General features: G+C 71.0%; 59 protein-coding genes (1 of these 59 running past the window's edge). 44 read left to right on the top strand and 15 right to left on the bottom strand.

Annotated elements, in window-relative coordinates; all coding sequences use genetic code 11:
* Window positions 1-298, top strand: a 298-nt coding sequence (locus EZM51_RS20850) for a hypothetical protein (RefSeq protein ID WP_211195913.1), incomplete at its 5' end; no start/stop codon positions are given.
* 314 nt (window positions 299-612) lie between these two features.
* On the opposite strand, the gene EZM51_RS13810 is transcribed toward EZM51_RS20850, so the two are convergent.
* Window positions 613-1,170: a TetR/AcrR family transcriptional regulator gene (locus EZM51_RS13810; protein WP_136708872.1), complete on the bottom strand. Its 558-nt coding sequence runs from the start codon at window positions 1,168-1,170 to the stop codon at window positions 613-615.
* Window positions 1,171-1,378: 208 nt separating this feature from the next.
* On the opposite strand from EZM51_RS13810, the gene nemA reads away from it, so the two are divergent.
* The 9 genes from nemA to EZM51_RS13860 all read left to right on the top strand — a co-directional run bounded on the left by nemA (window position 1,379) and on the right by EZM51_RS13860 (window position 9,444).
* Window positions 1,379-2,476: an N-ethylmaleimide reductase gene (gene nemA / locus EZM51_RS13815; RefSeq protein WP_136708874.1), complete on the top strand. Its 1,098-nt coding sequence runs from the start codon at window positions 1,379-1,381 to the stop codon at window positions 2,474-2,476.
* Between the two features lie 347 nt (window positions 2,477-2,823).
* Window positions 2,824-4,287: an FAD-dependent monooxygenase gene (locus tag EZM51_RS13825; protein ID WP_136708875.1), complete on the top strand. Its 1,464-nt coding sequence runs from the start codon at window positions 2,824-2,826 to the stop codon at window positions 4,285-4,287.
* A 125-nt stretch (window positions 4,288-4,412) separates the two neighbouring features.
* Window positions 4,413-5,369, top strand: coding sequence for a D-isomer specific 2-hydroxyacid dehydrogenase family protein (locus EZM51_RS13830; RefSeq protein ID WP_136709038.1), 957 nt, complete (start codon window positions 4,413-4,415; stop codon window positions 5,367-5,369).
* Window positions 5,362-6,402 (top strand): D-alanine--(R)-lactate ligase, encoded by a 1,041-nt coding sequence (vanA, locus tag EZM51_RS13835; protein ID WP_136708877.1) that lies wholly within the window; start codon window positions 5,362-5,364, stop codon window positions 6,400-6,402. Before EZM51_RS13830 ends, vanA begins: the two co-directional genes overlap by 8 nt.
* On the top strand, window positions 6,399-7,007 hold the full coding sequence (vanX, locus tag EZM51_RS13840) for a D-Ala-D-Ala dipeptidase VanX (protein WP_136708878.1): 609 nt from the start codon (window positions 6,399-6,401) through the stop codon (window positions 7,005-7,007). The genes vanA and vanX overlap by 4 nt, the downstream gene beginning before the upstream one ends.
* A 139-nt stretch (window positions 7,008-7,146) precedes the next feature.
* The gene (locus EZM51_RS13845; protein ID WP_136708881.1) at window positions 7,147-7,476 is read left to right on the top strand and encodes a PadR family transcriptional regulator; all 330 of its coding nucleotides are present in this window, start codon (window positions 7,147-7,149) and stop codon (window positions 7,474-7,476) included.
* A 2-nt stretch (window positions 7,477-7,478) separates the two neighbouring features.
* Window positions 7,479-7,847 carry a DUF1048 domain-containing protein gene (locus tag EZM51_RS13850; protein ID WP_136708882.1) on the top strand — a complete coding sequence of 123 codons (369 nt, stop codon included), beginning with the start codon at window positions 7,479-7,481 and terminating at the stop codon, window positions 7,845-7,847.
* A complete protein-coding gene (locus tag EZM51_RS13855; RefSeq protein WP_136708883.1) occupies window positions 7,844-8,683 on the top strand; it encodes an ATP-binding cassette domain-containing protein in 840 nt (279 codons plus the stop codon). The genes EZM51_RS13850 and EZM51_RS13855 overlap by 4 nt, the downstream gene beginning before the upstream one ends.
* The gene (locus tag EZM51_RS13860; RefSeq protein ID WP_136708885.1) at window positions 8,680-9,444 is read left to right on the top strand and encodes an ABC transporter permease; all 765 of its coding nucleotides are present in this window, start codon (window positions 8,680-8,682) and stop codon (window positions 9,442-9,444) included. The genes EZM51_RS13855 and EZM51_RS13860 overlap by 4 nt, the downstream gene beginning before the upstream one ends.
* Before the next feature lie 88 nt (window positions 9,445-9,532).
* Here the strand turns inward: EZM51_RS13860 and EZM51_RS13865 are convergent, their stop codons facing one another.
* From EZM51_RS13865 to EZM51_RS13885, 5 genes are all read right to left on the bottom strand, one after another.
* On the bottom strand, window positions 9,533-10,321 hold the full coding sequence (locus EZM51_RS13865) for a sulfite exporter TauE/SafE family protein (protein ID WP_136708887.1): 789 nt from the start codon (window positions 10,319-10,321) through the stop codon (window positions 9,533-9,535).
* An 80-nt stretch (window positions 10,322-10,401) separates the two neighbouring features.
* Window positions 10,402-10,704 (bottom strand): rhodanese-like domain-containing protein, encoded by a 303-nt coding sequence (locus EZM51_RS13870; protein ID WP_136708889.1) that lies wholly within the window; start codon window positions 10,702-10,704, stop codon window positions 10,402-10,404.
* A 9-nt stretch (window positions 10,705-10,713) separates the two neighbouring features.
* Window positions 10,714-12,150: an MBL fold metallo-hydrolase gene (locus EZM51_RS13875; RefSeq protein ID WP_136708890.1), complete on the bottom strand. Its 1,437-nt coding sequence runs from the start codon at window positions 12,148-12,150 to the stop codon at window positions 10,714-10,716.
* Window positions 12,151-12,186: 36 nt separating this feature from the next.
* Window positions 12,187-12,372: a hypothetical protein gene (locus EZM51_RS13880; RefSeq protein WP_136708891.1), complete on the bottom strand. Its 186-nt coding sequence runs from the start codon at window positions 12,370-12,372 to the stop codon at window positions 12,187-12,189.
* Window positions 12,373-12,605: 233 nt separating this feature from the next.
* A complete protein-coding gene (locus EZM51_RS13885; protein WP_136708892.1) occupies window positions 12,606-13,079 on the bottom strand; it encodes a GNAT family N-acetyltransferase in 474 nt (157 codons plus the stop codon).
* Window positions 13,080-13,199: 120 nt separating this feature from the next.
* Between EZM51_RS13885 and EZM51_RS13890 the strand changes: the two genes are divergently transcribed.
* From EZM51_RS13890 to pntB, 5 genes are all read left to right on the top strand, one after another.
* The gene (locus EZM51_RS13890; RefSeq protein ID WP_136708894.1) at window positions 13,200-13,655 is read left to right on the top strand and encodes a MarR family transcriptional regulator; all 456 of its coding nucleotides are present in this window, start codon (window positions 13,200-13,202) and stop codon (window positions 13,653-13,655) included.
* Window positions 13,652-14,026 (top strand): hypothetical protein, encoded by a 375-nt coding sequence (locus EZM51_RS13895; protein WP_136708896.1) that lies wholly within the window; start codon window positions 13,652-13,654, stop codon window positions 14,024-14,026. The genes EZM51_RS13890 and EZM51_RS13895 overlap by 4 nt, the downstream gene beginning before the upstream one ends.
* Window positions 14,027-14,241: 215 nt before the next feature.
* Complete coding sequence (locus EZM51_RS13900) at window positions 14,242-15,615, top strand: aminomethyltransferase family protein (protein ID WP_136708898.1); 1,374 nt, start codon at window positions 14,242-14,244, stop codon at window positions 15,613-15,615.
* 379 nt (window positions 15,616-15,994) lie between these two features.
* A complete protein-coding gene (locus EZM51_RS13905) occupies window positions 15,995-17,554 on the top strand; it encodes a Re/Si-specific NAD(P)(+) transhydrogenase subunit alpha (protein WP_136708900.1) in 1,560 nt (519 codons plus the stop codon).
* 34 nt (window positions 17,555-17,588) lie between these two features.
* Window positions 17,589-19,004 carry a Re/Si-specific NAD(P)(+) transhydrogenase subunit beta gene (gene pntB / locus EZM51_RS13910; RefSeq protein WP_282568145.1) on the top strand — a complete coding sequence of 472 codons (1,416 nt, stop codon included), beginning with the start codon at window positions 17,589-17,591 and terminating at the stop codon, window positions 19,002-19,004.
* A gap of 57 nt (window positions 19,005-19,061) precedes the next feature.
* Here the strand turns inward: pntB and EZM51_RS13915 are convergent, their stop codons facing one another.
* A complete protein-coding gene (locus EZM51_RS13915) occupies window positions 19,062-20,000 on the bottom strand; it encodes a CPBP family intramembrane glutamic endopeptidase (protein ID WP_136708902.1) in 939 nt (312 codons plus the stop codon).
* A gap of 154 nt (window positions 20,001-20,154) precedes the next feature.
* Here EZM51_RS13915 and EZM51_RS13920 point away from each other — a divergent pair, with 154 nt between their 5' ends.
* From EZM51_RS13920 to EZM51_RS13935, 4 genes are all read left to right on the top strand, one after another.
* On the top strand, window positions 20,155-22,173 hold the full coding sequence (locus tag EZM51_RS13920) for a sensor histidine kinase (protein ID WP_136708903.1): 2,019 nt from the start codon (window positions 20,155-20,157) through the stop codon (window positions 22,171-22,173).
* Window positions 22,170-22,859, top strand: coding sequence for a response regulator transcription factor (locus EZM51_RS13925; protein ID WP_248305662.1), 690 nt, complete (start codon window positions 22,170-22,172; stop codon window positions 22,857-22,859). Before EZM51_RS13920 ends, EZM51_RS13925 begins: the two co-directional genes overlap by 4 nt.
* Before the next feature lie 130 nt (window positions 22,860-22,989).
* Window positions 22,990-23,577, top strand: coding sequence for a DUF308 domain-containing protein (locus tag EZM51_RS13930; protein WP_136708905.1), 588 nt, complete (start codon window positions 22,990-22,992; stop codon window positions 23,575-23,577).
* Entirely contained in the window at window positions 23,574-23,846 is a 273-nt protein-coding gene (locus EZM51_RS13935) for a hypothetical protein (RefSeq protein ID WP_211195916.1), read from the top strand. Before EZM51_RS13930 ends, EZM51_RS13935 begins: the two co-directional genes overlap by 4 nt.
* A gap of 106 nt (window positions 23,847-23,952) precedes the next feature.
* On the opposite strand, the gene EZM51_RS13940 is transcribed toward EZM51_RS13935, so the two are convergent.
* Window positions 23,953-26,862, bottom strand: coding sequence for a LuxR family transcriptional regulator (locus EZM51_RS13940; RefSeq protein ID WP_136708907.1), 2,910 nt, complete (start codon window positions 26,860-26,862; stop codon window positions 23,953-23,955).
* A gap of 142 nt (window positions 26,863-27,004) precedes the next feature.
* Here EZM51_RS13940 and EZM51_RS13945 point away from each other — a divergent pair, with 142 nt between their 5' ends.
* Window positions 27,005-27,304, top strand: coding sequence for a hypothetical protein (locus EZM51_RS13945; RefSeq protein ID WP_136708909.1), 300 nt, complete (start codon window positions 27,005-27,007; stop codon window positions 27,302-27,304).
* 129 nt (window positions 27,305-27,433) lie between these two features.
* Here the strand turns inward: EZM51_RS13945 and purB are convergent, their stop codons facing one another.
* Both purB and EZM51_RS13955 read right to left on the bottom strand, forming a co-directional pair.
* The gene (gene purB, locus EZM51_RS13950; protein WP_136708910.1) at window positions 27,434-28,813 is read right to left on the bottom strand and encodes an adenylosuccinate lyase; all 1,380 of its coding nucleotides are present in this window, start codon (window positions 28,811-28,813) and stop codon (window positions 27,434-27,436) included.
* Window positions 28,810-29,337, bottom strand: a complete 528-nt coding sequence (locus EZM51_RS13955; protein WP_136708912.1) for a low molecular weight protein-tyrosine-phosphatase — start codon at window positions 29,335-29,337, stop codon at window positions 28,810-28,812. The genes purB and EZM51_RS13955 overlap by 4 nt, the downstream gene beginning before the upstream one ends.
* An 87-nt stretch (window positions 29,338-29,424) precedes the next feature.
* Between EZM51_RS13955 and EZM51_RS13960 the strand changes: the two genes are divergently transcribed.
* The 3 genes from EZM51_RS13960 (at window position 29,425) to EZM51_RS13970 (ending at window position 32,394) form a co-directional block, all read left to right on the top strand.
* Window positions 29,425-30,345 (top strand): aminoglycoside phosphotransferase family protein, encoded by a 921-nt coding sequence (locus tag EZM51_RS13960; protein WP_136708914.1) that lies wholly within the window; start codon window positions 29,425-29,427, stop codon window positions 30,343-30,345.
* Between the two features lie 154 nt (window positions 30,346-30,499).
* Entirely contained in the window at window positions 30,500-30,910 is a 411-nt protein-coding gene (locus tag EZM51_RS13965; protein WP_136708916.1) for a hypothetical protein, read from the top strand.
* A complete protein-coding gene (locus EZM51_RS13970) occupies window positions 30,907-32,394 on the top strand; it encodes a hypothetical protein (RefSeq protein ID WP_136708917.1) in 1,488 nt (495 codons plus the stop codon). Before EZM51_RS13965 ends, EZM51_RS13970 begins: the two co-directional genes overlap by 4 nt.
* On the opposite strand, the gene EZM51_RS13975 is transcribed toward EZM51_RS13970, so the two are convergent.
* Window positions 32,369-32,752, bottom strand: coding sequence for a phage holin family protein (locus EZM51_RS13975; RefSeq protein WP_136708919.1), 384 nt, complete (start codon window positions 32,750-32,752; stop codon window positions 32,369-32,371). The two genes, EZM51_RS13970 and EZM51_RS13975, sit on opposite strands and share 26 nt — an antisense overlap.
* A gap of 52 nt (window positions 32,753-32,804) precedes the next feature.
* Here EZM51_RS13975 and EZM51_RS13980 point away from each other — a divergent pair, with 52 nt between their 5' ends.
* From EZM51_RS13980 to EZM51_RS13995, 4 genes are all read left to right on the top strand, one after another.
* Entirely contained in the window at window positions 32,805-33,914 is a 1,110-nt protein-coding gene (locus EZM51_RS13980) for a histidinol-phosphate transaminase (protein ID WP_248305663.1), read from the top strand.
* A 16-nt stretch (window positions 33,915-33,930) separates the two neighbouring features.
* Entirely contained in the window at window positions 33,931-35,064 is a 1,134-nt protein-coding gene (locus EZM51_RS13985) for a thiamine pyrophosphate-dependent enzyme (RefSeq protein ID WP_136708921.1), read from the top strand.
* 146 nt (window positions 35,065-35,210) lie between these two features.
* Entirely contained in the window at window positions 35,211-36,194 is a 984-nt protein-coding gene (locus tag EZM51_RS13990; protein WP_136709043.1) for an alpha-ketoacid dehydrogenase subunit beta, read from the top strand.
* Window positions 36,195-36,266: 72 nt separating this feature from the next.
* Window positions 36,267-37,754, top strand: a complete 1,488-nt coding sequence (locus EZM51_RS13995; RefSeq protein ID WP_136708923.1) for a dihydrolipoamide acetyltransferase family protein — start codon at window positions 36,267-36,269, stop codon at window positions 37,752-37,754.
* A gap of 36 nt (window positions 37,755-37,790) precedes the next feature.
* Here EZM51_RS13995 and EZM51_RS14000 read toward each other — a convergent pair whose 3' ends face one another.
* Complete coding sequence (locus tag EZM51_RS14000) at window positions 37,791-38,276, bottom strand: GNAT family N-acetyltransferase (RefSeq protein ID WP_169053913.1); 486 nt, start codon at window positions 38,274-38,276, stop codon at window positions 37,791-37,793.
* 151 nt (window positions 38,277-38,427) lie between these two features.
* Between EZM51_RS14000 and EZM51_RS14005 the strand changes: the two genes are divergently transcribed.
* From EZM51_RS14005 to EZM51_RS14025, 5 genes are read left to right on the top strand one after another with little or no spacing between them, the layout of a single operon-like run.
* A complete protein-coding gene (locus EZM51_RS14005) occupies window positions 38,428-39,468 on the top strand; it encodes a metal ABC transporter substrate-binding protein (RefSeq protein WP_211195917.1) in 1,041 nt (346 codons plus the stop codon).
* Window positions 39,469-39,472: 4 nt separating this feature from the next.
* On the top strand, window positions 39,473-40,291 hold the full coding sequence (locus EZM51_RS14010) for a metal ABC transporter ATP-binding protein (RefSeq protein WP_136708928.1): 819 nt from the start codon (window positions 39,473-39,475) through the stop codon (window positions 40,289-40,291).
* Between the two features lie 13 nt (window positions 40,292-40,304).
* Window positions 40,305-41,210: a metal ABC transporter permease gene (locus EZM51_RS14015; RefSeq protein WP_136708930.1), complete on the top strand. Its 906-nt coding sequence runs from the start codon at window positions 40,305-40,307 to the stop codon at window positions 41,208-41,210.
* Entirely contained in the window at window positions 41,210-42,052 is an 843-nt protein-coding gene (locus EZM51_RS14020) for a metal ABC transporter permease (protein ID WP_169053914.1), read from the top strand. Before EZM51_RS14015 ends, EZM51_RS14020 begins: the two co-directional genes overlap by 1 nt.
* Entirely contained in the window at window positions 42,049-42,504 is a 456-nt protein-coding gene (locus EZM51_RS14025; RefSeq protein ID WP_136708933.1) for a transcriptional repressor, read from the top strand. The genes EZM51_RS14020 and EZM51_RS14025 overlap by 4 nt, the downstream gene beginning before the upstream one ends.
* Window positions 42,505-42,531: 27 nt before the next feature.
* Here the strand turns inward: EZM51_RS14025 and EZM51_RS14030 are convergent, their stop codons facing one another.
* The gene (locus EZM51_RS14030) at window positions 42,532-42,924 is read right to left on the bottom strand and encodes an MmcQ/YjbR family DNA-binding protein (RefSeq protein ID WP_136708934.1); all 393 of its coding nucleotides are present in this window, start codon (window positions 42,922-42,924) and stop codon (window positions 42,532-42,534) included.
* Window positions 42,925-43,343: 419 nt separating this feature from the next.
* On the opposite strand from EZM51_RS14030, the gene rpmB reads away from it, so the two are divergent.
* The 5 genes from rpmB to EZM51_RS14055 all read left to right on the top strand — a co-directional run bounded on the left by rpmB (window position 43,344) and on the right by EZM51_RS14055 (window position 46,786).
* On the top strand, window positions 43,344-43,580 hold the full coding sequence (rpmB, locus tag EZM51_RS14035) for a 50S ribosomal protein L28 (RefSeq protein ID WP_136708936.1): 237 nt from the start codon (window positions 43,344-43,346) through the stop codon (window positions 43,578-43,580).
* Window positions 43,577-43,747 (top strand): 50S ribosomal protein L33, encoded by a 171-nt coding sequence (gene rpmG / locus EZM51_RS14040; RefSeq protein WP_211195928.1) that lies wholly within the window; start codon window positions 43,577-43,579, stop codon window positions 43,745-43,747. The genes rpmB and rpmG overlap by 4 nt, the downstream gene beginning before the upstream one ends.
* 3 nt (window positions 43,748-43,750) lie before the next feature.
* A complete protein-coding gene (rpsN, locus tag EZM51_RS14045; protein WP_136708937.1) occupies window positions 43,751-44,056 on the top strand; it encodes a 30S ribosomal protein S14 in 306 nt (101 codons plus the stop codon).
* Between the two features lie 256 nt (window positions 44,057-44,312).
* Window positions 44,313-44,600 (top strand): HU family DNA-binding protein, encoded by a 288-nt coding sequence (locus tag EZM51_RS14050; protein ID WP_136708938.1) that lies wholly within the window; start codon window positions 44,313-44,315, stop codon window positions 44,598-44,600.
* 170 nt (window positions 44,601-44,770) lie between these two features.
* On the top strand, window positions 44,771-46,786 hold the full coding sequence (locus tag EZM51_RS14055) for a bifunctional copper resistance protein CopD/cytochrome c oxidase assembly protein (protein WP_211195918.1): 2,016 nt from the start codon (window positions 44,771-44,773) through the stop codon (window positions 46,784-46,786).
* A gap of 6 nt (window positions 46,787-46,792) precedes the next feature.
* On the opposite strand, the gene EZM51_RS14060 is transcribed toward EZM51_RS14055, so the two are convergent.
* Window positions 46,793-47,839, bottom strand: coding sequence for a hypothetical protein (locus EZM51_RS14060; RefSeq protein WP_136708939.1), 1,047 nt, complete (start codon window positions 47,837-47,839; stop codon window positions 46,793-46,795).
* A gap of 188 nt (window positions 47,840-48,027) precedes the next feature.
* Here EZM51_RS14060 and EZM51_RS14065 point away from each other — a divergent pair, with 188 nt between their 5' ends.
* From EZM51_RS14065 to EZM51_RS14085, 5 genes are all read left to right on the top strand, one after another.
* On the top strand, window positions 48,028-49,353 hold the full coding sequence (locus EZM51_RS14065; protein WP_136708940.1) for an AAA family ATPase: 1,326 nt from the start codon (window positions 48,028-48,030) through the stop codon (window positions 49,351-49,353).
* Between the two features lie 138 nt (window positions 49,354-49,491).
* A complete protein-coding gene (locus EZM51_RS14070; protein ID WP_136708941.1) occupies window positions 49,492-50,805 on the top strand; it encodes a serine hydrolase domain-containing protein in 1,314 nt (437 codons plus the stop codon).
* Between the two features lie 34 nt (window positions 50,806-50,839).
* On the top strand, window positions 50,840-51,397 hold the full coding sequence (locus EZM51_RS14075; RefSeq protein WP_136708942.1) for a dihydrofolate reductase family protein: 558 nt from the start codon (window positions 50,840-50,842) through the stop codon (window positions 51,395-51,397).
* A 21-nt stretch (window positions 51,398-51,418) separates the two neighbouring features.
* Window positions 51,419-52,255: a class II glutamine amidotransferase gene (locus EZM51_RS14080; protein ID WP_136708943.1), complete on the top strand. Its 837-nt coding sequence runs from the start codon at window positions 51,419-51,421 to the stop codon at window positions 52,253-52,255.
* Window positions 52,256-52,285: 30 nt separating this feature from the next.
* The gene (locus tag EZM51_RS14085; protein ID WP_136708944.1) at window positions 52,286-53,716 is read left to right on the top strand and encodes a DUF2252 domain-containing protein; all 1,431 of its coding nucleotides are present in this window, start codon (window positions 52,286-52,288) and stop codon (window positions 53,714-53,716) included.
* Between the two features lie 3 nt (window positions 53,717-53,719).
* Here EZM51_RS14085 and EZM51_RS14090 read toward each other — a convergent pair whose 3' ends face one another.
* Window positions 53,720-54,301 carry a YdeI/OmpD-associated family protein gene (locus EZM51_RS14090; protein ID WP_136708945.1) on the bottom strand — a complete coding sequence of 194 codons (582 nt, stop codon included), beginning with the start codon at window positions 54,299-54,301 and terminating at the stop codon, window positions 53,720-53,722.
* A gap of 202 nt (window positions 54,302-54,503) precedes the next feature.
* On the opposite strand from EZM51_RS14090, the gene EZM51_RS14095 reads away from it, so the two are divergent.
* Window positions 54,504-55,301, top strand: coding sequence for a phosphatase PAP2 family protein (locus tag EZM51_RS14095; protein ID WP_248305664.1), 798 nt, complete (start codon window positions 54,504-54,506; stop codon window positions 55,299-55,301).
* Window positions 55,298-55,724 carry the 5' portion of a phosphatase PAP2 family protein gene (locus EZM51_RS14100; RefSeq protein ID WP_136708946.1) on the top strand. 311 nt of this gene lie beyond the right edge of the window, so the window shows 427 of its 738 coding nt (coding positions 1-427); its start codon is at window positions 55,298-55,300; the stop codon falls past the right edge of the window. The genes EZM51_RS14095 and EZM51_RS14100 overlap by 4 nt, the downstream gene beginning before the upstream one ends.

Raw genomic sequence — 55,724 nt, forward strand, 5'->3', positions numbered from 1 at the left:
GCGAACCCTCACCCCTTACACAGACCATCTGACAGGCTCCAAGGCAGTGGTGGTGTACTCCTGGCAGGTGCCGCCTTCATGGGACGCCGAACACCACCTGCAGATCTCCGTGGCAGCACTCAAGGACGGCGACCAGCTGCAGGTGACGACCGAACTGCTCCCGATCTGGCCCTTCCACCACGAGGACCTCCTAGCCGATGTCGCGTCCGCAGGTCTCAGCCTCGCAAGGTCCACGTACGACGCGACCCAACCGAATTATCTCGTCACCGCTCAGCGACGCGCAGGGTTACCGACCTGACACACATGCTCCTCATCCCGGCGTCGCATGATCACACCGTCCGGCAAGACCGGACCTCCCACACGCCGGCCAAGACAGCCCGCGATCGAGGGAAAGGTCCACTCGTGGCCTATCGGCTAAGCAGCGCCTCGGGCAGCCAGTCGAATCAATCTCTGGCGCTCCAACGCCACGATCGTCTCGTATGACTTCGAGCGATCGACACGCGGCTGATCATGCGCTTCGACGCTCCGCTTGCGTGACGCGGTGGTCCACTCGACGATGAGGGCCATATGTGGGAATGGTGCCATCTCCGCGCGGAAGCTACACCGGTCTCGCTACTCCACGCCGACAGCGTCGAGCAGGGCTTCCACGGCGCGGAACACGCTGGGCGGGTACGTTCCGGTCAGTAGCGCGTAGTCGGCGGCGCCGGCGTGCAGCACGGTGAGCTGTTCGGCCAGGAGATCGCCGTCGTCGATTCCGGCGACGGCCGCCTGGCGTCGCACGTACTTCGTGAGCTCGCTCTTCTGGAGGTGGGCCACCTCCACCGCTGCATGCGTCGGATCCCGCAGCTCATTGGCGACGTTCACGAAGAAGCACCCGGAGAACTCCGGGCGGGCGGCGTAGATGCGCTGTGCTTCGAAGATCCCGAGGAGCCGTTCACGCACCGATCGGTCGTCGTGCTCGTCGGGAAGGTCGGCGACCGCCATCTCGTGACTGTCCTCGAGCACCGCCACGAGCACATCGGTCTTCGACGGGAACAGCTGATAGAGGGTCTTCTTCGAGATGCCGGCGGCTGCCGCCAAGCGATCGACGCCGACGGCATGGAAGCCCTCACGATGGAACATCTCCGACGCGTGCTGGAGCACCCGCTCCCGAGCCTCTGCCGCCGCCATGTCCCCAGATTAGCATTTGGAAACAGGTCTGTTTCCATTCTGGAGCAAACTGGAAACAGTTCTGTTTCGCCCGTGGCGTAATTGGAAACCGATCGGTTTCCGATCGGAATATTGTGGAAACCGATCGGTTTCCACCACCCGTCAGCATTGCGCGTCTCGTCGGTTGGGCGAGGCCTGCAGCCCACCCACGCGAAAGGAACGTAGGGACATGCCGAATCTGCAGGACCGACTGAGCTTGCCCGCCTTCGAGGCGGCGAACCGCGTCTTCATGGCTCCGATGACGCGGATGCGCGCGCCCGAACCGGCGGACGCACCGACCGAATTGCACCAGGAGTACTATCGCCAGCGCGCCGGCGCGGGACTCATCGTCACCGAGGGCACGCAGATCAGCCTGGAAGGAAAGGGCTACTCCGGCGCTCCCGGCATCTACACCGACGATCAGGTGGCCGCGTGGCGCAAGGTCACCGACACCGTGCACGAGGCCGGCGGGCGCATCGCGGTCCAGTTGTGGCACGTCGGCCGCATCACCCACCCCGACGTGCACGGCGGCGAACCGGGCGTCTCGGCGAGTGCACTGCCGTTCCGCGGGCGCACGAACATCAAGGACGCCGCCGGCAACGTGATCTCCGTCAGCGCGCCGACTCCTCGGGAACTCCGCGTGGATGAGGTTCCCCGGCTGCTCGAGGACTACCGTCGGGCGACCCGGAATGCACGGGCGGCGGGGTTCGACATGGTCGAGATCCACGGCGCGAACGGCTACCTGCTGCAGCAGTTCATGTCCATCAGCAGCAACGTGCGCGAGGACCGGTACGGCGGCTCGCTGGAGAACCGTGCACGCCTGCCGCTCGAGGTGGTGGACGCGGTCATCGGCGAGTGGGATGCGGCGCACGTGGGCATGCGCCTGTCGCCGCTGATCAAGTTCGAGGGACTCGACGACGCGGACGGCAAGGAGATGGGCGTGTACATGGCCGGCCGGCTCGCCGACCGCAGCGTCGGGTACTTCCACCTGTGCGAGCCGGACTGGGCGGGCGGCCCGTCGCTGGACGACAATTTCCGCACCGCGCTGCGCGACCGGTTCCCGGGCATCATCATCGCTGCGGGCAACTACGACGCCGACAAGGCCACGCGGGTGCTCGAGGGCGGCTGGGCCGACGCCATCGCGTTCGGTCGGCCGTTCATCGCGAACCCGGACCTGCCCGCGCGCCTCGCGACCGGTGCGGAGCTGAACAGCGTGGACTTCGACCGCGTCTACGGCGGGGATGCAGCCGGGTACACCGACTACCCGGTGCTGCAGCCCACGCGCTGAGCGATTGCGGCGTGTTCCACCCGTCGCTCCGGGTTCGTGGCGACGACACGCGAATTCAGGCGCTCCACGGGCCCAGGCCTTCTACCGGAAGCACGGATTCGTCGCCGACGGCACGATGCAGGTGGAGGACGGCGTGCGGGGGATCCGCATGGTGCGGATCTCGGGCGATCGCGCGGACTGATCCGGCAGCGGAAGCGCCCGACCCGCCGGGTTGCAGTGCAATGGCAGGAGACGATTTCCCCTGCCATGTTCAGGATATGCCTGGGATGGGGTCTTGCCGCAAGACCCATCGTGTGCCGTACGCTGCTCGACTGCGTCCATCAGCGGGCGTCACGAGAGGGGGCCGGATGTCAGACGTGATCGTGGTGGGGAGCGGCCCGAGCGGGATGATGATGGCCGGCGAGCTGGCTCTGGCAGGCGTCGACGTGGCGATCCTGGAGCGGCGCCCCACGGGAGTGGTGGCAGGATCCCGTGCGGGAGGATTCCACTCACGCACGATCGAGATCTTGGACCAGCGCGGGATCGCCGACCGATTCCTGGCGGAGGGGCAGACCGCGCAGACCGCGCGTTTCGGCAGGACGATGCTGGACATCAGCGACGTTCCGACGCGGCATCCCTATGGACTGGCCCTGTGGCAGAGCCGGATGGAGCCGATCCTCGCCGGCTGGGTCGATGAGCTCGGGGTGCCGGTGCATCGCGGTCGTGAGGTGACCGGCTTCGTCCAGGACGACACCGGCGTCGACGTCGAACTCGCTGATGGTGAGACGATGCGAGCGACGTACCTTGTCGGCGCCGACGGCGGTCGCAGCGTCATCCGCAAGGTCGCGGGCATCGATTTCCCCGGCTGGGACGCGACCCGCAGCAACCTGATCGCAGAGGTCGAAGTAGCCCAAGAGCCACCGTCGGGGATGCGTCAGGACGAGACGGGCGTCCATGGCTTCACCCTGCTGGAAGACGGGCGCACCTATCGGGTCATCACGACCGAGCAGCAGGTCGGTCCAGCCGTCGAGCCGAGCCTGGCCGACCTGAGCGACGCCCTCACCGCGGTGTACGGAACCGACTTCGGAGTGCACGACCCGACCTGGCTCTCCAGGTTCACCGACGCCACCCGGCAGGCCGCGACCTACCGCAAGGGGCGAGTGCTCCTCGTTGGGGATGCCGCGCATATCCACTATCCCGCCGGCGGCCAAGGTATCGGTCTGGGCCTGCAGGACGCGGTCAACCTCGGGTGGAAGCTCGCGCAGGTGGTCGACGGCATCTCACCCGAGTCCCTCCTGGACACCTACCATGCCGAGCGGCATCCCGCCGGGGCCCGCGCGCTCGAGCACTCGATGGCGCAGACGGCACTGCAGCGCCTGGACCCACGGACGGCCGCACTCGCCGCGACCGTGGACGAACTGGTGTCGATGGACGAGCCTCGCCGGCACTTCGGCGCGCTGATCCACGGCCTCGACATCGCCTATGACCTCGGGGAGGGGCATCCACTCCTCGGGCGTCGCATGCCGGATCTCGATCTCGAGACGGAAGACGGTCCGACTCGGGTGTTCCCGCTCCTCCACCGAGCCGAGCCGGTGCTCCTCGACCTCGCCGAGTCGGCCACCCTCGACGTCACCCCGTGGGCTGAGCAGGTGCGGGTGGTCGACGCCCGCTTCACCGGCGCGTGGCGACTGCCCGTCCTCGGCGGCGTGACACCGCCCACAGGCGTGCTGATCCGCCCGGATGGGTATGTCGCATGGGTGGGGCAGGGAACCGATCAGGGGCTGACGGACGCACTCGCCCGCTGGTTCGGCCCCGGGCGGCCCGCCCGGTAGATCCTCGAGAGTTCCGGCCGGGGCATGGCCGGGGCATATCGGCGGCATATCGAAAACCACATACGTCCTGACAACACGGGGCCTCCTTGACTGGAGGCGTGCCCTACAGCGAACACGTCCCACGAATGGGGATCTCCGTCTACGGATGCGAGCCCGATGAAGCCGCCGTGTTCCGCGAGACGGCACCTCGTCTCGGCGTCGCCCCGACGATCATCGATGCGGCGGCATCCGAGGCGAACGTCGGACTGGCATTCGGGAATCGATGCATCAGCGTCGGTCACAAGACCCCGATCACGAACTCCACTCTCCGCGCGCTGAGCGCAGCGGGCGTGGCCTACATCTCCACCCGGAGTGCGGGGCATGATCACATCGACGTGGAATTCGCGCGGAGCGTCGGCATCTCGGTCGAGGGGGTGGCGTACTCGCCCGCCGGCGTGGCCGACTACACGCTGATGCTCATGCTCATGGCGGTGCGGAACGCTCGATCGATCATCACCCGCGCAGAGGCACACGACTTCAGGCTGAATCGCGTACGCGGCAGGGAACTCCGCGACCTGACCGTCGGGGTCATCGGGACGGGCCGCATCGGCGCCGCCGTCGTCGACCGGTTGCAGGGGTTCGGATGCCGCGTCCTGGCCTTCGACCGCACTCCCAAGTCCACGGCGGACCACGTCCATCTCGACGAGTTGCTCCGGCGGAGCGACGTGGTGACGCTCCACACGCCGCTCGACGCGGAGACGAGACATCTCTTGGACCGTGAGCGGATCGGGCGGATGAGGCACGGCGCCGTCATCGTCAACACCGGCCGGGGCGCACTGATCGACACCGAGGCGCTCTGTTCAGCGCTGGAGAGCGGCCGATTGGGCGGCGCGGCGCTCGACGTGCTGGAGGGAGAGGACGGCATCTTCTACGCCGACCGGCGGAACAGGCGCATCGACAGCCGGCTCTTCCTCAGATTGCAGCGGCTACCGAATGTGCTCATCACGCCGCACACCGCGTTCCACACGGAACAGGCCCTGATCGACACGGTCAGGAACTCCATCCTCAACTGCCTCGAGTTCGAAGGACATCAACATGGCTAAGCCCAGGATCGCGGTCATCTTCGGCGGGGTCTCGGAAGAGCATCCCGTCTCCGTCAAGTCCGCGCAGGAGGTCGCGCGGAACCTGAACCTCGCAAAGTACGACCCGATCTACGTCGGGATCACCAGACGCGGTGAGTGGAAGCTCTGCGAAGGGCCCGGCCCCGACTGGGAGGATGACGACTGCCGTCCTGCGACCCTGTCGCCGGACCGGGCGACCCACGGATTGCTCGTCGATGAGGAGGGCCGCAACCGGACGGTTCACCTCGACGCGGTGCTTCCCGTCCTGCACGGCAGACACGGCGAGGACGGTGCCATCCAGGGCCTGCTCGAGCTCGCGGGCATCCCCTACGTCGGCTGCGGCATCCAGAGCTCCGCGCTGTCCATGGACAAGTCGCTCACCTACCTCGTCGCGAGGAGCGCAGGGGTCGCCACCCCGAGGTTCTGGACGGTCACGGCCGACGGGCAGGTCGACCCCGACCGCCTGCCGTATCCCGTCTTCGTGAAGCCGGCCCGATCGGGATCGTCGTTCGGCGTCAGCCGCGTCGACCGGGCGGACGACCTGCCGAGCGCAGTGGACGTCGCACGGCGGTACGACGCGAAGGTGTTGATCGAGGAGGCCGTGGTCGGCAGCGAGGTCGGATGCGCGGTCCTCGACGGCGACCGGGGACTGATCGTCGGCGAGGTGGATCAGATCCGTCTGTCGCACGGCTTCTTCCGGATCCATCAGGAGGACGAGCCGGAAGTCCGCTCCGAGAACTCGACCGTCACCGTTCCGGCCGAGATCACCGCCGAGGCTCGTCAGCTCGTTCAACGGACGGCGCGGACCGTCTATCGCGCGCTGGGCTGCCGGGGACTCGCACGGGTCGACCTGTTCCTGGGGGACGACGGCGCGGTCGTCCTCAACGAGGTCAACACCTTCCCCGGCATGACGTCGTACAGCCGGTATCCGCGCATGATGGCCGCCGCGGGGATCCCGCTCGCCGAGGTGCTCGACCGCGTGATCGCGTTCGCTCTGCAGGGACGAGGCCGATGAGCGACGAGTTCGTCTACCTGGACGAACACATCGCCGGCATCCGCTGGGACGCGAAGTACTCCACCTGGGACAACTTCACCGGCAGGCCCGTGGACGGATACCACGCCAATCGGATCATCGGCACGCGGGCGCTGTGCGACGCGGTGGGGCGGGCACGCGACGTCGCAGCGTCGCGTGGCTTCGGCCTGCTGATCTGGGACGGCTATCGTCCGCAGCGCGCCGTGGACGACTTCCTGCGTTGGTCACGGCAGCCGGAGGATGGCCGGACGAAACCCCGGCACTATCCGAACATCGCCCGACCGGAGATGTTCGACCTCGGCTACGTGGCGGCGAGGTCTGGCCACAGCCGGGGCAGTACCGTGGACCTGACCCTCTATCGTCTGGCGACCGGCGAACGTGTCGTCATGGGCGGCGACCACGACCTGATGGATCCGGTCTCCCATCACGGAGCCGAGGGGATCCCCGACGCCGAGGCTCGGAACCGCCGACACCTGCGTTCGATCATGGAGGCCTGCGGCTTCAGCGCCTACGCGGCCGAGTGGTGGCACTACACGCTGCGGGACGAGCCGCACCCCGACACGTACTTCGACTTCCCCATCACGTGACCGGCTCGTTCGGCGTGCGCCGACGACATGCCTCGGGCGGGATCGAAGGATTCTGGTATTCAGTGTTGCTATCTACCGGTACTCATGCTTACTATGTACCAGTAGTCAGCAACACCGAGTAGTTGAAGGGAGGGGCACCATGGGCAAGCAGATGACCGAGATGCTCAAGGGCACGCTCGAGGGCATCGTCCTCGCGATCCTCGCCGCGCAGCCGGCATACGGCTACGACATCACGGCGCGGTTGCGCGAGCAGGGCTTCACCGACATCGCCGAGGGCACCATCTACGCCCTGCTCGTCAGAGTGGAGCAGCGCGGCCTCGTCGACGTCGAGAAGGTTCCGTCGGAGAAGGGGCCGCCGCGCAAGGTGTACTCCCTCAACGCACAGGGACGAAGCGAACTCGAAGAGTTCTGGAGGACGTGGAGCTTCCTCGCAGAACGTATCGAACGGCTCCACGAAGGAGAGCAGTGAACATGGCCGCGAAGTGGATCGAGACCCTCACGGGCTCGCTGGAGCAGAAGAAGCAGTACAAGCAGTACAAGGCGCGCGTCGAGGCGCTCCCCGAGCCGTACCGGGCCGCTGCGAAGGCGTTCGACCGGTACTTCATGTACTACGGGGGCATCACCGACGGCGACACCATGGTCAAGATGCTCGGCGACTCCGCCGACCTCTGGGAGCGCGCCGCCGTCGACGGCACGCCCGTGAGCGCCATCGTCGGCGACGACCCGGTCGAGTTCGCCGAGACGTTCACGCAGGCCTACGGCGGCAGGCAGTGGATCGACAAGGAGCGCGCACGCCTCACGAAGGCGATCGCCGAGGCAGAGAAGGAGGAGCGGAAGTGACCACGCAACAGACCCTCGGACCCGCGATCCGGGTGCAGGGCATCGAGAAGTCGTTCAAGGACCTGAACGTGTTGCGGGGCGTCGACTTCGAGGTCGCGCGGGGCAGCATCTTCGCGCTGCTCGGCTCGAACGGGGCGGGCAAGACCACGCTGGTGCGGATCCTGTCGACGCTGCTGAAGGCCGACGCGGGTGCCGCGACGGTGCACGGCTTCGACGTCGCCGCGATGGCCGGCGACGTGCGCGAGTCGATCAGCCTGACCGGCCAGTTCGCCGCCGTCGATGAGGTGCTCACCGGGCGGGAGAACCTCGTGCTGGTCGCGAAGCTCCGCCACCTGAAGGACCCGGGTGCGATCGCCGACGACCTGCTCGCCCGATTCTCGCTCACCGAGGCGGGCAACCGCAGGGCCGGGACGTACTCGGGCGGCATGCGGCGTCGGCTCGACATCGCGATGAGCCTGATCGGCAACCCGCCGATCATCTTCCTCGACGAGCCCACCACCGGACTCGACCCGCAGGCCCGCATCGACGTCTGGCAGACGGTGAAGGCGCTCGCCGCGAACGGCACGACCGTGCTGCTCACGACGCAGTACCTCGACGAGGCCGAGCAGCTCGCCGACCGCATCGCGATCCTGCACAAGGGCACGATCATCCGGAATGGCACCCTCGCCGAGCTCAAGCAGCTCCTCCCGCCCGCCACGGTCGAGTACGTCGAGAAGCAGCCCTCCCTCGAGGACGTCTTCCTGGCCCTCGTCGGCGACACCGGCGACGAGAGCAACGGTGCCGCCGAGACATCCGCCGCCGACCGCACGGTCGCAGCACGAAAGGAACCCCGATGACCACGCACGTCCTCGGCGACACCGGCATCCTCACCGGTCGCTCGCTCCGCCACATCCTCCGCAGCCCCGACACGATCATCACCACCGCGGTCACCCCGATCGCGCTGATGCTGCTCTTCGTGTACGTGCTCGGCGGCGCGATCAACACCGGATCCGACGAGTCGTACGTCAACTACATGCTCCCCGGCATCCTGCTCATCACGATCGCGTCGGGCATCGCGTACACCGCGTACCGGCTGTTCCTCGACATGCAGGGCGGCATCTTCGAACGCTTCCAGTCCATGCCGATCGCGAGGTCGAGCGTGCTCTGGGGCCACGTGCTCACCTCGCTGGTCTCGAACCTGATCTCGGTCGCGATCGTCATCGGCGTCGCGCTGATCATGGGGTTCCGCACCGGGGCGTCCGTGGGCGCCTGGCTGGCGGTCGCCGGCATCCTGATCCTGTTCACGCTCGCGCTGACCTGGCTCGCCGTGATCGCGGGCCTCTCGGCGAAGACGGTCGACGGTGCGAGCGCGTTCAGCTACCCGCTGATCTTCCTGCCGTTCATCAGCTCGGCCTTCGTTCCCACCGATTCCATGCCCGGCCCGGTCGCCTGGTTCGCCGAGAACCAGCCCGTGACGTCGATCGTGAACACGATCCGAGCCCTGTTCGCCGGAGATCCCGTCGGCAGTGAGATCTGGATCGCCCTCGCCTGGATCGTCGGCATCTTCGTCGTCGCCTACGCATTCGCGATCGCGGCCTACCGCCGCAAGATCAGCTGAACCGAGCGCTGCCGGAATGTCGCGACCGCGACGATGCCGCCCGCTTCCCGTACTGGGAGGCGGGCGGCATCGTCATGAGGCGGCGGGGTCAGCCGCCCGAGAAGAGGGCGACCAGCGCGGGCGCCTCCTGGAAGATGACGAACCCCCCGACGACGAGCACGAAGATGCCGAAGCCCTTGCGCAGCGCGGTCTCGGGGACCTTGCCCGCCAGCGCCGAGCCGATGAACGAACCGGCGATCGCCAACGCCGTGAAGGCGAGCACGACGGGCCAATCGAGCTGCACGCTGAAGAGGTAGCCGCCGAGGCCGGCGAACGACTTCATCGCGATGACCAGCAGTGACGTGCCGACCGCGACGGCCATGGGCAGTCCGCCCAGGAGGTTCAGGGCCGGCACGATGAGGAAGCCGCCGCCGGCACCGACGAGTCCGGTGGCGATGCCGACCGCGAACCCGTCGAGGATGATTCGCAGGACCGGGAGCCCGCGCTGCACCTCGCCGTGCGCCTCACCCCTCTTCTTGCGGCCGCGGATCATCGCGGTCGCCGTGGCGATCATCATGATCGCGAACAGCACCATGAGGACGACGCCGGGGATGTACCCCCCGAGGATGCCGCCGAGGAACGCGCCGACCATCCCGGCGGCGCCGAAGATGAGGCCGGTCTTCCACCGCACCCGCCCGGCGCGGGCGTGCGAGAAGACGCTCACGGCGCTGGTGACCCCGACGATGAACAGGGATGCCGCGATCGCCTCCTTCGGGCCCATGCCGAGCACGTAGGTGAGGATCGGCACGGTGAGGATCGATCCGCCGCCGCCCATGAGTCCGAGCGACACCCCGACGAGCACCGCCAGGAGCAGCGCGATGACGAGTCCGATTTCCATGTTCCGGCTTCCGTGGGGTGTTCAGCAGCGTGGCCCGCGACCGTGAGGTGCGGGCCACGCCGGTGGGTTGAAGGTCGAGGTCACCGATCGACCGGAAGACCGGCCCGGAACCAGGCGATCATGCCGCCCTCCATGTTGTCGACGCGGAATCCGGCGGTCTTGAGGACCTCGGTCGCCTGGCGCGATCGGTTGCCCGACCGGCAGATCGCGATGACCGGCCGGGAGCGGTCGATCTCCGCCAGGCGTGACGCCAGCGTGCCGAGCGGGATGTTCCGGGCGCCAGGGACCATGCCCTCGGCGACCTCGTGGATCTCGCGCACGTCGATGAGCTGGTCGGCGCCGCCGAGGCGCTCCCTGACCTGTGCGATGGTGATGTCCGCCATGGTTGCCTCCTATGCAGCCTTCGAAACGGGGGATGCCTCGGTGACCGGCACGTTGCCGGGGACCCGGGTCCAGCCGAGGTAGGAGCCGTCGAGCTCCACGACGTCGTAGCCGGCGCGGCGCAGGGCGCTCGAGGCGACGCTGTTGCGCACGCCGCTCTGGCAGTAGGTGACGATGGTGCCGTGCTCGGGCAGCTCGTCGGTGTGCCACATCACGCGGCCGCCGCTGAGCTGGGCGGCGCCGGGAAGGTGCCCGTCGGCGTACTCGGTCTTGTTGCGCACGTCGAGCAGCAGGTCGTAGGCGAACCCGGGGAGCTCCTCGGGCTGCAGCAGCTTGGGTACGACCAGGTCGAGGCCATCGAGCGAGGTGATGAACCCGGTGACGGAGTCGATGCCGACGCGCACCAGGTGGTCGCGCAGCTGCGTCGCCTCGTCCTCGTCGGCGGCCAGGAGCACGAGCGGGCGGTGCTCGACATCGGGGTCGACCACCCACGCCCCGTAGCTCGCCGCCTTGGCGATGCCGGGGATGTTCAGCGAGCGGGCCACGGTGCCCTCGTGGACGGCCGTGTTGTGCCGCGTGTCGACGAAGATGACCTCGTCGGCGTCGAGCTCGGCGCGCAGGCGCTCCGGCGTGTACTCGACGAGCTCGTCGACCGCGCCGATGACCGCCGGTCCGACCTTGTTCTGCACCTTCATGCGTGCGAAGTAGGCGTGCGCGTCGGGCTGGCCGCTGAGCAGCTCCTCGACGAAGCCCTGCTCGTCGTTGTTCCGCAGGTATCCGCTCCACCACGAGAACGAACGCTCGTACCCGACGGTCGACGTGGGGATCGCGCCCAGCGCCTTGCCGCATGCGCTGCCCGAGCCGTGCGCGGGGAGCACCTGCACGTAGTCGGGCAGGGTGAGGAATCGGTCGCGCAGGCTCGCGAAGAGATCGCGTGCACCGCCGAAGCGCGTGTCGATGCCGCCCGCCGCCTCGTCGAGCAGGTCGGGTCGCCCGAGGTCGCCGACGAAGACGAAGTCGCCGGTGAGCATGAATCCGGGCTCGGCCGCCTGCGCGCCGTCGGTCACGAGGAACGACATGTGCTCGGGCGTGTGGCCCGGCGTGTGCACGGCCCGGACGGTGATGTTGCCGAGGGTGATCTCGTGGCCGTGCTTCATGCGCACGGCGTCGTCGAAGGCGGGGCCGTACGTCCAGTCGGGGCCACCCTCATCCGACACGTACATCGTCGCCCCGGTCCGCTCCGCCAGCTCCCGCGTGCCGGAGAGGTAGTCGGCGTGGATATGGGTCTCGGTGACCCCGGTGATCGTCATCCCGTTCTTGCGCGCGATCTCGAGGTAGACGTCGAGGTCGCGGCGCGGGTCGACGACGATCGCCTCGCCCTTCGCCTGGCAGCCGATGAAATAGCTGGCCTGGGCGAGGTCCTCGTCATAGATGCGTTCCAACAGCATGTCAGCTCCTTGTCTCAGGTCCCGAGTGCTCGGGGTTCATCGGCCGAACAGGCGCGAGAAGAATCCCCCGCGCGCGGCCTCGGCGGCCTCGATCTCGGCCGGCGTGTGCGATCCGTCGCACCAGTCGGATGCCGCGACCATGCGCTTCACGGACTGGACGTGCTGGCCGCAACCGGCCCACGTCGTCTTTCCGCACACGTGGCACTTCACTGGCTGGCACATCCGCCGACTCCGATCGTGACCGGGGTTTCCGATACCCCCGGGGTATCACTAATAATACCCCTAGGGTATCCACTCCTGTCAAACCGGAGCGGTCTTCGGGTGGGGATCGGTGGAGTTCCGGATCCGCGGGGGCTCGACGAAGGTCCGCGTCCGCCCGATGCCGCAGGCCCGTGGTCGCGGACTCCCCCGGGTCGCCGGTCGCGCTCGAAGGCGACGGTCGCGCCGACCTCGGGCTACAGGTCGCGCTCGAAGGCGATCATGGTCGGACCGCCCTCGCCCTCGGTCCGGCGGAACCCGGCGGCCTCGTAGAGGCGCACGGCGAGCTGATCGTCCTCGCTCGTGATCACGAAGGCGTAGTCGGCGCCCCGCTCACGCGCGACCCGCATGGCCTCGGTGATCAGCTCGCGGCCGAATCCCTTCCCCCGCTCACTCGGCGCGACGTACAGCTCGGCCAGGTAGGCCTCGGGTGCAGGACCCCACACCGACGGCTGGACGCGCATCACCGCGACCCCGACGGCTTCGCCGGTCTCGGGCGCGCGGGCCAGCAGGACCGTGACCTGGTCGCCCGCGACCAGGTCTCCCAGCCGCACCGCCAGTTCTTCGGGCGAGGGCGTCGGTTCGTCGTACTCCTCGTTGAAGTCGTGCAGCAACTGCGCTGCGGCTGCCAGGCCGTCGCCACTCGAGCTCTCGGTCACCGTCTCGACCATGTCTCCGATTCTGCCGTGGAAACGCGCCTCGGACCACCGTGGCCGGCCGCCGTTCAGCGACCGGGCCGCCTCGACCGGCGGTTGACACGGGACATCCATTTTTGTTAAGTAGTTAACATCATGGATGCCGCCACCGAACCCTCGCAACGCCTCGCGCTTGCGCTCCACCGCGCCACCGGCTTGGTCGACCGGGTCGCCGACGCGTACCTGCAGCCCGCGCACGGCCTCAGCATCTCCATGTTCTCGGCGATGGTCGCCATCGACGCCGTCGGACCGGCACGGCAGAGCACCATCGCCCGTGCCCTCGACGTCACGCGCGCCGCCGTCACCCAGCGGCTGGTCGAACTCGTCTCGCGCGGACTGGTGGACGTGGTTCCCGATCCGCTCGACAGCCGAGCCAACCTCGTCTCGCTGAGCGAGTCCGGCCGACGCGTGCTGGCGGAGGCGTGGGCGGGGCTCGCCCGCTCCGACGACGGTCTCGAGCGCGGCGTGGATCTCACTGCGCTCCAGACCGCGCTCGACGCGCTCATCGCGAACGCGGAGCGCTATCTCGCAGATCGGGAGGCGACACGATGAGCGCCGTCGTCGCCGTGCTGGCCACGGTCATCCTCGCCGCGCTCGCCGTGCTCCAGGTGCTCGTGGCCGCCGGACGACCATACGGCCGACTCGTCTGGGGTGGGCAGCACGAGGTGCTGCCCACGCGGCTCCGGATCGGGAGCGCCGTGTCGGTCGTGCTCTACGCCGGGTTCGCGACGCTGCTGCTCTGGCGCGCCGGGCTGCTCTGGCCGGTGACGCCGGTCGTCGACGTCGCGACGTGGGTGCTGTTCGGGTACCTCGCACTGGGCGTCGTCGTGAACGCGATCTCTCGAAGCCGCGCCGAGCGCCTGGTGATGACTCCGGTCGCCGCCGTGCTCGCCGCGTGCGCGCTCGTGGTCGCCATCGGCTGACGCAATCCGCCGATCTCCGGCATCTGGAGCCTCGTCGAGGTGGACGCGCCCCCGTGCCTGCGCTACGTCCGCACCTTGACCGGCGCGGCCGTGATGGCGCCCGGGTCCTTCCGTTGAACTGAAGTCCAGCGGCACGCCGGACGAACGTGCTCGTAGACTCCGAGCGTGCGCGGCCGATGACGGCGTGCGCGCCACCAGACCGGAAGAGGACGATGATGACTTCGGAAAGCCTTGCGCACGCGATCGAGAGGGTCGGCAGCCCCGTCGAGCTGCTGCGCAACCAGAACTGGCCCGCCTTCACCTTCCCCGTCGCGCCCGAGTTCACGAACTGGCGCGACGAGCAGCGGGCATGGTCGACCTCCGTCGCGCTCATGGACCAGTCGCACCACATGACGCAGCTCTTCCTCGGCGGCTCCGACCTGATCGACCTGCTGTCGTCGATCTCGCCGAACACGTTCGCGACCTTCCGCGCCGGCGTCGCGAAGCAGCTCATCGCCGTGAACAAGGACGGCTACCTCATCGGCGACGGGATCCTGTTCTACAACTCCGACGATCGCGAGGGGCGCGTGCTCATCGGGCACCACCTGCTCATCGACTGGGTGCGCTTCAACGTCGAGAAGGCCGAGGCCGCAGGCAAGGACGTGCATCACCGCCTCGAGGCGAACTCGCACATGCGCGGCGGCGTCGACCCGACCTTCTACCGCTACGAGTTGCAGGGACCCGAGGCGAACAGGGTGATGGAGAAGCTCTTCGGCGGGCCCGTGCCCGAGGTGAAGTTCTTCCACATCGCCGACTTCACGATCGCCGGCCGGCCCGTGAAGGCGCTGCGGCACGGCATGGCGGGCCAGCCGGGCTTCGAGTTCTATGGGCCGTGGGCCGACAACCAGGTCGTGCTCGACGCGATCATGGAGGCGGGCGAGGAGTTCGACATCCGGCGCGTCGGTGCCAAGGCGTACTCGTCGACCCCGCTGGAGTCGGGCTGGGTGCCGACGCCGTTCCCCGCGATCTTCGACGACGACTTCGCCGAGTACCGCGAGTGGCTGCCTGCCGCCCGAGCCGGCTCGATCGGCGGATCGCTGACATCCGACGACATCCACGACTACTACATGACGCCGTTCGATCTCGGCCTCGGCCGCTCGGTCCGATTCGACCACGACTTCCACGGCCGCGAGGCGCTCGAGAAGATCGCCGCGGACCCGAAGCGCCGCAAGGTCACGCTGCTGTGGAACGCCGAGGATGTCGCCGACATCGTCAAGTCCCAGCTCGAGCCGGGCACGCCGGCGAAGTTCCTCGACTTCCCGAAGGCCCGGTACGGCCTCTTCCAGATGGACGAGGTGCTGCAGGACGGCAAGCGGGTCGGCATCTCGACCGACGCGGGCTACGTCGCCTACGACCAGCTCTACATGTCGCTCGCCACCCTCGACGTCGAGATCCCCGACGGCGCGGTCGTCGAGGTCGTCTGGGGCGAGGATCCGATCTCGCGCAAGGACTCGGTCGACCGGCACCACCGCCAGGTGCGCATCCGGGCGACCGTGGCGCCCGCGCCGTTCCACGACTACGCGCGGTCGGTCTACCGTGGGGTGGCCTGAGCCGACGGTCGCACGCCCGCCACGAGCCGTCCGGGAGCTGTCGAACAGCTCTCGGACGGCTCGCTCGTCGCGCCCCTTCCCGGCCGTGACTTTTCCGCCCGCTGAAAGATCTTCAGATCTTTCCATCTCCGGGGGCGCGATTCGGCACGAACTGCGAAATCTGCGACATACTCTGAACCACGTGCAGCTGCGCCCCGGCGCGGGACTCCCGAGCCGGCCGCGCCGCTGCACTCCGTGCACGAGGTGAACCCGAAGACGCCTCGCACCAGGGCGCATTCGCGCGCTCGAGGGGCGTATCGTTTCCGGCCAAGCCGCATGCACGCGCACAGCTGCAGGTCGCGTGGCCGACGACGGCTGCTTCGACGAGGAGGAGAACCACATGACGCGTATCGGGGTGGTCACCGAGCAGGGCTCGGAGACCCGGGTGGCGGCGACGCCGGCGACCGTGAAGCAGTTGATCGGGCTCGGCTACGAGGTCGTGGTCGAGCCGGGCGCGGGTGCTGCATCGTCGTTCCCGGATGCCGCGTACGTCGACGCCGGGGCATCCGTCGTCTCCCATCCGGAGGCGTGGTCGAGCGGCATCGTGCTCAAGGTGAACCCTCCGACCGACGACGAGATCGCCCAGCTCCAGCCGGGCACGACCCTCATCGGCCTGCTGAGCCCCGCGCTGCGGCCCGAGCTGCTCGCGGCGCTGTCGGCCCGCGGGGTCACCGCGCTCGCCCTCGACGCGGTGCCGCGCATCTCGCGCGCGCAGTCGATGGACGTGCTGAGCTCGATGGCGAACATCGCCGGCTATCGCGCGGTCGTCGAGGCGGCCCACGAGTTCGGCCGGTTCTTCACCGGCCAGGTCACGGCGGCGGGCAAGGTGCCGCCGGCGAAGGTGCTCGTCGCGGGCGCCGGTGTCGCCGGCCTCGCCGCGATCGGCGCGGCATCCAGCCTCGGCGCCATCGTGCGCGCCACCGACCCGCGTCCCGAGGTCGCCGATCAGGTGAAGTCGATCGGCGGCGAGTACCTCAAGGTCGAGGTCGACGAGGTCATGGAGTCCTCCGACGGGTACGCGAAGGCGACGAGCGAGGCCTACGATCGCCGCGCCGCCGAGATCTACACCGAGCAGGCGCGCGACGTCGACATCATCATCACCACGGCCCTGATCCCGGGTCGCCCGGCGCCGAAGCTGATCACGGCGGCGGATGTCGCGGGCATGAAGTCGGGCAGCGTCATCGTCGACATGGCCGCCGGCATGGGCGGCAACGTCGAGGGCTCGGTCGCGGGCGAGCGCATCGTCACGCCGAACGGCGTCGTCATCCTCGGCTACACCGATCTCGCGTCGCGGCTTCCCACGCAGGCGTCGCAGCTCTACGGCACGAACCTCGTGAACCTGCTCAAGCTGCTGACCCCCGGCAAGGACGGTCAGCTCGTCATCGACTTCGACGACATCGTGCAGCGATCGGTGACGGTCGTGCGCGAGGGCGAGACCACGTGGCCGCCGCCGCCCGTGCAGGTCTCCGCGGCGCCGGCCGCGAAGGCTCCGGCGACGGATGCCGCGACCGCCGCTGCCCCGAAGCCCAAGCGCACCCTCTCGAAGGGGGGCCGCCTCGCGCTCATCGCCGCCGGCATCGCCGCGCTGTTCCTGGTGAACGCCTTCGCACCCGACCCGCTGCCGCAGCACTTCACGGTGCTCGTGCTCTCGGTCGTGGTGGGCTTCTACGTCATCGGCAAGGTCGCGCACGCGCTGCACACCCCGCTGATGAGCGTGACGAACGCCATCTCGGGCATCATCATCGTCGGCGCGATCGTGCAGGTCACGAGCGACGTGCTCGTCGTGCAGGTGCTCTCGACGATCGCCATCCTCATCGCCAGCATCAACATCTTCGGTGGATTCGCGGTGACCAGGCGCATGCTCGGGATGTTCGCCAAGGGCGACCGGGCAAGCAGCTGACCGCGCGAACGACGACGTCCCCTAGGAGCCCCCTGTGCCTGAAACCCTGTTGACCCCCGAGTCCATCGCGGGCGCCGCCTACATCGTCGCGGCCCTGCTCTTCATCATGAGCCTCGCCGGCCTGAGCCGCCACGAGAGTTCCCGCGCCGGCGTGACCTACGGCATGATCGGCATGGCCATCGCGCTCGTCGCCACCGTCTGGCTGACGTTCAGCGACGGCTGGGGCGAGCCGGCCGTCATGGTCGGCCTCGGCCTGCTCGTCGCAGCCGTGATCATCGGCGCCGCCATCGGCCTCTGGCGGGCCCGCCGCGTGCAGATGACGGGCATGCCCGAGCTCATCGCGCTGCTGCACAGCTTCGTCGGCCTCGCCGCCGTGCTCGTCGGCTGGAACGGCGCACTCGCGGAGCCCGAACTCGAGGGTGCGCTGCGCGACATCCACCACGCCGAGGTCTTCATCGGCGTGTTCATCGGCGCCGTGACGTTCACCGGATCGATCGTGGCGTTCCTCAAGCTGTCGGCGCGCATGAAGTCGGCGCCGCTCGTGCTGCCGGGCAAGAACGTGCTCAACCTCGGCGCGCTCGTCGTGTTCGTGGCCCTCACGGTCTGGTACGTCATCACGCCGGAGCTGTGGCTGCTCGTCGTCGTGACCGCCCTCGCCCTCGCACTCGGCTGGCACCTCGTGGCCTCGATCGGCGGCGGCGACATGCCGGTCGTCGTCTCGATGCTGAACAGCTACTCGGGCTGGGCCGCGGCCGCGGCGGGCTTCCTGCTCGACAACGACCTGCTCATCGTCACCGGTGCGCTCGTCGGCTCCTCGGGTGCGTACCTGTCGTACATCATGTGCCGGGCCATGAACCGGTCGTTCATCTCGGTGATCGCGGGCGGGTTCGGCATCGAGGCGCCGAAGAAGGGCGACGAGGAGGTCGGCGAGCACCGCGAGATCCAGGCAGCGGATGCCGCGGAGATGCTGAAGGACGCGACGAGCGTGGTCATCACGCCGGGCTACGGCATGGCCGTCGCGCAGGCCCAGTACCCCGTCGCCGAGCTCACGCAGAAGCTGCGCGAGCGCGGCATCGACGTGCGGTTCGGCATCCACCCGGTCGCCGGTCGCCTGCCGGGGCACATGAACGTGCTGCTCGCCGAGGCGAAGGTTCCCTACGACATCGTCGAGGAGATGGACGAGATCAACGACGACCTGGCGTCGACGTCGGTCGTGCTCGTCATCGGCGCGAACGACACGGTGAACCCGGCCGCCGCCGAGGATCCGGGCAGCCCGATCGCCGGGATGCCGGTGCTGCGCGTCTGGGAGGCCGACAACGTCATCGTGTTCAAGCGTTCCATGGCGTCGGGCTACGCCGGCGTGGCCAACCCGCTGTTCTACCGCGACAACGCCCAGATGCTGTTCGGCGACGCCAAGGACCGCGTCGAGGACATCCTCAAGGCGCTCTGACCCGTTCGACGAGTGGCGGATGCCACGGCCTCGCGCCGCGGCATCCGTCACTTCTCCCTACTGGACGACCGGGCGGTCGAGTTGCGCCGTACGCGCCGCGCGGCGCCCGCGCCACAGCGGCAGGGTGACGAGCGCGGCGACCACGGCACCGGCGGCGGTCAGCACGCCGCCCTCGCCGATGAACCACTCGCTCGCGTCGGTGGGAACCGTGACGAACTCGGCCACGAAGTAGATGCTCGCGTTGAGGGTCGCGTGCAGCACGAGCACCGGCCAGATGCTGCGGGTGCGCACGCGAAGCCACACCATCGGGAACGAGAACGCGAGGCACTGGATCGCGAACATCGCGATGGCCCACGCGACCGGGATGCCGTCGACCACCGCGCCGGGCACGAACAGCATCATCGGCACATGGCAGGCGGCCCAGCTGACTCCGACGATGACGGCCGTGACATCCGGGCTGCGGAATGCGGCGAGCCGTGCCGTCACGAAGGAGCTCCAGCCCAACTGCTCGCCGAGGGCGAGCGCCATGAAGGGCAGCACGCCGGGGATGAGGCCGACCACGACGGCGAGGATCGGCGGCATGCCCGTGCCCGCCTCCAGCCTCGTCGGGTCGAAGCCGGCGACGCCCGTGAGCCAGCCGGCCGAGTAGGCGGTGAACACGGCGATCACGGAGAAGAGCCACGCGATGCCGATGGTGCGCCACGGCGTGCGCCGGAAGCCCCAGTCGGGCCCGCGGCGGCCCACCGCCCACGCGACGAGCATGGCGACCGTGGGCGCGAAGGCGCCGCCGAACAGGGCGAGTTGCCCGATCACGGGCGCATCGTCGAGCGTGCGCATGTCGACGCCGTTCGCGACGGCGACGGCGACGAGGCCGGGCACGATGAGCGCGAGGCTCAGGCCGTAGGCCCAGAACTGCCGGCGGGTGCGCCGGTCGATGGAACGTGGGCGGCCGGATGCCGCGGCGTCGGCGATCTCGGCGGGAGTCGTGTGTGTCATGCCTCCACCTCACCGCGGCACCCGGTCCCGTCGCCTGATCCGCGGGTCCCCTTCCGGGCCCGGATGACGCCCGCCCGCCGCGCCGACCCGGGTCCCGGGCGGATCGGGACCCGGGTCCCTTCCGGGGCGCGCCGGGAGGGGAGAGGATCGTCTCGTGCAACCACCTGTCACCCGCGCGCCCTGGGCGTTCCCGATCGTCTGCGCGTTGGCCGTGGTCGTGGGCGCGTCGCTCGCGGTCGCCGGCGGTGCGATGGAGACCGAGTACCTCGCGCTCGACGCTGCCGTGGCCTTCAGCTACCCCGTGGTCGGCGCGCTCATCCTCACGCGTTGGCCGAGGCATCCGGTGGGTGCCCTCTTCGTCGTCGGCGGCGCCGGGCTGGCCGCGCAGGCCCTCGTCGGTGGCTACGCGGCCTTCGCCGCCGAGCACGACTGGGCCGGCGCCCAGCTCGCCGCCTGGATCATGAACTGGGTCTTCCTCGTCGGGCTGGGGCCGTTGCTCCTCCTGCCCCTGCTCCTGCCCGACGGTCGGCTCCCGAACCCGCGCTGGCGCGGTGTGCTGTGGGCGCTCGCCACGGCGCTCGCGGCGCTCGTCGCACTCCTGATGGTGCGCGACGAGCTCTGGATGTGGGGCGAGGTCTCCCCGAACCCGGTCGGGTTCGCCTCCACCGAGGCGATCGTCGCGCCCGCGTTCCTCCTCGTCATGCTCGCGCTCGCCGTCGCGAACGTCGCGGCGATCGTCGTGCGCGTGCGCCGGGGAAGCGACTCCCGTCGTCGCCTGCTGCCGATCCTCGTGGCCGTCGCGCTCATCGTCGTCGCCGTGGTCGCCGATGCGGTACTGCCCCCCGAGCCGCCGATCGGCATCTGGCTCCTCGTGGCGGCGCTTCCGCTCCTGCCCATCGCGACGGCGTTCTCGATCTTCCGCACCAGGCTCTTCGACATCGAGGTGGGGGTGCGGCGCACGGTCGTCTACGTGATCGTGGCGGCGGTGCTGCTGGCCGCCTACATCGCGGTCGTGGCCGTGTTCCATACGCTGCTGCCCGCCGGCGGCGGCGCGGCGCCGATCCTCGCGACGGCCGTCGTCGCCGTGGCCTTCGCGCCCGTGCGAGACGTGGTGCAACGCGCGGTGGCTCGGCTCCTCTTCGGTTCCCGGGGCGACCCCTCGACGGCGCTGTCGAGGCTGGCGCAGCGGCTCGAGGCGGCCGCGAGCGGCTCCGAACTGCTCGACGGCGCCGCCGAGACGGTCGCGGTGACCCTGCGGCTGCCGTCGGCGACGATCGTCGACGACGCGGGTGACGTGGTCTCGGCGTGGGCCGAAACGCACCCGGACGCGGAGACCGAGACGGTCGGGCGGCCGCCGGCGCATGCAGCGACGGATGCCGCGGCCGCACGGGTCCCGCTCCGCACCGCCGGCCGGCTCGAGGGCACCCTCCTCGTCGCGCCGCGGTCACCGGGCGAGCAGCTCTCGCGAGCCGACCTCGAGGTGCTCGACGAGCTCGCCCGGCCGCTCGCGGTGGCGCTCGCCGCGTTGCGCCTCGACCGCGAGGTGCAGCGGTCGCGGGAGCGACTCGCGATCGCCCGGGAGGACGAGCGCCGCCGCCTGCGCCGGGAGCTGCACGACGGCCTCGGCCCGGGGCTCGCCGCGATCGGCATCGAGCTCGACGTCGCCGGCGCGCGCACGTCGGGCCCCGCGGCGGCATCGATCGAACGGGCGCGCGAGCTCACCGCCTCGCTCGTCGGCGAGGTGCGGCGCATCGTGCACGACCTCCGCCCGGCCGCGCTCGACGAGCTCGGCCTCGTCGGCGCGCTCGAGGACCTCGCGCTGAGCGCGGGCGCCGGCGCCGGTACGAGGGGCCCTCGGGTGGAGTTCGCGCCGCGGCATCCGCTGCCCCCGCTCTCGGCCGCCGTCGAGGTGGCCGCCTACCGCATCGCGCAGGAGGCGGTGGCGAACGCGATGCGGCACGCCGGGGCGGGCACGGTGCGGGTGTCGCTCACCGCGACGCCCGACGCGCTCGTCGTCGAGGTGGAGGACGACGGTTCCGGCATGCCCGCCGAGCCCGTCGAAGGCGTCGGCTCGGGCAGCATGCGCGAGCGAGCCCAGGAACTCGGCGGCGCCCTGCAACGCACCGACCGTCCGGGCGGTGGCACGATCGTGAGAGCGGAGCTGCCGCTGTGACCGACGGAGAGGGCGACGCCATGGAACGCACGCAGGGCCTGCGGGTGGTCCTGGTCGATGACCACCCGATGCTGCGCCGCGGGCTCCGTTCGCTGCTCGAGGAGGTCGGCGGCGCCACCGTGGTGGGCGAGGCCGGCGACGGCGAGACGGCCATCGCCCTCGCCCTCGAGCTCGACCCCGACGTGGTCGTGATGGACCTCGCGATGCCCGGCGTCTCGGGCATCGAGGCGACCCGGCGGCTGGCCGACGCGCGTCCCGACCTCGGCGTGCTCGTGCTCACCATGAGCGACGACGACGCGTCGGTGTTCGCCGCGCTGCGCGCCGGCGCGCGCGGCTACGTGCTGAAGGGCCAGGCCGGCACCGAGTTCCTCGACGCCGTGCGAGCGGTGGCCCGCGGCGAGGCGGTGTACGGCCCGGGCGTCGCCGGCCGCATCCGCGGATTCCTGCTCGGTGGGCCGGTCGGCGAGGCGGCGGCCGACGCGGTGCCGTTCCCAGAGCTCACCCCGCGCGAGCGCGAGATCCTCGATCTCCTGGCCGACGGATGCCCCAACGCCGAGATCGCCCGTCGCCTCTACCTCAGCCCGAAGACCGTGAAGAACCACCTCACCAACGTGTTCGCGAAGCTGCAGGTCGCCGACCGGGCGCAGGCCGTGGTGCGCGCACGACAGGCGGGACTCGGCACATGACGGTTCGCCGCGGGGCGCTCGGCTCGGGGCATCCGTTCGGCTCGCGGCATCCACTCGGCTCGCGGCATCCGCGCAGGAAGGCGGCGCGTAGGATGGATCGGTACCCCCCTCCGATGTGAAAGAGGTCGCCGTGGCCACCGCCCGCGATGCAGCCCCGGAGCGCGCAGCCCATTCCTGGGTCGTCCCGGTCGTGCGCGGCGCGCTCGCCGTCGTCCCCGGCGTGGCCATCGCGTTCTCGCAGGACCACTCCGCGGGGCTCGGGCTCCTGGTGTTCGGCATCTGGGCGCTCGTCTCCGGGCTCGTGGTCGGCGCGCTCGCCCTGCGCGACGCGACGGTCCCCGGAGTCCGCTCCCTGTTCGCGGTGAACGCGGTGGTCACGGTCGTGGCCGGCATCCTCGCCCTGACCGTGCCCGGCGGGCTGGCGTTCCTCCTCTACCTCGTCAGCGTGTGGGCGGCCGTCACCGGCTTCGTCGAGATCTACGCGGGCCTCCGCTCGCGCGGCCGCACCGCCGCCGCCCGCGACTGGATCGCCGCGGGCGCCTTCACGGCGCTGCTCGCGATCGTGTTCCTGCTCCTGCCGCCCGACGCCGTCACCGCGGTCGGACTGCTCGGCGCCTACCTCGTGATCCTGGGCGTCTACCTCGTCATCGGCGGATTCTCGTTGAAATGGGCCGCGGCGCCCGACCGCGCTGCCGCCGGAACGGAGCAGCACCCGTGAGCCAGTCCCCCGGCGAGTTCAAGCCGAGCCGACGCGACATGCTGCGACCGATCGAGTACGTCGGCGGTTCGGCGATCGCCGCCGTCTTCACGAGCCTCATCGTGCTCATGGTGACCCGCGACGTGACGCTCACGCTCATCACTGCGGCCGGCGTGTTCATCGTCGTGCTCGTGGTGCTGGCGCTCTTCGCGATGGCCGTGAAGCCGGATGCCTCGGGGCCCGACGACCCCGACGACGCACCGCCCCCGCCGCCCTCCGCGCACGGCTGACGCCGACCCGACCCGCCCGCTGCGCCACCTCGGCGCCCTGTGCGCCAGCACAACTGGCGCAAAGGGCGCGCAACCGGCGCAGACGCGCACGTGGCGCGGGCGCGGGCTACTCGACGCGGGCGCGGGCGAGGCGCGCGAGGTCCAGCCGGTTCCGCGTGCCCGTCTTCCGCAGCAGGTTGGAGACGTGCGAGCTCACGGTCTTCTCGCTGATGTACAGCTCGCGCGCGATCTCGCCGTAGCTGCGTCCCGCGACGATGAACGCGAGGATCTCGCGCTCGCGTTCGGTGAGCCCGTGCGCCTCGGCGACACCGGCGAGGGCGAGGTCGGATGCCGCGTGCTCGACCGTCTCCGTCGGGATGCGCGCGCTGCGCGCGATCGCGAGCAGTTCCCCGACGATGGGCGCGGCGCCGAGGGCGTGCGCGGTCTCCAGCCCCCGCCGGACGGCATTGGCGGCCCGTGACCGCTCGGCCGGCAGATGCACGAGGACGGCCTCGGCCTCCCGCAGCAGGGCGTAGGACTCCTCCCACGCGAGGGCCGCATGATGCGCGGCCTCGACCGCTTCGGCCCAGCGGTCCGGCGCGAGCGGATCGGCCTCGGCGCGCGCGCGTTCCCCGATCGCCAGGCACGTCAAGGCGTGCTGCTCCTCCCGGCTGGTTCCCGCGCCTCCCGCCGGCATGAACGGCGCGGCCATCCTCGTGTCGCCGAGATGCTCGCCGAGCAGGGCGCGCAGTCGCCGCAGCAGGCCGGCCACGTCGGCGCCGTGATCGCGTGACTCCTGCACCCGATCGGCGATGGCGCGGGCGGCGAGCGGGAGCAGCCACGGGTGCATCGCCACGGGCGACGCGTGACGCGCGAGTCCGTCGACCGCCGTACGCTCCGCCGCGGCGACCTCGCCGGCCGCCAGGAGGACCTCGGTCCGCACCACGTGGAAGGGATACGACAGGAATCCGCCCTGTTCGGCGAAGAGTTCGTCGGCGCGTTCCAGGTGCGCCTTCGCCTCGTCGATCCGGCCCTGGCCGGCCGAGAGCCGCGCGGCGGTGAGTCGTGCGTTGACGTCGACGAGGGGGCCGGGGTCCGAACCGAGGGCGACGCGGAGCCGCTCGACGGCCTCGTGCCAGCCGCCGACGATGACCAGCTCCCGCGCCTCGGTGGCCGACAGCATGGCGATGCACGCCGGCGGCGCCCCGTACTCGCTCATCTCCTGCCGATGGGTGCGCAACTGCGCGAGGATGTCGCGACGGGCGACGTTCGCGTAGGACCCCCAGATCGCCGAGCGCATCGCGACCCACGGGTCACCCGCCGCGAGTCCCGCACGGAAGGCCTCCCGGGCGAGGGCGAGGGCGGCGGTGCGGTTCCCGTTCACGTTGTGCACGAGGGCTTTCGCCGAGATCGCGTAGGCGAGGGTCCGCTCGTCGCCGGTGGCGGTGGCGAGGCGCACACCCCGCTCGGCGAGTTCGTGCATCTCGGGATCGCGTCGGAGGGCGAGCGCGTGCGCGAGTTCGGCGACCGCAAGTGCTGCAGCCGTGCTGCCCGGAGCCGCAGACGCGAGTCGGACCGCCTCGCGCGCGTCCGCAGGGTCGATGTACCCCCGTCCGGTGCGGAAGCGCAGGTGCATCCGGCGCACCAGGAGCACGGCGGCCTCGAGCGGATGCTCCGCCCGGTCGAGCCCGTCGAGGCGGGCCGTGACGGCGCCCCACTCCTGCTCGACGTCGCCCGCCGCGACCGCGGCGTCATCCAGGCGGCGCAGGAGATCCGGGCGGGAGATGCCCCGGTCGGGGAGGAGATCCGCCGATTCCACCGCGCGATGCAGCAGCCGCACGCGCTCCCGCGCGCCGCCGGCGCGGGCGGCTTCGTCGGCCGCCCGGAGAAGTGCGCCGAACGCCGTCTGGGTCTCGCCTGCCGCATCATGGTGGTCGGCGGCCTTGACGAACCACTCCACCGGAGGATCGTCCGATTCGGCGATGACCTGGTCGAAGTACCGGGCCAGCGCGGCATGGCGCGTGCGCAGGTCGTCGGGCGGGATGGAGGCGATCAGTGCTTCCGCGATGAGCGGGTGATGGAACCAGTAGCTCCGCTGCTCGCCCGGCTCGAGGATGCCCGCGGTGACGAGGTCTCGGGTGGTCGCCGACAACTCGCCGACCGGGATCCCGGTGACGGTCGAGAGCCGATCGAGGGCCACCGGGCCTCCGAACAGGGCGATCGTCCTCGTCAACTCCCTGGCACGCTCGGGCAGCCGCGCCCATGTTCGGAGCACGGCGCCGCGCAGGTCCTCGGGCAGCCGCACGCCGGCTCGCCGCGCGTGCTGGTCGAGCCCGGTGACGAGGAGCTTCGTGAGGTACGGATTGCCGCGCGCGCGGTCGTACACGTCCTGGACCAGGGATTCGTGCACGGCCCCGCCGAGCAGCGACGCGATCAGCCGCGATGTGGCGAACCGATCGAGCGGGGCCACCGTTCGGGAGACGACCCGCGGAAGCCGGTGCACGTCGGCCAACCAGGGCTCGATGAGGCGCCGATCGCCCACCTCGGTCGATCGCAGGGTGCCGATGATGCCCAGCGGCCGGTCCTCGGGCCCGGCGATGAGGAACATCAGGCAGTCGAGGGTGCTCTCGTCGGCCCACTGCAGGTCGTCGATGGCGAGCAGCACGGGTCGATCGCCCGCCAGGCGGGTGAGCAGGTCGTCGACGCGAAGCGGCACCGCCGAGAGGTCGTCGGCTCCCGTGAAGAGGTCGCCGCCCAGACCGTCGAGCGCCAGCCGGTCGGCGGCGGCGCGCAGCGCCGAGCGCAGCGCGAGGAACGGCAACGACAGGCTCGACAGCGGCAGGCAGCGTCCGCTGAGCACGAGTGCCTCGGAGGCGAACCTCGACACGACCGCGTCGAGGAGCGAGGTCTTGCCGATGCCCGCCTCCCCCGACAGGAGCAGCGTCGATGCCGTGCCGGCGGTCACGCCGCCGAGCACACGTCCGATGTCGTCGAGCTCGGCATCCCGACCGACGAGCAAGCGCTCCCCCGGCGCCATGCGCTCATTCTGGCGGGCGAGGGGGTTCGCGTCCAGCGTGCGCGTTCCCGCAGATCTGAGGGGGTGTGCCGGATGCCGCGTCGCCCGGCCCGGTGGACGGTGTCGTCATCGCATTCGCGATCATCACACGAAGGGAACGATCATGATCCAGTCGATGCGCGGACGCCTGGCCGCCGGAGCCGCCGTCGTGGCGGCATTCGCCATCGCCACCGTCGGCCTCAACGGCCCGGCCGGCGCCATTCCCGAGCCTCCGCCCGTGCCGCCGCTGCCGTCGCCGGTGCCGTCGGAGGTGACGTCGGCCGAACCCACCGGCGCCGACTCCGGTCACCGGGACACGCGCCTGGAGCCCATCGAGCGCGTCGGGAGGCAGTTCGTCCGAGGCGACAGCCTCACGGGCGCCGGCGTGCCGGCTCCGGAGTGGGTGCCGACGCTCTCCTGGTGAGAACGCGTCGGGCGCTCCCGTGGCGCTGCGCCACCTCTGCGCCGGTTGCGCCGGCACGACTGGCGCAGCCGGCGCGCAACTGGCGCAGACGCGTGCGGGCGCTCCCGTGGCGCGGGCGCGGGCGCCGGCCTAGAGGCGGTCGACGAGCGTCGACGCGATGCCCGTGTAGCCGCCCGGCGTGAGCGCCATCAGGCGCTGCTTCGCGGCATCCCCGATCTCGAGGCCCTCGATGAACGCCGCGAGGTCGGCGGCGCCGACGCGCTTGCCCCGGGTGAGCTCCTTGAGGAGCGCGTACGGGTCGGTGATCGTCGAGCGCCCGGCGACGACCTCGGCGCGGATGACCGTCTGGATCGCCTCGCCGAGCACCTCCCAGTTGCCGTCGAGGTCGGCGGCGAGCACGTCGGCGTCGAGGTCGATCTCGCCGAGGCCGCGCTGGATGTTGTCGAGCGCGAGCAGCGAGTGGCCGAAGCCCACGCCGATGTTGCGCTGCGCGCTCGAGTCGGTGAGATCGCGTTGCAGCCGCGAGGTCACGAGCGTGGCGGCGAGCGAGTCGAGCACCGCGCTCGACAGCTCGAGGTTCGCCTCGGCGTTCTCGAACCGGATCGGGTTGACCTTGTGCGGCATCGTCGACGAACCCGTGGCGCCGGCGGCCGGGATCTGCCTGAAGTAGCCGAGCGAGATGTACGTCCAGATGTCGGTGGCGAGGTTGTGCAGCACCCGGTTCGCGTGGCTGACGCGGGCGTAGAGCTCCGCCTGCCAGTCGTGCGACTCGATCTGGGTGGTGAGCGGGTTCCACGTGAGGCCGAGCGACTCGACGAACTCGCGCGAGACGTCGGGCCACGCGACATCCGGTGCCGCGACCACGTGCGCCGAGAAGGTGCCGGTCGCGCCCGAGAACTTGCCCAGGTATTCGGTGGCCTCGACCTGGGTCGCGATGCGGCCGAGACGGTGCGCGAAGACCGCGAGCTCCTTGCCCATGGTGGTGGGCGTCGCGGGCTGGCCGTGGGTGCGCGAGAGCATGGCGACGTCGCGGTGCTCGGCCGCGAGGGCGGCGACGGCGTCGATGACGGCACGGAGCTTCGGCAGCCACACCTGCTGCACGGCGTCGCGCACGGTGATGGCGTACGAGAGGTTGTTGATGTCCTCGCTCGTGCACGCGAAGTGCGTGAGCTCCCCGATGGCGTCGAGGCCGAGCAGTTCGAGCCGGCGGCGCACGTAGTACTCGACGGCCTTCACGTCGTGCCGCGTGGTGGCCTCGAGGGCGGCGAGTTCGTCGATGTCGGCCTGTCCGAACTCGGTCACGACGCTGCGCAGCTGCGCCCGCTGCTCATCGGAGAGCGGCGACGAGCCGAAGAGCCGCCGGTCGGTCTGCGCGATGAGCCACTCCACCTCGACCTGCACGCGGGCGCGGTTGAGGCCCGCCTCCGAGAGGTGCTCGCCGAGCTCGCCGACCGCCGCGCGGTACCGTCCGTCGAGCGGGCTGAGCGGCTGGGGAGGCAGCGAAGTCATCGGATTCCTTGTCTGAGTGCGGGGGCGAGTTGCCGGAAGAGCGCCTGGGTCGACCGCTCTATCATCCCAAGAACTCGATCGAAGGTCGCCGCGTCGGAGTAATAGGGGTCGGGCACGTCCTGCAGCGCGGCGAGTTCGGGGTCGAACTCCAGCAGCAGCCGCACCTTCTCCTGGTCGACCTGCGACGGCGCCCAGTTACGCAGGATCCGCAGTTGCCCCCGGTCGAACGCGACGACGAGGTCGAGCGCGGGGAAGTCCTCGGCGTCGAACTGGCGTGCCCTGTGGTGCGTGCCGTCGTAGCCGGCGCGCTCGAGGGCGTCGAGGGTGCGCTGGTCGGCCTGTTCGCCCACGTGCCAGTCCCCCGTCGACGCCGACTCGATGACGATGCGCTCGCCGAGTCCGGCTCGTTCGGCGAGGGAGCGCAACACCACCTCGGCCATCGGCGAGCGGCAGATGTTGCCGGTGCACACGAAGGACACTCGGAAGAGCTGCGCGGCGTCCCCCGCGGGTTCCGCTCGCGTCATGCTCCCATTGTGGACGACCGGGCCCGATCGCACAGCAGCCAATTCGCGGGCTCCGCTACGCTGGTCGCCGCGAACGGAGGAGCGACGATGACGACCCCTCGACCGGCTCAGGACGGCGCGGATGCCCCTCCGCCCGAGCTGCACGTCGACGCCGCGCTCGCGGCGCGGCTCGTGGCGGCACAGCACCCCGATCTCGCGGGGCGGGTCGAGGTCGTGGCGAACGGCTGGGACAACGTGATGTTGCGCCTCGGCGATCGCCACGGAATCCGGATGCCGCGTCGGCGCCTCGCCATCCCGCTCGCGCGCAACGAGCAGCGCTGGCTGCCCGAACTCGCTCCGCGGCTGCCCGTGCCGATCCCGGTCCCCGTGCGCGTCGGCAAGCCCGCGCCCGAACTCGGCTACGACGCGCCGTGGAGCATCGTGCCGTGGTTCCGCGGGGCCGACGCCGTGCGGTTCGACCCGGCGACGCGCGGCGTCGCCGTGAACGGCCTCGCGGCGTTCGTGGCCGAACTGGGCGCCACGCCGGCTCCCCCGGATGCCCCGTCGAACCCGTATCGCGGCGTCCCGCTCGCCGACCGCGACGAAGTCGTGCGCGCCCGCCTCGCCGGCGGGCGGATCCCGCACGCCGAACGCCTGGTCGAGGTGTGGGAGCGCGCGCTCGCCGCACCGGTGTGGTCGGCGCCGGGCGTCTGGCTGCACGGCGATCTGCATCCGGGGAACCTGCTGCTCGCGGCATCCGGATTCCTCACCGCGGTCGTCGATTTCGGCGACCTCACCGCCGGCGACCCGGCGACCGACCTGGCGACCGCGTGGCTGACGTTCGACGCGCGATCCCGGCGGGTGTTCAAGGCCGAGATCGAGCGTCGCCGCGGCCTCGACGAGGCGACGTGGGACCGGGCGCGCGGGTGGGCGCTCGTGCTGGCCTCCGCCGTCGTGGAGCAGGCCGGCGCGTCGACGCCGTTCGGCCGCATGGGCGCCGATGCGCTCGAGCAGGTGCTCGCCGACTGAGGCGGGGTGTCCGAGCCCGTCGGGTCGTCCGGGTCGTCCGGGGCGTCCGTCGGGTCGTCCGGGTCGTCCTCCACACGCGGTCCGGGAGGACGGCAGTGCACGGATGCCGCGGCGGGGAACGCGCATCGTCGCGCCCCGAGCCAGGCTCGGGGGCATGCACGACTCCCACGAACCCCTCGCGTTCCTCGCGTGCCCGGTCACGCCCGAGCTCCTCGACGGCGCACGCCGTCACCTCGTGATGCTGCGATCGCTGCACGAGGAGGTGCGGCTCTCGGTCCCATCGCTCTGTCCGCCCGGCACGGGTGCATGGCGGTCGAACGCCGCCGACCGGTACCTCGACCGCCTCGCCGACCTGCGCTCGGAGCTCGTCGGCGGACTGCTGCGACTCCGGGAGGCCGAGGCGGCCCTCGACGGCCGGATCCGGGAACTGCAGGAGCAGCTCGACGCCACGGCCGACGCCGGCGTCGCCGCGAACGCCGCGACCGTCCCGAACGCCGCGAACGCCGCGAGCGTCCCGAACGCCGCGAACGCCGCGAGCGCCGCCTCGCGGTCGCCGTCGCGATGAGCGACGGTCTCACCGTCTCGGGCGGCGGCAGCACCGCCGTCGCCGTCGACGAGCTGTTCGCCGATGCCGCCCGACTCGGCACCGCGGAGGCGACGGTCGCGGACTGGATCGAGCGGCTCGGCGTGATCCGGCGCGGGATCGATCTCCTCGACCTCGACTCGTGGAGCTTCGCATCCGGCACCGCCGTCGATTCGCCGGCCCGCGCGCTCCGCCTCGCCGAGTCCACGCTCGATCGTGCTGCCGAGGGTGCGCGCGAGTTGCATCGCTCGCTCATCGGGGCCGCTGAACGCTACGGGGCGACCGAGCGGATGGTCGACGGCTTGTGGGCGCTCGGCGCCTCGCTCGCCGCGCCCTGGCTCGGCGCCGTGTTGACGTCGCCCGCGATGATCGCGGGCGGCCTGCTCGCCGCCGGCGGCCAGCTGGCGGGCTCGGTCGCCTGGCGGCGCGCCGGCCTCGGGCCGACGCCGCTCGCGTCGTGGCTCGAGGAGCACCGCGGCCTGCTCTCCGATCCCGCCTTCGTGCGACTCGTGGCGCTCGCCGGCGACCACGCCGACGAGTTCGCGGCCGGTGCCGTTCGCGCGCCCGTGCCGCCCGCGATCGCGCACGCGCTGGGCGGCGCCGTGGGTGCCCCCGAATCCGCGACGGTGCTGCTGGGGCTCGCCGGCCTCGCGGGCCTCGGAGGCAGCCGTGTGCTCGTGGACGCGCCCGTGCGCGTGCGCCGGGCCGACGGGGCGGGCGCCTCGCGGGTCGCGCCGCCGAAGGGTCTCGGCGACCTCGCCGACCGGGTACCCGCGCCCGAGCCGGACCGGCCGCAGATCCGCATCGAGCGCTACGGCGCGGCAGGCGAGCCGCAGTTCATCGTGTACATCGGCGGCACGGTGGTCCCGACCGTCGTCGCCGGAGCGGAGCCGTTCGACCACACCTCGAACGTCCACGGGGTCGCCGACGGCGGCTGGGCCGACGCCCTCCGACCGCTCGGCGCCGACACGGGCGCGACCGAGCGGGCCGTGCGCGAGGCGATGGCCGAGGCGGGCGTCGGCCCGGACGACCCGATCCTCCCCGTGGGCTACTCCGGCGGCGGCATCGTCGCCGCGAAGCTGGCCGCCGATCCCGAGCTCAACGCCGTCGGCGCGGTGAACCTCGGCGGGCCCGTGGCCGCGGCCCCCACGCGCGAGGGCGTGGGCCTGCTCTCCTTCGAGCACGAGGAGGATCTCGTCCCCGCGACCGCCGGCGCAGGGCATCCGGCCGACGAGCGGGTCACCGTCACCCGGAGCGTCCTCGACCCGGGCCGCACGTACGACGTCCTCCTGCCGGCCCACGAACTCGTGCGGTATCGCGAGACCGCCGCGCTCGCCGATGAGTCCGACGAGGCTCGCCTGGCCGCCTTCCGCGAGCTCGTCGCCGAGGTCACCCGCGGGGAGCCGGGCGAGCGCAGCGACTGGCGCGCGACCCGCGACCTCAGTCCTTCGACGGACGCACGATGATGCCGATCAGCCAGCTGATGAGGCCCATCACGAGCGCGCCGAGCACGCCCCACCAGAACCCGTCGATCTCGAGGCCGAAGCCCATGAGGCCGCTGATCCAGGCGACGAGCAGGAGCAGCAGCCCGTTCACGATGAAGGAGATGAGCCCCAGCGTGAGCACGTACAGCGGGAACGCGATGATCCGCACGAACGTGCCGACGACGGCGTTCACGAGCCCGAAGATGAGCGCGATGAGCAGGTACGTGAGCACCGTGCCCAGGGTCGTGTCCTCGTAGGGCACCACCCGCACGCCCGAGACGATGAGGGTCGTGAACCAGAGGGCGAACGCGACGACGATGAGCTTGACGATGAACCTCATGCCCCAACTCTGGCAGAGAGGCGCCGCCGATCGAAGGGGTACGGTGGAATCCGTGACCGCACCGGAGCCCACGGGGGCGAGCGTTCGACTGCGCCCCGAGATCGCCGCCCTTCCGCCGTACCGACAGGGCCGGCCGGCCCCTGCCGACGGCTTCAAGCTGTCGAGCAACGAGAACCCGTTCCCGCCGCTGCCCGGCGTGGTGGCGGCGGTGGCCGCCTCGGCGAACGAGATCAACCGGTACCCCGATGCCACGGCGCTCGCGCTCCGCGAGAAGCTCGCGGAACGCTACGGCGTCTCGGCCGACGAGGTGCTCGTCGGGGCCGGTTCCGTGTCGCTCCTCGCGCAGTTCGTCGCCGCCGCCGCAGGGCCGGGCGACGAGGTGGTGTACTCGTGGCGCTCCTTCGAGGCCTACCCCGGCCTGGTCACCGTGGCCGGCGCCACGAGCGTGACCGTGCCCAACCGCCCCGACCACGGCCACGACCTCGACGCCATGGCCGCCGCGGTGACCGAGCGCACCAGGGTGGTCATCGTCTGCTCCCCCAACAACCCCACCGGCGTCATCGTGACGGCCGCCGAGTTCGAGGCGTTCATGGCGAAGGTGCCGAGCGACCTGCTCGTGCTGCTCGACGAGGCGTACATCGAGTTCGTCGACGCCGAGGCATCCGTCGACGGCCGCACCCTCATCGGCCGCTACCCCAACCTCGTGATCCTGCGCACCTTCTCGAAGGCGTACGGGCTCGCCGGACTCCGGGTCGGCTACGCCATCGGGCCCGTGCCGATCCTCGATGCAGCGCGATCGACGGCGATCCCCCTCGGCGTCACCGGCGGTGCGACCGCCGCGGCGCTCGCCTCCCTCGAGTCGGCCGCCGAGGCCGAGCTGCTCGAGCGCGTGGCGGCCATCGCCGCCCGACGCGACCGCCTCCGCGCCGCGCTCGTGGCGCAGGGCTGGCCGATTCCGCAGGCGCAGGGCAACTTCGTGTGGCTGCCCACGGGCGACGCGACGGCCGAGGTCGCCGAGCGACTGTTCGAGGCCGGACTCGTCACGCGGGCGTTCCCGCCCGAGGGCATCCGGGTCTCGGTGGGCGAGGAGGAGTCTGTCGATACCCTCCTCAGGATCCTGGGTGAGCTTGTACCGGCCTCACAAGAAGAGCATCCCGCGTAGCGGGTAGCGTGGAACGGTGCCAGCCCGCGAGAGAGACTTCACCGCGCCGACGGTCCAGCTCCTGAACCCAGCCGGAGAGCTGCGCCCGACCGCCGAGGCCGAGCCGTATCTGCCCCTCGTCGAGGCCCTGCCCGACACGACGCTCGAGCAGTTCTATCGCGACATGACGATCTCCCGTCGGCTCGACATCGCGGGCGCCAACCTGCAGCGGCAGGGCCAGCTCGCCCTCTGGGTCCCGAGCCACGGGCAGGAGGCCGCCCAGGTCGGGTCCGCCCGCGCCGCCCGCGCGCAGGACCACATCTTCCCGTCGTACCGCGAGCACATCGTCGGCATGATCCGCGGGCTCGACCCGGTGAACATCCTGTCGCTCCTGCGCGGCGCGACCCTGGGCGGCTGGAACCCGGCCGAGAACGGCAACTTCCACCTCTACACCCTCGTGCTGGCCTCGCAGACCCTGCATGCCACGGGGTACGCCATGGGCATCCAGTTCGACGGGCTCGTCGGCACGGGCGATGCCGAGAGGGATGCCGCGGTGCTCGTGTACTACGGCGACGGCTCGACCTCGCAGGGCGACGCGAACGAGGCGCTCGTGTTCGCCTCGAGCTACCAGACGCCGCAGGTCTTCTTCATCCAGAACAACCAGTGGGCCATCTCGGTGCCCGTGTCCCGACAGTCGCGCAGCCCGCTGTCGCTGCGCGGTGGCGGCTTCGGCATGCCCGGGGTGCGCATCGACGGCAACGACGTGCTCGTGAGCTACGCCGTCACGCGGCAGTCGCTCGAGGAGGCCCGCTCGGGCGCAGGTCCGAGCCTCATCGAGGCCGTCACGTACCGCATGGGCGCGCACACGACGGCCGACGACCCCACCAAGTACCGCACCGACGCCGAGGTCGCCTACTGGGCCGAGCGCGATCCCATCACGCGGTACCGCACCTGGCTCGAGGGGCGCGGGGCATCGGCCGCGTTCTTCGACGAGGTCGACGCCGAGGCGGCGGACGTCGCGGCCGACGTGCGGCGACGGGCGCTCTCGCTCCCGGCGCCGACGCGCGAGAAGATCTTCGCGCACGTCTACAGCGAGCCGCATCCGCTCATGGTCGAGGAGCACGCGTGGCTCGAGGCGTACGAGAGCGGCTTCGAGGGAGGGGCGGCATGAGCGCGCGCACCGAGGAGGAGCAGGCCGTGGCCGTGCCGATGGAACACGCCGCGGCGGCATCCGCCGAACCGGCCGCGCCGGCCGAGCGGACCGACCAGACGCCACAGGCCGCCGAGGCCGACACGGCGCAGCATGCCGAGAGCGGCATGCGCGGCGTGCAGACGCTCTCGATGGCGAAGGCCATCACCGCGGGGCTTCGCGAGGCCATGCGCGCCGACGACAAGGTGCTCCTCATGGGCGAGGACATCGGTCCGCTCGGCGGCGTGTTCCGCGTGACCGAGGGGCTCTCGGCCGAGTTCGGCGACCGGCGGGTGCTCGACACCCCGCTCGCCGAATCGGGCATCGTCGGCACCGCGATCGGACTCGCGATGCGCGGCTACCGCCCGGTGGTCGAGATCCAGTTCGACGGATTCATCTTCCCGGCGTTCGACCAGATCACGACCCAGCTCGCGCGCCTCACCGTGCGTCACGACGGCACCATCTCGATGCCCGTCGTGATCCGGGTGCCGTACGGCGGGCACATCGGCTCGATCGAGCACCACCAGGAGAGCCCCGAGGCCTACTTCGCGCACACGCCGGGCCTGCGCGTGGTGAGCCCGTCGAGCCCGCACGACGCGTACTGGATGATCCAGGAGGCGATCGCCTCGAACGATCCCGTGCTGTTCTTCGAGCCGAAGAGCCGCTACTGGCCGAAGGGGCCGGTCGACCAGGACCACTCGGGCGTGCCGCTGCACGCCAGTCGCGTCATCCGCCAGGGCATGGATGTCACGGTCGTCGGCCATGGCGCGATGATCTCGACGCTGCTCCAGGCCGCCGACATCGCCGCCGAGGAGGGCACAAGCCTCGAGGTCGTCGACCTGCGGTCGCTCTCCCCCATCGACTACGGCCCGCTGCTGGACTCGGTGCAGCGCACCGGGCGGCTCATCGTCGCGCAGGAGGCGTACGGCTTCGTGAGCGTCGGGTCGGAGATCGCGGCCACGGTGGCCGAGCGCGCGTTCTACTCGCTCGAGGCGCCCGTGCTGCGGGTCTCGGCCTTCGACACGCCGTTCCCGCCCGCCGCGCTCGAGACCGAGTACCTGCCGAGCCCCGACCGGGTGCTCGAGGCCGTCGACCGGGCGCTGGCCTACTGACCGGGCGCGGCACCGGCCACCACGCGAAATGGCATGACCACGACGGCATAGATCGACTGCGAGGGTAGAGACATGAACGAGATCCGGTTCCCGCTGCCCGATGTCGGTGAGGGACTCACCGAGGCCGAGATCGTGCAGTGGCGCGTGGCGCCCGGCGACCGCATCGCACTCGACCAGGTCTTCGTCGAGATCGAGACGGCGAAGTCGCTCGTCGAACTGCCGAGCGCGTTCGAGGGCGTCGTCGCCGAGCTGCTCGTCGAGGAGGGCCGCACGGTCGACGTGGGCACGCCCATCCTCGTGATCCGCACCGATGACGCGGCGCCGGATGCCTCGGGGCCCGTGCCCGCCGCAGCCGGAAGCGTCGCGGGGACGGCCGCCGCAGCAGCGCCGGCCGAGCCCGCCGTCACGGCCGCGGGACCCGCTGCCGCGCCTCCCGCCACCGCAGCCTCCGCTCCCCCGTCGGGAACCGTCGCCTCGCACGCGCCCGTCGCCGGCGAGGCGGGTGGCGCGGTGCTCGTCGGCCACGGTTCAGGCGGACCCACCGCGACCCGTCGGAAGCGGCATCCGTCTCCCGGCGCGGCGCACGAGCACCTCGCCGCGCCCCGCCCCGCCCCGGCCGCCGCTCCCGCGCACGTGGCGACCCCGCCCGTCGCGGCTCCGACCGGACCGGCGATCGCCGCGCCGCGTCGCGACTCGGGGGTGCCCGTCATCTCGAAGCCCCCCATCCGCAAGCTCGCGAAGGACCTCGGCGTCGACCTCTCCCGCGTGACGCCCACCGGCCCGATGGGCGACGTGACCCGCGAGGACGTCATCCGCGAAGCCGGTCAGGCGAGCGTCTTCCGCAACATCCAGACGCCCGAGTGGCCGACGGATCGCGAGGATCGGATCCCCGTCAAGGGCGTTCGCAAGGCCATCGCGCAGGCGATGGTGCAGAGTGCATACTCGGCGCCGCATGTGAGCGTGTTCGTGGACGTCGATGCCACGCGCACGATGGAGTACGTCAAGCGGTTGAAGGCCTCGACCGACTACGCGGGCGTCAAGGTCTCTCCCCTGCTCATCATGGCGAAGGCCATGATCTGGGCCGTGCGGCGCAACCCCACGGTCAACGCGCAGTGGACCGACGACGAGATCATCGTGAAGCACTACGTGAACCTCGGCATCGCCGCCGCGACGCCGCGCGGCCTCATCGTGCCGAACATCAAGGAGGCGCAGGCCATGAGCATGGTCGAGCTCGCCACCGCGATCGAGCAGCTCACGCTCACCGCACGCGAGGGTCGCACGCAGCCCGCCGAGATGCAGAACGGCACCATCACCATCACGAACATCGGCGTCTTCGGCATGGACACCGGCACGCCCATCCTCAACCCCGGCGAGGTCGGGATCGTGGCTCTCGGCACCATCAAGCAGAAGCCCTGGGTGGTCGACGGCGAGGTCCGCCCGCGGTTCGTCACGACCGTCGGCGCGTCGTTCGACCACCGCGTCGTCGACGGCGACGTCGCCAGCCGGTTCCTCGCCGACGTGGCGTCGATCATCGAGGAGCCGGCGCTGCTCCTCGAGTGAGGGCGATCCGGCGAGTGGTCGCCGGCGCGCCGGCGGTCAGAGGCGGATCTCGTAGGTGACGGTGTCGGCGGTTCGCGCGACCTCGACGAAGCCGGCGTTCTCGAGCACCCTGCGGGCGGGCAGGTTCGCGATCTCTGCGCCGGCGCGGGCGATGGCAGCACCCGCCGACCGGGCGACGCCGAGGGCTTCGAGCACCGTGTGCAGCGCGAGGCCCTGGCCGCGCACCGCGGGCACCAGGCCGAACTCGAACTCGACGGAGCCGTCGGCGTCGGGTGGGCCGAAGAGGTTCACGCCGCCGATGGCGGCGCCGTCGCTCGCACGCCGCACGAGGTAGGGGCCGAATGGCGCGGGGTCGCCCGTCTCGCGAACCGCCTGCACGTACTCGCGGAGCAGCTCGGGTTCGTCGGTGAACGCGTAGCCGCCCTCCCAGCCGTCAAGCGGATCGACCTCGCCGGAGAGCACGCGCTCGGCGTCGGCGAGGGTGAACGGATGCAACGTGAGGGGGGTCGTCGTCGTATCCACGTGCTTCATGCTTGCACGTCGGTCCGACACGCGCCAGCGCTCTCCACAGGGGTGACGGGGAATGACATCGCGTCGACGGCGTTGCAGAGCGGTACGCCACCACGTCCAGATGATTTTGACAATCGTTCTCAATAAGGGATATCCTGAGCCCGTGAACGCTCCAGCCGCCCCCTCCGCCCGCCGTGCCCGCACCGTGCTGACCGTCGCCGCCGTGCTGGCGACCGGCACCCTCGGCCTCGCCTCGTGCGCGACGCCCGGCACGGGTGACGGGGCCGACGGTCCGACCGTCGTGGCCACCACCACGCAGGTCGGCGACTTCACTCGCGAGCTCGTCGGAGATGCGGCCGAGGTGACCCAGCTCCTCGCCGCGGGGCAGAGCGCCCACGGCTTCGACCCCTCGGCCGCCCAGCTCCTCGACCTCGCCGCCGCCGACGCCCTCGTGATCAACGGCGCCGGCCTCGAGAGCTGGCTCGACGACGCCGTGAGCGCGTCGGGCTTCGACGGCGTGCTCATCGACGCGAGCACGGGCATCGAGCTGTACGGCACCGGCGATCACGACGACGACCACGCCGACGAGGCAGACCACGTCGACGAGGCGGACGAGCACGACCACGCCGACGGCAACCCCCACATCTGGACGGATCCCGAGCTCGCCGCGCACATGGTCGAGAACATCGCCGAGGGCCTCGCCGCCGTTCCCGGCCTCGACACCGACGCCGTCGACGCGAACGAGGCGGCCTACCTCGAGCAACTCGAGGCGCTCGACGCCTGGATCGAGGAGAACGTCGCCCAGGTGCCCGCCGAGGAGCGGCTCCTCGTGACGAACCACGACGCGTTCACCTACTTCCTCGACGCCTACGACATCACGTTCGTCGGCAGCGTCATCCCGAGCTTCGACGACAACGCCGAGCCGAGCGCCGCCGAGATCGACCAGCTCATCGCGGACATCCGCGCGACGGGCGTCGAGGCCGTCTTCTCCGAGGCATCCATCTCGCCGAAGACCGCCGAGACCATCGCCCGCGAGGCCGACGTCGCCGTGTACTCGGGCGAGGACGCGCTGTACGCCGACGCGCTCGGCGTGCCCGGATCGGACGGCGAGACCTACCTCGGCAGCCAGATCCACAACGTGCGACTCGTCCTCGAATCCTGGGGCGTCGAGGCTTCCCCGCTTCCTGCCGTCCTGCAAGGATGACGAGATGACCGACTCGCTCGTGCTGCGGCTCGACGGCGCCGCCTTCACCTATCGGGGCGGCGGCGGCGTGAGCGGCCTCGACCTCGGCATCCGCCCCGGCGAGGCGGTGGCGCTCATCGGTCCGAACGGCGCCGGCAAGTCGACGCTGCTCAAGGGCGTGCTCGGCCTCGTGCCGCTCACCGCCGGCTCCATCGAGATCGGCGAGGCCAGGGCCACCGCGGCGAGGCAGCCGACGGATGCCGCGGCCGACCCGGCCCGCGAGGCATATGCCCGAGACCGCATGATCGGCTTCCTCCCGCAGTCGATCCACGTCGACCCCGACTTCCCGATCAGCCTGGAGCAGGTCGTCATGCAGGGGCGGTACCGCCGACTGGGCCTGTTCCGCTGGCCCGGGCGCGACGACCGTGCCGCGGTGCGCCGCGCCCTCGAGACCGTCGGCCTCGTCGATCTCGCCAAGCGCCGCTTCGGCGAACTGTCGGGCGGGCAGCGCCAGCGCGGCCTGCTCGCCCGGGCGCTCGCCGGGGAGCCGCGCCTGCTGCTCCTCGACGAGCCCTTCAACGGGCTCGACCAGGCCAACCGCGACGCGCTCATCGACACCCTGCACACCCTGAAGGGTCAGGGCGTGGCGGTGCTCGTCTCGACCCACGACCTCGAGCTCGCGAGGCTCGTGTGCGACAGCGTGGTGCTCGTCAACGGCACGCAGCTGGCGACGGGCCCCGTCGACGAGGTGCTCACCCTCGGCAACGTGCAGGAGTGCTTCGAGGGCGTCGAGGTCGAGATCGACGAGCACACGCTCGTCGTGCCCGGGCACGAGGGACACTGATGCCGCAGACGGCATGCACCGCGCGACGGTGGGGGAGTGGCGCGCCGTGAGCCCGGTCGACGCGCTCTTCGGCGCCTTCGCGATCCCGTTCATGGCGCGCGCCCTCCTCGTCATGCTCGTGCTCGCCGTCGTCGCCGGCATCGTCGGCGTGCTCGTCAACCTCAGAGGTCTGGAGTTCATCAGCGACGGACTGACGCACGCGGTGTTCCCCGGCCTGGCGATCGGACTCGCCGTCGGGGGCACGGCCGGCCTGCTGCCCGGCGCGGCCGTCGCGGCGCTGGCCGCCGCGGTGATCCTCACCTGGCTCGACCGCGCGGGCGTCACCTCCGACGCCGCCATCGCGATCGTGCTCACGGCCGCGTTCAGCGTCGGCGTGATCGTCGTCTCGAGGGGCGACGACTACGCCGGGGAGCTCGAGACGCTGCTGTTCGGGCGGGTGCTCACCATCCCGCCTGCCGAGGTGCTCCCGCTCGTCGCCGTCGCGCTCGCCGCCGCCTTGGCCGTGGCCGTCACGCTCAAGCAGCAGCTGTTCCGCGCCTTCGACAAGTCGGGCAGCCTCGCGGCCGGCGACTCGGCGCTCGGGCTCGACCTCGTGCTCAATGCCGCGGTCGCCCTCGTGGTCGTCGCCGCGGCGAGCACCATCGGCACCCTGCTCGTGCTGGCGCTCCTCATCGTGCCCGGTGCGGCGGCTCGGCTCATGACCCGGCGCATGTGGTGGCTCTTCCCCGCCGCCGCGGCGTTCGCGGCGGTGGCGGCGTGGCTCGGACTCGCCGCCGGGTTCGCCGGCTCCGTCGCGGGAGGCATCGACCTGCCGGCGGGTAGCACGATCGTCGCCGTCTTCATCCTCGGGTACGCCCTCGTGCTCGTCGTGCGATGGCTCCGCGATCGCGCGGCCGCGACATCCCGGGCGGTGCGGTGATGGGTTACTTCGAACGCGCGCTCGCGGCAGCCATCCTCATCGGGGCCGGAACCGGCTTCGTGGGGGCGCTGATCGTGCTGCGGCGTCGCACCTTCTTCGCGCAGGCGCTGACGCATGGCACCTACCCCGGCGCGGTCGCGGCGGCCGCCCTCGGCGTGAGCGTGCCGATCGGCGCGGCCGTGGCATCCGTCGCGCTCGTCGGGATCATGGCGGGCATCGCGCGACTGCGCCATCAGGGGGCGCAGGTCGCGGCCGGCATCGTGCTCACCGCGGGGTTCGCGGCGGGCGCGATCCTCCAGGCCGTGATCCCGGGCATTCCGGTGCGGGCCGAGTCGCTGCTCGTGGGGTCGATCCTGACGGTGACCGACGGTGACCTCGTGCTCGCGGCATCTGTCGCGCTCGTCGGCGTGCTGGTGGTGGCGGTGTTCGGCAAGCTGATCATGTTCTCGACCTTCGACCAGGAGGGGTACCGGGCCGCGGGTCATCGGGAATGGCCCGTCGAGCTCCTCGTGCTCGGCCTCACCGCCGCGACCGTCGTCGCCGCCCTGCCGGCCGTCGGCGCGATCCTCGCGATCGCCCTGGTCGCCGCACCGGCCGCCGCAGCGCGGCTCGTGGTGCCGACCTACCGGGGCATCCTGCTCGCGGCGCCCGTCATCGGCGCGGCATCCGGCGTCATCGGCGTCCTCGCGTCGCGGGCGCTCGCAGTGGCGGCGGGCCCCAGCATCGCGCTGGCCGCGACCGGGTTCTTCGTGCTCGCCTTGGGGGTCTCCAAGCTGCGCGCAGTACCGTGGAACCGAGCCTCCGTACCCGTGGAGACCGCAGAGGACGCACGCACCGCATGAAACGCAACACCTGGCAACGCGAAGCCGTACGCGAAGCGCTCGACGAGACCGAGGGCTTCATCAGCGCGCAGGCGCTGCACTCGTCGCTGCACGCGTCCGGGTCGCCCATCGGCCTCGCGACCGTGTATCGCGCCCTCGGCGACCTCGCGGCCACGGGCGAGGCCGACTCGCTGCAGTCGCCCGACGGGGAGGCGCTGTATCGCGCGTGCAGCACCACCGGGCACCACCACCACCTGATCTGCCGCAACTGCGGGCTCACGGTGGAGATCGCCGCCGACGAGGTCGAGGCGTGGGCGAAGCGCGTGGCCGCCGAGCACGGCTTCACCGGCGCGGCGCACGTCGTCGACGTGTTCGGGCTGTGCGCGAACTGCACGCGGCTGGCCCGCGACGAGCAGGCCGACGATGCGAGCCCGGGCGAGCCCGAGGCCGGTGGTGGGGCTGCAGTGGAGTAGCGAGGGGGCGATGATGCCGCGGCGCGATCAGTCGGGGAAGCGGCCGAGGTGCTCGCGCACGAGCGCGGCCGGCGCCTTGGCCGCCCACGCCTCCGCCACGAGCTCACCGAGGCGGCGCCGCGAGATGGCGTCGAGGTGCACGAGCACCGCGGCGTAGCCGTCGAAGTGCGGGGTCGTGAAGAAGACGGTGGGGTCCTCGGCGACGAGCGCGAACTTCACCGCCTCGTCCTCGGTCGCGGCGCCCAGCACGGGACCCGCCCGCTGGTCGATGCCGAGCGCCTCCAGGTCGGCGCGACGCAGCGGCCGCTCCCAGACGAAGCCCCTCCCGTTCACCTTCCAGTGCGCACCCCCGCGCGAGACGCGTTCGCTCGCGCAGGGGAGGGCGAGTGCGAACTCGCGAACGTCGTCCCACGTGGCCATGCGGGTGAGGCTACGCCTCCGGATGCCGCGCCGCAGCCCGGGTCCAGGTGCGCTTCACGAGTCGAAGGACGATTCGGGCGACACGCCGGCGTGGCGTCGGCGCGTCGCGCGCTCCCTCCTTCGACCGGAGAAGGCTCCCCCCTTCGACCGGAGAAGGCTCCCTCCTTCGACCGGAGAAGGGAAGGTGTGGACGAGACGTGGGCGCGGCCCCGGGAGGCTCGGGCCCGCGGCATCCGGCCGGTCCAGGCGGCGCGCCCCGGGTCTGGTAAGCTGGTCGTTTGGCTGGGTACTTCCACTGCCCAGACCGCGACAATCCCTCTTCGAGAACCGCGAGCGATCGCGGGCTTCGGCGTGGCGAACGTCAGCAGACAAGAGACCTTGGGAGGGGCATCCGCCCCTCGGTATTGGAGGAAAGACCAATGGCAGCAGTGTGCCAGGTGACCGGAGCCGTTCCCGGCTTCGGACACAACATCTCGCACTCGCACCGCCGGACGAAGCGGCGCTTCGACCCGAACGTGCAGAAGAAGACGTACTACGTGCCGTCGCTTCGTCGTAACGTCACCCTGAACGTGTCCGCCAAGGGCATCAAGGTGATCGACGCCCGTGGCATCGAGGCCGTCGTCAAGGACATCCAGGCTCGGGGGGTGAAGCTCTGATGGCGAAGGCACAGGACATCCGCCCCATCATCAAGCTCCGTTCGACGGCCGGCACCGGGTACACCTACGTGACCCGCAAGAACCGTCGCAACAACCCCGACCGTCTCGTGCTCAAGAAGTACGACCCCGTGGTGCGCAAGCACGTCGACTTCCGAGAGGAGCGCTAAGACATGGCGAAGAAGAGCAAGATCGCGCGCAACGAACAGCGCAAGGTGGTCGTCGACCGCTACGCGGCGAAGCGCGCCGAACTGAAGAAGGCCCTCGTCGACCCGAACGGCACCGACGAGACCCGCGAGGCCGCCCGAGTCGGCCTGCAGAAGCTCCCGCGCAACGCCTCGCCGGTGCGCGTGCGCTCGCGTGACGCCATCGACGGCCGCCCCCGCGGCGTGCTGACGAAGTTCGGCGTCTCGCGCGTCCGCTTCCGTGACATGGCGCACCGTGGCGAGCTGCCCGGCATCACCAAGTCGAGCTGGTAGGCACCACAGGCACCAACGTTTCACCGAGAGGGGCGTCCCGGAAGGGGCGCCCCTCTCGTCGTCTCCGGGCCCGGTCGACATCGGAGCAGCGACACGCCGATCGCGAGTCTGCCCGAAAGGGCCGGAAATCCGCGAGATTCCGCGGATCTCTGTTACATTCGAGGCGGCCCGATCGGCCACGGGGGCGGTTGAACGATCGTTCCCGAGAACTCATAGATAGCTGTACCGAACAGCGAAAGTCCGAGGAGGACATTCAATGGCTGACAAGTCGCTGAACAAGACCGAGCTCGTCGCGAAGATCGCCGCGTCGACCGGCCAGAGCCAGGCCACCGTCGACGCCGTGCTCGGCGGTCTCTTCGACGCGCTCGCCGAGTCCGTCGGCTCGGGCACCAAGGTCTCCATCCCCGGCTGGCTCTCCGTCGAGCGCACCTCGCGTGCCGCGCGCACCGGCCGCAACCCGCAGACGGGTGCCACCATCCAGATCCCGGCCGGTCACTCGGTCAAGGTCTCGGCGGGATCGAAGCTCAAGGCTGCCGCCAAGTAGCATCCGAGACTCCGGAGGGGCGTGCGGCACAGGCCGTGCGCCCCTCCGTCGTCGGGCGAGCGGATGTCGCGGGCGTGAGGCGGGCCGCCCCGAGGCGGGCGGGGGTCGGGTGGATGCCGCGGCGGACCGTTCCGAGCGATCGCACGGGCGGGGACGTCTAGGCTGGTTCGGTGCCCCGCTCCGTCCGCGTGCTCGGCCCCGCCGTGCTCCTCGCCGTCGCGTTCGTCGCGACCCTCGCGGGCCTCGCCTACGGCGGCGGCGCCGCACCCATTCCCATCCAGGACCCCGGTCCCGTCGCCAGGTGGGGCCTGCCCATCGCGAAGCTCGTCGTGAACCTCGGCGCGGCCGGCATGATCGGTGCGCTCGTGCTCGCGGTCTGGGCGCTCAGCCCGAAGCGACGCGAGTTCGACGTCGCGCTCGACGTGGCCGCGGCATCCGCCGCCCTGCTCACGGTGGCCAGCGCCGCGACGACGATCTTCACCTTCCTCGTCGTCACCGGTGCACCACTCGACTTCGGCGACGCGTTCGGCCGGCAGCTCGGACAGTTCGTCACCGAGATCGAGTTGGGTCAGGCGTGGCTCACGACGACGCTCGTGGCCGCCGCGGTCACCGTGCTGTGCTTCGCGGTGCGCAACCACACGGCGCTCGTGTTCGTGACGGTGCTCGCCGCCGCCGCGCTCGTGCCCATGGCGCAGCAGGGCCACGCCGCCGGGGCAGCCGGGCACGACGCCGCGATCACCTCGCTCGGGCTGCACCTCGTGTTCGTCTCGGCGTGGCTCGGCGGGCTCGTCACGATCGTGCTGCTGCGGCGCGAGCTCGACGCCGACCGGCTGCCGGTGGTGCTCGCCCGCTACTCGACCGTCGCGCTCGTCTCGTTCATCGTCGTCGCGCTGTCGGGCTACATGAGCGCCGCACTGCGCATCGGCACGTGGCAGGAACTCGGGTCGCCGTACGGCGTGCTCGTCGTCGTGAAGGTCGCGGCGCTCATCGCGATCGGCGTGTTCGGAGCGGTCCAGCGGCGGTTCCTGATCGGACGGATGTCGCGGGCCGCTGCCGGTCTCGAGACGCGGCCGGCTTCGCCGGGTGCTCCTCGACCGGCGGGCGTGGCCGGGACGTTCTGGATCCTGGTGGTCGCCGAGCTCGCGTTCATGGGCATCGCCTCGGGCGTCGCCGCCGCTCTGGCCCGCACGGCCACGCCCGTCCCCGAGGAGCCGGGTTCGCTCGCGCGCACGCCCGCCGAGATCCTCACGGGCGAGCCCCTGCCGCCGTGGCCCGACTGGTGGCGCTACTTCACCGAGTGGAACCCCGACCTCATCTGGCTGCTCGTCTGCGGCTTCGGCATCTTCTTCTACGTCGCGGGGGTGCTGCGTCTCCGACGCCGCGGCGACGCCTGGCCCGTCTACCGCACGGTGCTGTGGGTCGCGGGCCTCGTCGTGCTCGCGTATGTCACCAACGGCGGCGTGAACGCCTACGAGAGCTACCTGTTCTCGGCCCACATGGGTGCGCACATGGCCCTCACCATGGCCGTGCCGGTGCTGCTCGTGCCGGGCGCCCCGGTGACGCTCGCCGCCCGCGCCATCCACCCGCGCAAGGACGGCTCGCGGGGCGGACGCGAGTGGATCCTCATCGCCGTGCACTCGCGATACGCGGCGATCATCGCGAACCCGATCGTCGCGGCCGTGCTGTTCGCGAGCTCGCTCTGGATCTTCTACTACTCGCCGCTGTTCCGCTGGACCATGTTCGACCACATCGGCCACGAGTGGATGATCGTGCACTTCCTCATCACGGGCTACCTCTTCGTGCAGTCGCTCATCGGCATCGATCCGGTGCCGTACCGGTTGCCGTACCCGTTCCGGCTGGTGCTGCTGCTCGGCACGATGGCGATGCACGCGTTCTTCGGCCTCGCGATCATGTCGGGCACGGGGCTCCTCCTCGCCGACTGGTACGGCGCCATGGGCTGGGGCACCGACGCGCTCGCCGACCAGCAGGTCGGCGGCGGCATCGCCTGGTCGGTCGGGGAGATCCCGACCGTGGCGCTCGCGATCACGGTCGCGGTGCAGTGGGCGCGCAGCGACGAGAAGGAATCGAAGCGACGCGACCGGCACGCCGACCGCACCGGCGAAGCGGAACTCGAGGAGTACAACGCGAGGCTCGCGGCGATCGCGGAGCACGACCGGCAGGGCTGACGCTGGCTACTTCAGCTGGATCGCGATGCTGCCGTCGGGCCGGATGCTCGCCGACAGCGCGATCTGGAAGGGCCGGTCGACCTCGAGCTGCGAGTACTCGCCGTCGAACAGCGACTGCACCTCGACCGAGATGTGCGCGACGCCCTCGGTGGGCGGCATCTCGAACGCGGTCTCGCCCGCCGCGAGGGTGACCACGGGGTTCGACACCATCGTCCAGACCGGATCGCTCACCACGCGGTCGTCGATGTCGATGCCGAACGGGCATCCGGCCGGCTTCAGGACGGGCTGCGTGGTGCACGACTGCAGGTAGTCGTCGACCTTCGCCTGCACCCGTTCGACGAACGTCGCGGTGGGTATGGCGTCGACCGTCACCGCCGCGCGCGACGACGGCTCGACGGGCAGTTCGACGGGCACCGCCTCGAGGAGCGTCGACCGGTACCCGAACTCGTAGACGGCCGGAGCGATCGCGAGGTAGGGGGTCACCTGCGTGAAGGCGGCGAGGTCGTCGCCGGTCTTGGTCGCCCTGGTGTCGAGCTCGAGCGAGCCGACCGTGAAGAGCGGACTGTGCGCCGCGGTGACGTCGATGACGGCGATGGGACTCACCGCGAACTCCCACCGGTTCAGCAGCCCGTAGAGCGGTGCGAGCGGTCGCACGTCGAACGTGGTCTCGACGATGGCCGTCTCGAGCCGGTAACTGGCGGTGACCGAGTGACTGCCGTCGTCATTCTCGACATCGCGGACGATGCGCACGTCCTCGGGCCCGACTTCGATGACGTCGGAGCGGAACATCGCCGTCGAGACGTTCGCCGGCACACCGAGTGCGGCGAGCTCGGCCGCGTCGAGCGCGACGCCCGGGGTGGTCGACGCGGTCGCGATGTCGTCTTCCGCGATGGCGGTGAGGTAGCGCTCGACGAAGCTCGAGGAGCCGTAGGTGGTCTGGTTCAGCGCGCCGAGCGCCGCCAGGAAGGCCGCGACGAGGAGCACCGCGAGCGAGGCCCAGCCGATGACGGACAGCACGGACAGCCGACCGCTGCGCACGCCTGAGCTCCCCACCCGGACAGTCTACGCAGGCGGAACACACCGTCTCCGGAGGTTCCACAGGCCCGCGGGTCCCCGGCCACAGGTGCGGCGGCGACGGTCGATGTCCGGGCGGACGCGGTTACAGTGGGAGCGCGCCCCCACGGGCGCCGTGGCCGCGACGCCCGCTCGCGGCATCCGACCGCCGGATCGAAAGCCTCCCCGTGCAGAACGTGACCCTCACCCGCGAACAGGCCGCGGTGTTCCAGGCCATCGAAGGCACGCGCGAGCACGTCTTCGTCACCGGGCGGGCGGGCACCGGCAAGTCGACGTTGCTGAACCACCTGAACTGGAACACGCAGAAGCAGATCGTGATCTGCGCCCCCACGGGCGTGGCCGCGCTGAACGTGGGCGGGCAGACGATCCACTCGCTGTTCCGCCTGCCGATCGGGGTCATCGCCGACCACGACATCGAGCAGAACGACGCGGTGCGCAAGATCCTGAACGCCATGGACACGCTCGTGATCGACGAGGTCTCGATGGTGAACGCCGACCTCATGGACGCCATGGACCGGTCGCTGCGCCAGGCCCGCCAGCGGCCGCACGAACCGTTCGGCGGCGCGCAGGTCGTGCTGTTCGGCGACCCCTACCAGCTCGCACCCGTGCCCGGCTCGGGCGACGAGCGGCGCTACTTCGCCGACACGTACCGCTCGATGTGGTTCTTCGACGCGAACGTCTGGCGGGAGGCCGACCTGCGCATCTACGAGCTCGGCGAGATCCATCGCCAGCACGACGATGCGTTCAAGCACATGCTCAACGCCGTGCGGCACGGGTGGGTGACCGCCGAGATCGCGGGGGTGCTCAACGACGCCGGCGCACGACGCCCGCTGCCCGAGCACGGGGCGATCACCCTCGCCACCACCAACGACACCGTCAATCGCATCAACCGCTCGCAGCTGCATCGCCTGCCCGGGCAGTCGCTCGCCAACGAGGCCGAGGTGAACGGCGACTTCGGCGGCCGCGCCTTCCCGGCCGACGAGCGGCTCGAGCTGAAGCTCGGCGCGCAGGTGATGTTCCTGCGCAACGACACCGCGGTGCGCGGCGACGGACCCCGCTGGGTGAACGGCACCATCGGCACGGTCACGTCGCTCACGCGCGAGGTGCGCGTGGAGATCGACGGCGAGGAGCACGAGGTCGAACCGGCGACATGGGAGAAGTACAAGTACACGTGGGACCCGGCGCGGAAGAAGCTCGAACGACAGATCGTCGCCGAGTTCACGCAGTTCCCGCTGCGGCTCGCGTGGGCGGTCACGATCCACAAGTCGCAGGGCGCGAGCTACGACGCCGCCATCGTCGACCTCGGTCCGCGCGTGTTCAGCCCGGGCCAGACGTACGTGGCGCTCTCGCGGTTGACGAGCCTCGAGGGCCTCTACCTCGCCCGGCCGCTGCGCCCCGGCGACATCATGGTCGACCGGGATGTCGAGCGCTTCATGGCGGGCGCGGTGCGCGAGATCGGCACCGACTCCGTGCAACCCGGGGCGACGGCCTGACGCCCGCGGAGGCCGCCCCGCGCGGCGGGCACCTGCGTGCCTCGAGCGCGCTCGAGGCGACCCCGTCGCGCCCGTCGCGTACGTCTGCGCCACCTCTGCGGGTTACAATCGCTGCGGACACACGGCTAGGGGGGCACGGTGGCTGACCGTCAGGGGGCATCACGGCGGCGGGTGGGACTCGTCGCCGCGATGGTCGCATCCCTCGTGCTCTCGGGATGCACGGCGGACGTCATCGATCCCGCCGCCGGCTTCGGCCAGGTCGACGCCGCGTTGGCGGAGGAGATCGCCTCCGACCTCCAGTCGGTGCTCGACGACGCCGTCGCCCTGAGCGGGTCGAGCGGTGGGCTCGCGGGCGTGTGGGCGCCGTGGGCCGGCGAGTGGATCGGCACGTCCGGCACCACCGGATTCGACGAGGCCGCCGCGGAGGTGACCCCCGAAGACGGGTTCCGCCTCGCCACCGTGACCACCGAGATCACCTGCACGGTGCTGCTGGCCCTCGCCGACGAGGGCGTCGTCGCACTCGACGACGAGGTGGAGCGATACGTGGACTGGATCCCGCGACTCGACGGCATCACCCTCGAGCACCTCTGCCGGCACACGTCGGGTCTCGCCGATTACTACCCCGGCCTGCGCAGTCACTTCGTGGCGAACCCCGAGCGCCCGTGGCCGGCGGTCGAGCTGGTCTCCAACGGGCTCGCGATGCCGCGAACGGGACCGCCGGGGGAGCAGGTGCGCGAATCGCGCACGGGCATCCTCCTGCTCGCGCTGGCACTCGAGCGCCGCACCGGCCGGTCGTGGTCGGACCTCGCGACCGAGTACGTGTTCGAGCCGCTCGGCATGGAGGGCACACGGCTGCCGGATGCCTCGATCACCGCGCACGACGGAACGCTCGACGCCTACACCGCCGGCCTCGCACAGGACGGCACCGTCGACTGCGCCGTGCTCGTCGACGACTCCGCCCAGTCGAGCTCGATGGGCGGCGCCGCCGCCGGCGCGGTATCGAACCTCGAAGACACGCGCCGCCTCGCCCAGGCCTTCGCCACGGGCGCCCTGCTCAGCGAGTCGACGACGCGCACGCAGTGGACGACGCTTCCCCTCGGCGGTTCGGCGCCCGCATGGTACGAGGCGGGTATCGGCGGTTTCCAGTACGGGACGCTGCGGGGGTCGGCCGGTGAGAGCACCGGAGCGCTCACCGCCGCCTTCACCGATCCCGACAGCGGCCTCACGGTCGTGGTGGCGCTCAACAACGCCACCTCGGGGGCCGGCTTCGTGCGGGAGGTCGCGTTCGGCCTCGCCTCGATCGCCTCGAAGGCCGACGCCGCCCCCGAACACGAGCGCCCGCTGGTCGAATTGCCGTGGTCGATCGAGCAGGCGTCTGCGAGGATGCAGGAACTCGCGAAATGCCCGAGCACGGAAGCCGAGGCGACGCCCGAGCCGGTGCCCTCCGGCTGAACGGCCTCGGGCACGATCCGCAGAGGAGGACGCCGTGGGCAGGTTGGTCACCAGCGGCTTGACGTCGCTCGACGGGTACATCGCCGACGAGCGCGGCGACTTCAGCTGGGGCGAGCCGGATGCCGCGGTGCACGCGTTCGTGAACGACCTCGAGCGCTCGATCGGCACCTACCTCTACGGGCGCCGCATGTTCGAGGTGATGCGCGGCTGGGAACACGCCCACGAGGAGCCCGACCGGCCCGAGGTGGAGCGGGACTACACGTCGGTCTGGCAGGCGGCCGACAAGGTCGTGTTCTCGACCAGCCTGGACGACGCCGGCACGAGGCGCACCCGCGTCGAGCGGAGCTTCGACGCCGATGCGGTGCGCGACCTCGTGCAGAGCTCGACCAGGGACGTGTCGATCTCGGGCCCGGGCCTCGCCGCGCACGCCTTCCGCGCGGGCCTCGTCGACGAGGTGCGCCTGTTCCTGCATCCGATCGTGGTGGGTGGGGGCACGCGATTCCTGCCCGACGGCGTGCGCCTGCTGCTCGAGCTCGTCGAGGAGCGACGCTTCGACAACGGCGTGGTGTTCGTGCGGTACCGGGTCAGGTGATCCGCAGGAGGGGAAGATTCCATGTGCAGGTGGCTGGCGTATCTGGGGGAGCCGTTGCGTCCCTCGACCATCGTGCTCGACTCGAAGAACTCGATCGTCGCGCAATCGCTCGAGTCGTCGCTCGGCGCGGAACCCGTGAACGGCGACGGCTTCGGGTTCGGCTGGTATCCGACCGACGCGCCGGCGGGAACGGAGCCGGCGCTGTTCCACAGCACGGATCCGGCCTGGAACGACCAGAACCTGCGTGAGCTGACCAGGGCGATCGTGTCGCCGCTCTTCTTCACGCATGTGCGCGCCGCGACCGCGCCGCCGATCCAGCAGACGAACTGCCATCCGTTCCGCTACGAGAACTGGATGTTCATGCACAACGGCTCGATCGGCGGCTGGCGGAAGGTCAAGCGCGACCTCACGCTCGCGATCGACCCGTCGCTGTATCCGAACGTCATGGGCACGACCGACTCGGAGGTGCTCTTCCACCTCGCGTTGACGCTCGGGCTCGCCGACGACCCGATCGCAGCCGTCGGCCGCGCGATCCGAGCCGTCGAGTCCGTCGGACACGAACACGACGTGCAGTTCCCGTGGCAGGGGACGATCGCGGTGTCCGACGGCCAGCGGGTGTGGGCATTCCGGTACTCGTCGCAGGGACGCACGCGCTCGCTCTTCCATTCCGCCGACATCCCGACGCTGCGGGAGATGTATCCCGATGTGGAGCGACTGCGGGAGTTCGGCGACGAGGCGCGCCTCGTGGTCTCCGAGCCGCTCTCCGACGTGCCGGGCGTGTTCGTCGAGGTGCCGGAGTCCACGGCCGCGATCCTCGAACCCGACGGATACCGTCACGAGCCCTTCCTGGCCGACTGACGCACGCGACGACGCAGCGAGGGAGTGCTCGTGAACGAGGCATCCGACACCGCACCGCCGCCGACCGACTTCGCCGCCCGCGAGGCGTGGGGCAGGCGGGCCCGGCGCCGCGTGCCCAGGTCGAGCCACGCGGGATGGCGACCCCCCGCAGACCGCCCGGATCCGGTGGCGCTGCTCGAGGGGCAGGCGGAGACCCGCGTGCCCGAGCTCGTGCCGATCCGGCACGCCCGGATGCTCGCGTCGCCGTTCGCCTTCTACCGGGGCGCCGCCCTGCTCATGGCAGCCGACCTCGCGACCACGCCCGACTCCGGCCTCCCCGTGCAACTCTGCGGTGACGCCCACCTCGCGAACTTCGGGCTGTTCGGCACCCCGGAACGCCGGTTGCTCTTCGACATCAACGACTTCGACGAGACCCTGCCCGGGCCATGGGAGTGGGACCTCAAGCGCCTCGCCGCGAGCTTCGAGGTGGCGGGCCGTCACCGCGGCTTCACCGACGCCGAGCGCGTCGCGGTCGCTCGCAACGTCGTGCGGGGATACCGGGAACGGATGTCGCGAGCCGCCGCATCCCGGGTGCTCGACGCGTGGTACGACCGGCTCGACGCCAATCAGGTGGCTGCGTGGGTGCGTGCCGAACGGGAGGCGAACCGCCTCGACAAGCAACTCGTGAAGCGTGCCGAGACGGCGATCGCCAAGGCGCGCACGCGCGACAGCCTGCGGGCGTTCTCGAAGCTGGTGCACCGGGTGGACGGCGAGTTGCGGATCATGGCCGACCCGCCGCTCATCGTTCCCTACGAGGACCTGCTCCCGCTCGATCGCTCTCACGAGGACGACGTCGCGGTGATGCGCGGGATCCTGCGGAGCTACGAGGCCACGCTGCCGGGTGCGAGGCATCCGGTCGCCGAGTTCAGCTTCGTGCACATGGCGCGGAAGGTCGTCGGCGTCGGCAGCGTCGGCACCCGGGCCTGGATCCTGCTGCTGCGCGGACGCGACGACGACGACCCGCTGCTGCTCCAGGCGAAGCAGGCCGAAGCATCGGTGCTCGAGCGGTACCTGTCGCCGAGCGGATACCCCCAGCACGGTGAGCGCGTCGTGCGCGGACAGCGGCTCATGCAGGCGGCGAGCGATCTCTTCCTGGGCTGGCAGCAGGTGACGGGGCCCGACGGCGTCGTGCGCGACTTCTACCTGCGCCAGCTGCACGACTGGAAGGGCGGCGCCGACCTCGACGTGATGGTGCCATCCGGCGCCATGCTCTACGCGACCGCCTGCGGTGAGACGCTCGCGCGGGCGCACGCCCGCTCGGGCGACCGGGTGGCGATCGCCGCGTACCTCGGGTCGAGCGACCGGTTCGATCGTGCGCTCGCCGAGTTCGCGTCCGACTACGCCGACCAGAACGAACGCGACTTCGCCGCCTTCGCCGACGCCGTGGCATCCGGTCGATTGGCGGCGGCGGAGCTCGCCTGATCGTCAGCCGGTGCCCGGCCGCACATTCCGCGCGGCCTGTCGCACGGTCTCGGCGATGCGCCGCTCGCGCGTCTCGGAGCGCTTCGCGAGCGCGATCCAGCCGAGCGCCATCCGTCGCGCCGACGGCGGGAACGCCTCCCAGTTGGCGCGGGCGACGGGGTCGTCGTCGAGCCGGGCCGCGAGCTCGGGGGGCTCGATGAGGCGTTCGGCGTCGTCGAACATGTTCCACGTGCCGTTGGCCTTCGCGGCCTCGACGGCGGCGCGGCCGGCCGGCTGCATCCGTCCCTCGGCCTCGAGGCGCTGCACGCGGGCCTTGTTGCTCGCCGCCCAGCCGCTCGACGGACGGCGTGGCGCATACCATTGGGCGCCGCGCTCGTCGTCGATGGTCTTCGCCTGGCCGTCGATCCAGCCCACCGCCAGCGCCTCGAGCACCGCGTCGTCGTAGTCGATCCGCGGTCTGCCCGTGGCCGTGCGCCAACTCACCAGCCAGGCACCCGACGACGTATCGTGATGCTCGGCCAGCCAGTCTCGCCACGCGTCGAGCGTCTCGAGGTGGAGATGCGGGGCATCCGCTCGACGCGCCATGTGCTCACGCTACCGGCGGGGTCCGACACCGCGCACGGCGCGCGTCGAGGACGCCACCCGTGGCCGATGACGAGGGCCCGTCGAGTCGGCACTGCACCGACGACGGCGCCCGCCGCAACCCCCTCCGGAGGCGGGACCCGACGTGTCATCATGGGCCATCCCGGCCGAGCGTCCTGCCTTCGGCCGGACGAGGAGGTGCGCGGTGAGCGAGACGGAGAAGAGACGGGCGGGACGGATGCGGCGGTTCCACGAACGGTTCATGGTCGAGGAACGCGTGGTCGTCGGTTCCGGGAAGCGGAACCTCTACATCGTCGCGGGCACGTTGTTCGTACTCGGCCTCACCGGCTTCTTCATCGTGCTCGACTCGATCCTCGAGGCCGACGACCTGTCGTTCATCGACGCGCCCGTCGAGGCATGGCTCGAGTCCGGCCGCGACGAGTGGCTGACGACGTTCATGATCGTGCTGGCGATCGTGTTCGGCCCGATCGTGATGCCGATCATCATCCTCGTCACCACGGTGACATGGGGGCTGCTCGCGAAGCACGCATGGCGCCCGGTGCTGCTCGCCGGCGGCATGATCCTGGGCGTCATCATGGTGCAGGCCCTCGCCCCGATCATCGCGCGCGACCGACCACCCGCCGAGGAGATGATGATCGGCTACGACCCGACGTCGTCGTTCCCGTCGGGTCACGTCATGGGCGTCGCCGACTTCCTCTTCATCGGCACGTACCTCGTGTTCTCGCGACACCGGCGACCCCTGATCACGTTCCTCGCGTTCGCCGCCGCGGCCGTCGTCGTGCTGCTCACCGCCGCCTGCCGGATCTACCTCGGATATCACTTCGCGACCGACGCGGTCGGCTCGATCTTCCTCTCCCTCGTGGTGCTCGGCATCGTGATCGCCGTCGACACCTGGCGCACGGTGCGCGTCGGCACTCGCGAGGAGGCGGCCGCGGTGGAGTCGGGCGACGAGACGATCGGATCGGAGGAACGGGCGCGATGAGCACCGAGGAGTCGCCGTCGCCCCCCGAGCCGCCCGAGGGGCGGACGCATTATGCGCCGGCGCCGGTGCGGGTCAGCCGACGCCCCTGGATGTGGACGGGCGTGATCGCGCTCGCCGCGGTCGTCGCGATCGGCGTGGTCATCGTCATCAACCAGGCGCGCGAGCCGTTCGAGTTCGAATCGGCGTTGATGAGCGCGGTCGCCGCCGGCCGCACCCCGGCCGTCACGTCGGCGGCGCTCGCCCTCGACCGGCTCGGCAGCGGCCTCGTCTCGAGCTTCGTCGTGCCCGCGGTCGTCGTGATCGGGATGCTGCTCTGGCGCCGACCGTGGGCGGCGGTCTTCTTCGTCGCCGCGATCGCGGCGAGCGGGCTGGTCACGCGCGTCCTCAAGGTGCTCGTCGGCCGGGTGCGACCCGAGGACATCC

Source organism: Agromyces sp. H66 (assembly GCF_004959775.1).
Classification (GTDB): domain Bacteria; phylum Actinomycetota; class Actinomycetes; order Actinomycetales; family Microbacteriaceae; genus Agromyces.

Coding starts and splice junctions, on each gene's coding strand:
- EZM51_RS14080 (WP_136708943.1), top strand. CDS start 51,419: ATGTGCAGGTGGCTGGCGTATCTGGGGGAGCCGTTGCGTCCCTCGACC.
- EZM51_RS13810 (WP_136708872.1), bottom strand. CDS start 1,170: ATGGCGGCGGCAGAGGCTCGGGAGCGGGTGCTCCAGCACGCGTCGGAG.
- EZM51_RS13900 (WP_136708898.1), top strand. CDS start 14,242: ATGACTTCGGAAAGCCTTGCGCACGCGATCGAGAGGGTCGGCAGCCCC.
- EZM51_RS13825 (WP_136708875.1), top strand. CDS start 2,824: ATGTCAGACGTGATCGTGGTGGGGAGCGGCCCGAGCGGGATGATGATG.
- purB (WP_136708910.1), bottom strand. CDS start 28,813: ATGACTTCGCTGCCTCCCCAGCCGCTCAGCCCGCTCGACGGACGGTAC.
- rpsN (WP_136708937.1), top strand. CDS start 43,751: ATGGCGAAGAAGAGCAAGATCGCGCGCAACGAACAGCGCAAGGTGGTC.
- EZM51_RS13990 (WP_136709043.1), top strand. CDS start 35,211: ATGCGCGGCGTGCAGACGCTCTCGATGGCGAAGGCCATCACCGCGGGG.
- EZM51_RS14020 (WP_169053914.1), top strand. CDS start 41,210: ATGGGTTACTTCGAACGCGCGCTCGCGGCAGCCATCCTCATCGGGGCC.
- EZM51_RS13890 (WP_136708894.1), top strand. CDS start 13,200: ATGGATGCCGCCACCGAACCCTCGCAACGCCTCGCGCTTGCGCTCCAC.
- EZM51_RS13885 (WP_136708892.1), bottom strand. CDS start 13,079: ATGGTCGAGACGGTGACCGAGAGCTCGAGTGGCGACGGCCTGGCAGCC.
- EZM51_RS13850 (WP_136708882.1), top strand. CDS start 7,479: ATGGCCGCGAAGTGGATCGAGACCCTCACGGGCTCGCTGGAGCAGAAG.
- EZM51_RS14090 (WP_136708945.1), bottom strand. CDS start 54,301: ATGGCGCGTCGAGCGGATGCCCCGCATCTCCACCTCGAGACGCTCGAC.
- EZM51_RS13955 (WP_136708912.1), bottom strand. CDS start 29,337: ATGACGCGAGCGGAACCCGCGGGGGACGCCGCGCAGCTCTTCCGAGTG.
- EZM51_RS13845 (WP_136708881.1), top strand. CDS start 7,147: ATGGGCAAGCAGATGACCGAGATGCTCAAGGGCACGCTCGAGGGCATC.
- rpmB (WP_136708936.1), top strand. CDS start 43,344: ATGGCAGCAGTGTGCCAGGTGACCGGAGCCGTTCCCGGCTTCGGACAC.
- EZM51_RS13965 (WP_136708916.1), top strand. CDS start 30,500: ATGCACGACTCCCACGAACCCCTCGCGTTCCTCGCGTGCCCGGTCACG.
- EZM51_RS14015 (WP_136708930.1), top strand. CDS start 40,305: ATGCACCGCGCGACGGTGGGGGAGTGGCGCGCCGTGAGCCCGGTCGAC.
- vanA (WP_136708877.1), top strand. CDS start 5,362: ATGGCTAAGCCCAGGATCGCGGTCATCTTCGGCGGGGTCTCGGAAGAG.
- EZM51_RS13940 (WP_136708907.1), bottom strand. CDS start 26,862: ATGGCGCCGGGGGAGCGCTTGCTCGTCGGTCGGGATGCCGAGCTCGAC.
- EZM51_RS13970 (WP_136708917.1), top strand. CDS start 30,907: ATGAGCGACGGTCTCACCGTCTCGGGCGGCGGCAGCACCGCCGTCGCC.
- EZM51_RS13860 (WP_136708885.1), top strand. CDS start 8,680: ATGACCACGCACGTCCTCGGCGACACCGGCATCCTCACCGGTCGCTCG.
- EZM51_RS13975 (WP_136708919.1), bottom strand. CDS start 32,752: ATGAGGTTCATCGTCAAGCTCATCGTCGTCGCGTTCGCCCTCTGGTTC.
- EZM51_RS13995 (WP_136708923.1), top strand. CDS start 36,267: ATGAACGAGATCCGGTTCCCGCTGCCCGATGTCGGTGAGGGACTCACC.
- EZM51_RS13880 (WP_136708891.1), bottom strand. CDS start 12,372: ATGTGCCAGCCAGTGAAGTGCCACGTGTGCGGAAAGACGACGTGGGCC.
- vanX (WP_136708878.1), top strand. CDS start 6,399: ATGAGCGACGAGTTCGTCTACCTGGACGAACACATCGCCGGCATCCGC.
- EZM51_RS14030 (WP_136708934.1), bottom strand. CDS start 42,924: ATGGCCACGTGGGACGACGTTCGCGAGTTCGCACTCGCCCTCCCCTGC.
- EZM51_RS13865 (WP_136708887.1), bottom strand. CDS start 10,321: ATGGAAATCGGACTCGTCATCGCGCTGCTCCTGGCGGTGCTCGTCGGG.
- EZM51_RS14010 (WP_136708928.1), top strand. CDS start 39,473: ATGACCGACTCGCTCGTGCTGCGGCTCGACGGCGCCGCCTTCACCTAT.
- EZM51_RS13960 (WP_136708914.1), top strand. CDS start 29,425: ATGACGACCCCTCGACCGGCTCAGGACGGCGCGGATGCCCCTCCGCCC.
- EZM51_RS13870 (WP_136708889.1), bottom strand. CDS start 10,704: ATGGCGGACATCACCATCGCACAGGTCAGGGAGCGCCTCGGCGGCGCC.
- EZM51_RS13830 (WP_136709038.1), top strand. CDS start 4,413: ATGGGGATCTCCGTCTACGGATGCGAGCCCGATGAAGCCGCCGTGTTC.
- EZM51_RS14025 (WP_136708933.1), top strand. CDS start 42,049: ATGAAACGCAACACCTGGCAACGCGAAGCCGTACGCGAAGCGCTCGAC.
- EZM51_RS13945 (WP_136708909.1), top strand. CDS start 27,005: ATGATCCAGTCGATGCGCGGACGCCTGGCCGCCGGAGCCGCCGTCGTG.
- EZM51_RS13915 (WP_136708902.1), bottom strand. CDS start 20,000: ATGACACACACGACTCCCGCCGAGATCGCCGACGCCGCGGCATCCGGC.
- EZM51_RS13895 (WP_136708896.1), top strand. CDS start 13,652: ATGAGCGCCGTCGTCGCCGTGCTGGCCACGGTCATCCTCGCCGCGCTC.
- EZM51_RS13905 (WP_136708900.1), top strand. CDS start 15,995: ATGACGCGTATCGGGGTGGTCACCGAGCAGGGCTCGGAGACCCGGGTG.
- nemA (WP_136708874.1), top strand. CDS start 1,379: ATGCCGAATCTGCAGGACCGACTGAGCTTGCCCGCCTTCGAGGCGGCG.
- EZM51_RS14050 (WP_136708938.1), top strand. CDS start 44,313: ATGGCTGACAAGTCGCTGAACAAGACCGAGCTCGTCGCGAAGATCGCC.
- EZM51_RS13875 (WP_136708890.1), bottom strand. CDS start 12,150: ATGCTGTTGGAACGCATCTATGACGAGGACCTCGCCCAGGCCAGCTAT.